Consider the following 56,374-nt stretch of genomic DNA (forward strand, 5'->3'; position numbering starts at 1 on the left):
TGGTCTGGCGGTACATCTCCGGGCTTTCCCACGGCCAGGTCTGCATGTGCACGTTGTACTGCTCGTAGGGAATGTCGCCGGTGGTGACCAGACTCGCCTGGTCGGAAATGCCGACGAACATCACCGAGGCCGCGAAGCGCTCGCTGTAGTACGTGGCGCCCCAGGCACTGGCGTAGCCGCCGTAGGAACCGCCGGTGATGCCGACCTTGTCGCGATCCACCAGACCGGTCTCGACCAGATGATCGACACCATCGACGACGTCGTCGAACTCTTCCATGCCCGGACGGCCATGACCGAGCTTGGAGAACGCGACGCCGCGTCCGGTGCTCGACCGGTAGTTCGGGAAGAACGACGCGAAGCCCTGCGCGGCCGCGACCTGCGCCGGCTGCGAATACGCGTTGAGCCAGGCGTTGGAGAAATGCGATTCCGGACCGCCGTGCACCACCAGGATCAACGGCACGCGCGCGTTGCCGCGGCGCTCCAGCGGATGCACCAGCAGGCCTTCGAGTTCGAGACCGTCACGCGCGGTGTAGCGCACGACTTCCTGACGCGCGAGACGCACATCCTTGAGCCACGGATTGCTGTCGGTCAGCCGGCGCGCTTCGCGCGCGCCCGACGCCAGATGGAACACCTCGGACGGATGCGTGGGATCGCTGCCGACCAGGGCGATGTCGCCGCGCGGCGACAGGCTCAGGCCCATGTGCACCGGGCCGCCTGCAGCCAGCACGGTGCGCGGATTGCTTCCATCGACCTGGATCTCGCCGATCCGGCTCTGCACGCCTTCATGGCTGAGGAACACCAGCGTCGTCGCGTCGCGCCAGGCGACGCCGCGCACGTGGCCTTCGAGGCCGGGCAGCAGATCGCGCTGCGCACCGCCATCGCGACCGACCACGGTCAGGCGGCCTTCGCTGGGATCGTTCTTGTCTTCGGCGGAAATGATCGCCAGATGCGCGCCGTCCGGGCTCCAGGCCATGTCGCCGAGCTTGCCGGGATTGTCGACGCGGCCCAGCTCGCGGCCTTCGACCGAATAGATGCGCACGCGCGCCTCGACCATGGTGTCGTCGGTCAGCTGCCGCGGGGTGACCACGACGGCCAGACGGTCACCGGCCGGGCTCCACCGCACCGCCTGCACACTGCCTTCGATGGCGATGCGGCGCGGCTCGGCCTCGCTGCCGAGTTCGGCGATCCACAGCTCGATCGGGCGCCAGTCTTCCTCGTAGACCTTCTGCGAGAAGCCCTTGTCGCGCAGCGCCTTGCGCGCGTCGCTCTCGCGCTGCGCCGACAGCAACGCGGCGCGGCGACCGTCAGGCGAGAGGTCATAGCTGGAGATGTCGCCGGCGAGCTTCGCCACGCGGGTCGACTCGCCGCCGCGCAGCGGAATGGTGTACAGGCCGCGGGTCTCGTCGCCTTCGCGTTTGGACAGATACGCCACGCGCTGACCATCGGGCAGCCAGCGCGGCGCGGCTACATCGACCTTGCCGGTGATGAAGCCGCGACTGTTGTCGTTGCGGTCGACGACATGCAGCTCGGTCCGCGCCGGACCATCAGGATCGACGCCCAGCGTGCGCGGCACCGACAGGATGTAGGCGACTTCCTGACCATCGGGGCTGATCTGCGCCTGGGTGACGGCGCGCGACTGCGCGATCTGTTCGAGCGTCATGCCGCCCGAAACCGTTGCGGCGCCCGCGAGTGGTGCGCCAGTTGCGAGCACCAGCGCGCACGCAAGTGTCCAGATCCATCGTTGCATTCGTGTTCCCCGTGGACGATTCGTCGACCGCCGACTTTGAAGGGGTTTCGACCGGGGTGCAATGTTGCGGACCTGCTGCGGACAGGCGACGCGCCCGGACGCATTACAGCCTTCCATGCCTGCAGTTGTACCCGGAAGCAGATCCGGTGACGCCCCGTCCGGCCTGGTGACCGGATCGATCTGCCCGGCGCGGTCCGCCGTCGTCAGGTGCGCCCGGTCACGGTCCGATGCCGCACGACGCGCACCGCGATGCGCGCGAAGACCTCCGGCAGCAGGGCCCGCACCTGCACCGGCACACGCGCAGCCAGCGCCTCGGCGTCGAGCGTGGACAGCTCACCCCGCCACGCGAACGCCACGCGGTTGCTCATCTTCGGCTCGTCGACGACCAGCACATGATCGGCGCCGAACGCGGTCCGCAGCTTCTCGATATGCGTGTGCGGATCGCGCACGTACAGATTGCAGGCCATCACGCCGGTGGCGGTCAGCGTGTCGCGGCAGGCGTCGTAGAACGCCTGTGTCGACAGCTCGGCGGGGATGCCGCGTTCGTCGTAGCCATCGACCAGCAGCAGGTCGAAATGACCGCGTCGCGCCTCGACGAAACGCACGCCATCGTCGACGACCACGGCCAGCCGGGCGTCGTCGTCGGGGATGCCGAACTCGCCGCGCAACGCGACGACATGCGGGTTGTTCTCCACTACCTCGATGCGCGTGCCGGGCAGGTGGCGGTACGCGAACTTCGTCTGCGATCCGCCCCCCAGACCTACCATGCCCAGCTTCGCGGGCGCGGGCTGCCACAGCAGCGCGGCGAACATCGTGCGGGTGTAGTCGATCAGCAGGCGGTCGGGATCATCGCTGACCATGCGGCTCTGCGTCTGGTGCCGCACGAACTGCAGCGACGCCAGACCCTCGTGGTGGCGGACGTACGGCTTGCGCGGTCCGTCGGACCGGCCCAGCAGGCGATCGAGCCAGCGCGCCATCGGTCAGCGGTTCGACCAGCCGTGCGGCACATGGCCGGCGGCGACATGCGGGCGAGCGGAATCGATGTTGTGCTGCGAGTCGTCGAAGAAGATGTCTGCGCCGAATGCGTCGAGGAACGGGCCCTTCGGCCGTCCGCCGAGGAACAGCGCCTCGTCGAGGCGCACGCCCCATGCGCGCAGCGTGCGGATCACGCGTTCGTGCGCGGGCGCCGAACGCGCGGTGACCAGCGCGGTGCGGATCGGTGCGTCCTTGCCGGCCGGATACGCGGCCTGCAGGTCGTGCAGCGCGGCGAGGAAGCCGCGGAACGGGCCGCCGGTCATCTCCTCACGCGCGCGATCACGCTCGTGCTTGTGGAATGCGTCGAGGCCGCTCTCTTGCGACAGACGTTCGCCCTCGTCGCCGAAGATCACCGCGTCGCCGTCGAACGCGATCCGCAGCTGGTCGTTGCGATGCGCCGGTGCGCGCGCCGGGATGATCGTCGCCGCAGCGATGCCGTTCTCCAGTGCGCGGCGCACCGAGTCGGGATTGGCCGACAGGAACAGCTGGGTACCGAAGGGCTTGATGTAGGGCCAGGTCGGCTCGCCGGAGGTGAAGGTCGCGCGGGTGATGCCCAGGTTGTGGTGCTGGATCGAGTTGAAGATCCGCAGCCCGCTGTCGGCCGAATTCCGCGACAGCAGAATCACCTCGACGTGCGGCGCGTCGGGCGGCGCGTCGATGTTCAGGGCCAGCAGCTTGCGCACCAGGGGAAACGCGATGCCCGGCTCGAGGACATCGTCCTCGTGGGCACGCTGGTGCTCGGCGTAGGCCTCGATGCCTTCGGCCTCGAACACGGCATGGCTGTCCTCGAGATCGAACAGGGCGCGCGTGGTGATCGCGACGGTGAGCGTGGGGACGGACAGATCGGGCATGGCGGATCGCAGGGCAATGGGGGTGGCGGTGTCCGGCGAGGCGTCGGCGGTGCGAAGACCGTGAAGCGGCTGGAACAGCCTGTGTGGATTATGCGCGATCCCGGCATACGGGCCCCTGACCAACGGCACTGGGCTGCATCCGCCGGCAGGCGCAGCGTGGGAAGCAGTCCGCGCCACGAGGAATGCGCCATGTCCCGGGTCCGCCTGTGTGCCCTCGCCCTGCTCGCGTTGCCGCTGTGCGCGGGCGCCGCTCCGCCGGATGACGATCCCAACGCCGAAGCCCGCGGCATCGTCGGCGACCTGCAGCGCATCGTCGCGCCGTCGGGCGTGCAGGAGACACACACCGTGCGGATCGGTGGCATCGAGCAGGTGATCACGGTGCGCGGCATGGATCGCACGAATCCGATCCTGCTCTACGTCCACGGCGGACCCGCAGCGCCGATGATGCCGGCCTCGTGGACCTTCCAGAAGCCGTGGGAGGACTACTTCACCGTCGTGCAGTGGGACCAGCGCGCCGCCGGGCGCACGCTGCGGGCGAATGATGCGGATGCGGTCGCGCCGACGATCGCGATCGACCGCTATGTCGGTGACGCGATCGAGCTGATCGACTGGCTGCGCACGACCTACGGCAAGCGCAAGGTGATCCTGGTCGGTCACAGCTGGGGCAGCGTGATCGGCATGCGCGTGCTGGCGGAGAAGCCCGAATGGCTGCACGCGTATGTCGGCATCGGCCAGATCATCCATCCCTGGACCGACGAGACCATCGGCTACGCGCATGCGCTCGACGCCGCACGCAGCGAGGGCAACGACACCGCGGTGGGCGAACTCGAAGCGCTGGCGCCCTACCCCGGCACCGATCTGCGCAACGGCCGCATCGACGCCCAGCGCAAGTGGGTCATCCACTACGGCGGCCACAGCGCGTATCGCGACAACTCTGATTACTACTTCCGCGCGCAGCGGCTGTCGCCTGATTACACGCCCGACGACAGGCGCGCGATTGCTGACGGCAGCGCGCTGACGCTCGATCGCATTCTCGGCCAGTGGCGCAGCGTGGATTTCCGGGGCCTGCGCCGTGTGCAGGCGCCGGTGGTAATGCTGTTGGGCCGGCACGACTTCACCACGCCCTCGCAACCGGTCGCCGACTGGATCGCCGCCGTGGATGCGCCGTTCAAGCACGCGGCGTGGTTCGAACACTCTGCGCACTTCGCCCCGATCGAGGAGCCCGGACGCACCCTGATGACGCTGGTGCAGCGCGTGCGCCCGCTCGCGGTGGCCGCCGGCGATGGCGCAGCGCCGGTCGACTGACGTCGATCAGACCACGAACTGTTCGCTGAGGATCCGTTCTTCGAGATTGTGTTCGGCGTCGAACAGCAGGGTCACGGTGCGCTCGCGGGATTCGCGGATCGTGACCTCGACGACATCGCGCACTTCGTGCGAATCGGCGGTCACGCTGACCGGGCGCTTGTAGGGATCGAGCACGCGGAACCGCACTTCGGTCTCCGCGCGCAGGATCGCACCACGCCAGCGACGTGGCCGGAACGGCGCGATCGGCGTCAATGCCACCACGCCCGCGCCGAGCGGCAGGATCGGCCCGTGCGCGGAGAAGTTGTAGGCGGTGCTGCCGGCCGCGGTCGACAGGATCACGCCGTCGGCAACGAGTTCCTCGAGGCGGGTCACGCCGTTGAGATCGATCTGCAGATGCGCGGCCTGGCGCGTTTGCCGCAACAGCGCGACCTCGTTGTAGGCGAGCGAGGTGACCGTCGCGCCCGATTCGGTCTCGGTGCGCATTTCCAGCGGACGCAACACGGCCGGCTCGGCTGCCGCGATGCGCGCCAGCAGATCGGAGCCCGACGCGGGATCGTCCGGCCGGTAGTGATTCATCAGAAAGCCGACGGTCCCCAGCTTCATGCCGTAGACCGGCTTGCCGAGCTGTCCATGGCGATGCAGCGTCTGCAGCATGAAGCCGTCCCCGCCGAGCGGTACCAGTACGTCGGCGGCTTCGGGATCGCACTGCCCGTGCAGGCCCGTCAGCACCGACAGGGCGCGTTGCGCGCCATCGGCCTGGCTGGCAATGAAAGCGATACGGGGCGTTGCGGTCATCGGCGGGCCGGTGCGTGAACGTCGGCGCGCAGCTTAGCGCAGGCGCTGTATCGGGATGTCGCGTGTGCGGCAATGCGCACCCGATCCCGCCCGGCATGCGGGCGGGATCGAGGCGGCGGAGATCCGCCTGCGGAACGCAGCGTCAGCTGCGCTGCACCAGCTGCGACACGCGCTGCACCGCGACAGAGGCGGTCGGATAGTCCAGCGACTTCTGCGCCGCGAGTTCGCCGAGCATCGCCAGGGTGAAACGCAACGCGGAATCGTCGCGTTCCAGCCACGCCTGCACCTTGGCCTCCGGCGTGGCGCCCGGCATCGACAGCACCTGCGACACGAGGGCGCGGTGCTGCTGGCCGAGTTCTTCGCGCAGCACGCCACGTGCGACCGCGTGCCAGCGGCCGTCGACTTCCAGCGCATCGATCTGCGCGGTGAGCCACGGCAGGTTCAAGGCCTCGCCCAGACGGAAGTGCAGACGCGCCACGTCGACCGGCTTCTGCTTGCGCTCGCTGGCGACCTCGATGATGTCCCACGCGGCTTCGAGATACGGCAGCGCCGCCAGCTCGATCGCAAGCGACTTCGGCACGCCCTTCTCGATCCACGCCTGCAGGCTGGCATCGTGTTCGGCGCGCTGGCCTTCGGCGATGATCTTGCTGCCGTCGCGGATCGCTTGGAAACCGTCGTGGTAGCGGTCGACCGCGGTCGTGATGTCGGGCAGCGCACCCGGGCGCGCCAGCAACCAGCGGGTGAACGCACGCTGCAGGTTCCAGATCACCTGCAGCGCATCGACCTGCACCGACTCCGGCACCTGGCCGTCGAGCGCATCGATCTGGCCCCACAGTGCACGCGCTTCGATCGTCTCGCGGGTGATCGTGAACGCCTTGGCGACCTCGCCCGGACCGCGGCCGCTGTCTTCCTGCATGCGCAGCAGGAAGGTCGCGCCCATGCGGTTGATCATGGTGTTGGTCACCGCGGTCGCGATGATCTCGCGCTTCAGGCGATGGCCTTCCATCAGCTCGGCGTACTTCTTCTGCAGCGGCTGCGGGAAGTAGCGCTGCAGTTCGCGCGAGAGGTACGGATCTTCCGGAATGTCGGAATCGAGCATCTGGTCGAACGCGACCAGCTTCGAGTAGGACAGCAACACCGACAGTTCCGGACGCGTCAGGCCCAGGCCCTTGGTCTTGCGCTCGGAAATCTCGGCATCCGACGGCAGGAACTCGATCTGGCGATCGAGCAGACCCTGCGCTTCCAGCGTGCGGATGAAGTGGCGCTTGGAGCCCAGGCGCGACACGCTCATGCGCTCCATCAGGCTCAGCGCCTGGTTCTGGCGGTAGTTGTCCCACAGCACCAGACCGGCAACTTCGTCGGTCATCGACGCCAGCAGCTTGTTGCGCGCCGGCAGTTTCATGCTGCCGTCCTGCACCAGGGCATTGAGCAGGATCTTGATGTTGACCTCGTGGTCCGAGGTGTCCACACCGGCCGAGTTGTCGATGAAGTCGGTATTGAGCAGCACGCCGTGCAGTGCGGCTTCGATACGGCCGAGCTGGGTCAGGCCCAGGTTGCCGCCCTCGCCCACCACCTTGCAGCGCAGGTCGCGCCCGTCGACACGCAGCGGGTTGTTGGCACGGTCGCCGACATCGGCATGCGTCTCGCTCGACGATTTCACATAGGTGCCGATACCGCCGTTCCACAGCAGATCGACCGGCGCGCGCAGGATCGCCGACATCAGCTCGTTCGGGCTGATCGACGTCGCATCGCCTTCGATGCCCAGCGCTTCGCGCGCTTCCACTGAAAGCGGAATCGACTTCGCGCTGCGCGGCCACACGCCGCCGCCCTTGGCGATCAGCGACGTGTCGTAGTCCTCCCAGCTCGAACGCGGAATCGCGAACATGCGCTGGCGCTCGGCGAACGAACGCGCCGCATCCGGGTCCGGGTCGATGAAGATGTGGCGGTGATCGAACGCGGCGACCAGGCGGATGTGTTCGCTCAGCAGCATGCCGTTGCCGAACACGTCGCCGGACATGTCGCCGACACCCACGGCCGTGAAGTCCTCGGTCTGCGAGTTACGGTTCATCGCACGGAAGTGGCGCTTGACCGACTCCCAGGCGCCGCGCGCGGTGATGCCCATGCCCTTGTGGTCGTAGCCGACCGAGCCGCCGGACGCGAACGCGTCGTCGAGCCAGAAACCATGCTCGCGCGCGATGCCGTTGGCGGTGTCGGAGAACGTCGCGGTGCCCTTGTCGGCGGCGACGACGAGATAGGGATCGTTGTCGTCGTGACGCACGACATCCTTCGGCGGCACGATCTCGCCTTCGACGATGTTGTCGGTGATCTGCAGCAGGCCGTTGATGAAGAGCGTGTAGCAGGCGACGCCTTCGGCGAACTGCGCATCGCGGTCGCCGCCGACAGGCGGACGCTTGACGATGAAGCCGCCCTTCGAGCCGACCGGCACGATGACCGTGTTCTTGACCATCTGCGCCTTGACCAGGCCCAGCACCTCCGTGCGGAAGTCCTCGCGGCGGTCCGACCAGCGCAGGCCGCCACGTGCGACCGGTCCGAAGCGCAGGTGGATACCTTCCACGCGCGGGCCGTAGACGAAGATCTCGCGGTACGGACGCGGCTTCGGCAGCTCGGGCACGCGCGCCGAATCGAACTTGAAGCTGATCGTGTCGAGCAGGCCGCCGTTGCGGTTCTTCTGGTAGTAGCTCGTGCGCAGCGTCGCGTCGACGACGGCGAGATAGCTGCGCAGGATGCGGTCCTCGTCGAGGCTGGACACGCGGTCGAGCAGGCCCTTCAGCGCGGCGCGCGACGCTTCGTACTGCGTATCGCGGTCGCTGCCGCGTGCATCGAGCAGCGGCTGCAGCGTCGTGAGTGTCGCCTCGTCATTACCGGTCAACGCCTGCAGCTGGGCGGCGAAGGCCTCGCGGCCGGCGTCGATCTGCGCACGGCTTTCGGTGCCCGTTGCCGGATCGAAGCGCGATTCGAAGACTTCGACCAGCAGACGCGCGAGCAGCGGATAGCGGGCCAGCGTGTCTTCGACGTAGGCCTGCGAGAACGGCACGCCGACCTGCAGCAGGTACTTGCAGTAGCCGCGCAGCATCGCGATCTGGCGCCAGTCGAGATCGGCGCCCAGCACGAGGCGGTTGAAGCCGTCGTTCTCGGCATCGCCGCGCCACACGCGGTCGAAGGCCTCGGTGAAGGCCTGCGCGCGGGCGTCGACGTCGATCGCACCGGTGGTGGCCTCGACGTAGAAGTCCTGCAGGAACAGCGTGGTGCCGTCGACCTCGATGCGGTTGGGATGCTCGGCGATCACGCGCAGGCCGAGGTTTTCCATCACCGGCAGCACGTCCGACAGCGGGATGTGCGCATCACGGCGATAGAGCTTGAAGTGCAGCACCGACTCGCCGGTGGTCGGCAGCGGCTGGGTGTAGAAACTCAGCTGCAGCGATTCGGACTCGGCGGTCGCGGCCAGCTTCTCGACATCGGTCGCGGCCGCGGCCGGCGATGCGAATTCGATGTAGGCCGGTGACAGCGCACGACCGAAGCGGCCTGCAAGGCGCAGGCCTTCGGCCTCGCCGTGGCGACGCACGAGTTCGTCGCGCAGATCGTCCTGCCAGTTGCGCACGATCGCCTGCAGCGCCTGCTCCAGCGCGCCCTGGTCGATGTCGGAGGCGACGCCGGCACGCGGACGCACGATCAGATGCAGCTGCGCCAGCGGCGATTCGCCGAGCACGACGCTCGCGTCCACGTGGTCGGCCTGCATGACTTCACGCAGCAGCTGCTCGATGCGGCGGCGCACGTCGGTGTTGAAACGGTCGCGCGGGATGTAGACCAGCACCGAATAGAAGCGGCCGTAGCGGTCCTTGCGCAAGAACAGGCGGCTGCGCACGCGCTCCTGCAGGCCGAGGATGCCGGTGCCGAGACGGAACAGTTCGTCGGGCGTCGACTGGAACAGCTCGTCGCGCGGCAGCGTCTCGAGCAGATGCTTGAGCGCCTTGCCGCTGTGGCCCGTCGGCTTGAGGCCGGATTCGGTCATCACGTGTTCGAAGCGCTCGCGCACCAGCGGGATATCCCACGGACGGCGGGTGTACGCACTCGACGTATACAGGCCGAGGAAGCGCTGCTCGCTGACGACATTGCCGGCATCGTCGTAGCCGAGGATGCCGATGTAGTCCATGTAGCCGGGACGGTGCACGGTCGAACGCGCACTGGTCTTGGTCAGGATCAGCGCGTCGATCAACCCTTCGCGGCGCAATGCATCGGCGCCGAGTTCGCTGATCGGCCGCGACTTCACCGCGCCGGGCGTGCGCAGCAGGCCCATGCCGCTGTCGGGCACGGCTTCAAGGCGCGCGTCGTCGCCCTTGCGGCGGACCTTGTAGGCGCGATAGCCGAAGAACGTGAAGTGGTCGCTCGCGGCCCAGCGCAGGAATTCCTGCGCTTCCTCGCGGCTCGATTCCGACACCGGAATCTTCTGCGAGTCCAGATCGGTCGCCATCTGCAGCATCTTGTCGCGCATCGACGGCCAGTCGGCGACGATCACCCGCACGTCGTCGAGCACGCCGCGCACCAGCGCTTCGATACGCGCGTTCTCTTCCGGCGTCTGCCGGTCGATCTCAAGATGCATCACCGATTCCGAATCGCCCTCGCCCACGCCGGTCAGACGGCCGGCGCGATCGCGCGAGATCGACAGCACCGGATGGCCCAGCACGTGTACGCCGATGCCCTGCTCGGCAAGCGCCATCGTCACCGAGTCGACGAGGAACGGCATGTCGTCGTTGACGACCTGCAGCACCGTATGCGGCGACTCCCAGCCATGGGTTTTCATCACCGGATTGAACAGACGCACGTTCGCGGTGCCCGGCTTGCGCTTGCCGGCGAAGTCGAACAGGTCCGCGGCGAGCGCGGCCCAACCGTCGGCGCTGTGCAACGGCAGCTCGTCTTCGGTCATGCGGCGGTAGAAGGCCTGCGCGAACGCGCTGGCGTCCGCATGCGCCGCCTTGCCGGCGCGGCGGCGCACGGCGTCGAAGATCGGATCGAGCAGGCCGAGGCCGGCGCGGCGTGGCGGCGCAGGCAGCACGCTCGTGGCCTTCTTCTTCGCCGGCGCGGCGGCTTTCGTGGATTTCACGGGCGCGGCGGCCGCGGCGGATTTACCTGTCTTGCGGGATGAGGTCATGACGACAAACGTTCCGATGCAATGAGGCCCGCGTTCTCACGCGGGCCGACGGGAAGGAATCTCTCAATACGACGCGGTCGCGTGTGCGACCGGGTCGGGAACCACCGACGCCGCGCGGCCACGAGGGCGGCGCAGGCGACGGACACACGCGATGCTGGCGTGGAGAAGCGGCATGCGGATCAGCGCAGACCGGTCTCGTTGCGGGCGATCACCAGACGCTGGATCTCGCTGGTGCCTTCGTAGATCTCGGTGATCTTGGCGTCGCGGAAATACCGTTCGATCGGCATCTCCTTCGAGTAGCCCATGCCACCGTGGATCTGCAGTGCCTGATGGGTGATCCACATCGCGGCTTCCGATGCGGTGAGCTTGGCGATCGCGGCCTCGTTGCTGAAGCGCTTGCCTTCGCCCTTGAGCCAGGCCGCGCGCAGCGTGAGCAGCAGCGACGCGTCGAGCTTGCACTTCATGTCGGCGATCTTCGCCTGGGTCATCTGGAAGGCGCCGATCGGCTGACCGAAGGCCTTGCGCTCCTTGACGTAGGCGATCGTCGCCTCATACGCGGCGCGGGCGATACCGATCGCCTGCGACGCGATACCGATACGACCGGCATCGAGCACGCCCATTGCGATCTTGAAGCCCTGGCCTTCCTCGCCGAGGACGTCGCCGGCCTGTGCCACGTAATCCTGGAATTCGATCTCGCAGGTCGCCGACGCGCGGATGCCGAGCTTGGGCTCGGTCTTGCCGCGGTGGAAGCCGTCGCGGCTGCCGTCGACGAGGAATGCGGTTATGCCGCGCGCGCCCTTGTCGGGCTCGGTCACCGCGAACAGCACGAAATACTTGGCGACCGGGCCGGACGTGATCCAGCTCTTCTTGCCGTTGATCACGTACGTACCGTCAGCCTGCTTGACCGCGCGGCACTTCATCGCCGTGGCGTCGGAGCCCGACTGCGGCTCGGTCAGCGCGAACGCGCCGATCTCGCGGCCTTCGGCGATCGCGCGCACGTATTCCTGCTTCTGCGCCTCGTTGCCGTGGGTCAGAATGCCGTTGCAGAACAGCGAGTTGTTGACCGACATGATCGTCGAGTGCGCGGCATCGGCCGCGGCCACCTCGACCATCGCCAGCACGTAGGAGATCGGGTCCATGCCCGCGCCGCCGTACTCGTCGGGCACTTCGATGCCCATCAGGCCGTTCTCGCCGAGCACCTTCATGTTCTCGACGGGGAAGTCACCGGTCCGGTCGTGATGCTCGGCGCTGGGTGCGATCCGTTCCTGGGCGATCCGTCGCGCGATGTCCTGGATCATCAACTGCTCTTCGCTGAAACCGAACTCCACGGCGTGCAACTCCTGCTCGAAAACGATCCGGCGATTGTAACGTTCCAACCCGGTAAAACACCCGCAAAACCGGTTCCGCAGTGCAGCATGAATCGACCGGAAACAGCGCGGCGAGCGCCGCGTTCCGCATCATGCAAACGGTGTATGACGGGCGCCGGATCGTGTGACCGTGGCGTGACGCCGACGCCACCGAACCTTGACCCGATCGCCCCGCGCCCCGACAATTATCTCTATATCGCGATATGGAGATATTGATGGATCTGGAGGCCTGGTCCGCGCGCCTGAAAGTGCTCGCCGACCCCACGCGTGTCCGCCTGCTCGCCCTGCTCGAAGTCGAAGAGCTCACGGTGGCCGAGCTGTCGTCGATCACCCGTCTCGCCCAGCCACGTGTGTCCACGCACCTGGCGCGACTGAAGGAAGCCAACCTCGTGCGCGACCGCCGCGCCGGCGTGTCCGCCTATTACCGCTTCGATGACGCCGCGCTCGATCCCGCGCAGCGCGCCCTGTGGCAGGCGCTATCGACCGGCAGCGACGATCCGCTGCTGCGCCAGGACGCCGAGCGCACGCCCGCGGTACTGGCGACGCGCGCCGCCGACCAGAGCTGGGCCGACACCGTGGCCGGCGACATGGAACGTCACTACTCGCCTGGCCGCACCTGGGAAGCGCTGGCGCGTTCCGCGCTGCCGCTGCTGGAAACCGGCGACGTGCTCGACATCGCCTCGGGCGACGGCGTGCTCGCCGAACTGCTGGCGCCCCATGCGCACCGCTACGTGTGTCTGGATGCCAGCCGGCGCGTGGTCGCGGCGTCGACCGAGCGGCTCAAGAGGTTCACCAACGTCGAAGTGCGCGAGGGCGACATGCATGCCCTGCCCTTCGAGGCCGGCAGCTTCGATCTCGTCGTGCTGATGCACGCGCTGACCTACGCGACGAAGCCCGCGCAGGCCGTCACCGAAGCCGCGCGCGTGCTGCGGCCGGGTGGTCGTCTGCTGCTGTCGAGCCTGGACCGGCACGGTCATGAGACCGCGGTGCAGGCCTACGGCCACGCAAACCTCGGCTTTCCGGACAAGGAACTGCGCCGCTTCGTCACCAAGGCCGGGCTGGAGATCCACAGCGCCGAAACCGTCACCCGCGAGAAGCGTCCGCCGCATTTCCAGGTGATCTCGATCATCGCGAGAAAGCCATGACCACCTGGTTGCACCCCGAACGCGTCGCGGCGCTCGATGCCGCACTGGCCCAGCGCATCCTCGTGCTCGACGGCGCGATGGGCACGATGATCCAGCGCTTCGAACTCACCGAAGCCGACTATCGCGGCGAGCGCTTCGCGCAAGGCTACGACGCGCTCTATGCGGCGGAAGGCCACGCACATGGCGCCGGCTGCGGTTGCGAGAGCCATGACCAGCGCGGCAACAACGATCTGCTGACCCTGACGCGGCCCGACATCATCCAGGGCATCCACGCCGACTACCTCGCCGCCGGCACGGACATCGTCGAGACCAACACCTTCAACTCGACCGCCGTCTCGCTGGCCGATTACCGGCTGCAGCACCTGGTCCACGAACTCAACGCAACCGGCGCGGCATTGGCGCGCGCGGCCTGCGACGCCGCGCAGGCACAGACGCCGGATCGCCCGCGCTTCGTTGCCGGCATTCTCGGGCCGACCAGCCGCACCGCGTCGATCAGTCCCGATGTCAACGATCCCGGCTACCGCGCGGTGACCTTCGACGAACTGGTGTCGATCTACCGCGACGCGGCCCACGGGCTGATCGACGGCGGCGCCGACATCCTCATGGTCGAGACCGTGTTCGACACGCTCAACGCCAAAGCCGCGCTGTACGCGATCGAGACCGTGTTCGACGATCGCGGCGGGCGCCTGCCGGTGATGATCTCCGGCACGATCACCGACGCCTCGGGCCGCACCCTGTCGGGCCAGACCGCCGAGGCGTTCTGGTATTCGCTGCAGCACGCGCGTCCGCATGCGGTGGGGCTGAACTGCGCGCTCGGCGCGAAAGACCTGCGTCCGCACGTCGAAACGCTGTCGCAGATCGCGCAGACGTATGTGTCCTGTCATCCGAACGCCGGTCTGCCGAATGCATTCGGTGGCTATGACGAAACGCCCGAAGACATGGCCGAGGTGCTGCACGAGTTCGCGACCGCGGGCCTGCTGAACATCGTCGGCGGCTGTTGTGGCACGTCGCCCGAACACATCCGCGCGATCGCCGAGGCTGTCGCCGATGTGGCACCGCGCCGACCGCCCGCGACGCTGGACGTCGCCGCATGACGCGTCCCCGCCACACCCGGCTGTCCGGCCTCGAGCCGCTGATCGTTACGCCGGAACTGCTCTTCATCAATGTCGGCGAGCGCACCAACGTCACCGGCTCGGCGGCGTTCCGCAAGCTGATCAAGGAAAACCGCTATCCCGAGGCCGTCGAGGTCGCCCGCCAGCAGGTCGAAGGCGGCGCGCAGATCCTCGACGTCAACATGGACGAAGGCATGCTCGATTCCGAGCATGCGATGACGACGTTCCTCAACCTGATCGCCGCCGAGCCCGACATCGCGCGCATCCCGGTGATGGTCGACTCCTCGAAATGGACCGTCATCGAAGCCGGCCTGAAATGCCTGCAGGGCAAGGGCGTGGTCAACTCGATCTCGCTCAAGGAAGGCGAAGCCGCATTCCTCGAACAGGCGCGCAAGGTGCTGCGCTACGGCGCGGCGGTCGTGGTCATGGCCTTCGACGAGGTCGGCCAGGCCGATACGAAGGACCGCAAGGTCGAGATCTGCACGCGCGCCTACACGTTGCTGACGCAAGTCGTCGGGTTTCCGCCCGAAGACATCATCTTCGACCCCAACATCTTCGCGATCGCGACCGGCATCGCCGAGCACGACAACTACGCGGTCGACTTCATCGAGGCCACCCGCGAGATCAAGGCGACGCTGCCGCACTGCCATGTCTCGGGCGGTGTTTCCAATGTGTCGTTCTCGTTCCGCGGCAACGAGGTCGTGCGCCAGGCGATCCACGCGGTGTTCCTGTTCCATGCAATCAAGGCCGGCATGGACTTCGGCATCGTCAATGCCGGCGCGATGCCGATCGTCGACGACCTCGATCCCGAACTGCGCGAGTGCGTCGAGGACGTGGTGCTCAACCGCCGCAGCGATTCGACCGAGCGCCTGCTCGATCTCGCCGAACGCTACAAGGGCAAGAAGGGCGCGGCGCGCGTCGAGAACACCGCCTGGCGCGAGGCGCCGGTGCAGCAGCGGCTCACGCATGCGCTGGTGCACGGCATCGATCAGTACGTGGTCGAGGACACCGAAGAGGCTCGGCAGTCGTTCACACGTCCGCTGGACGTGATCGAAGGTCCGCTGATGGTCGGCATGAACGTCGTCGGCGATCTGTTCGGCGCCGGCAAGATGTTCCTGCCGCAGGTGGTCAAGTCGGCGCGCGTGATGAAGAAGGCGGTCGCCTATCTGCTGCCCTACATCGAAGCCGAGAAGCTGCGCACCGGCGACGCGGGCAAGAACAACGGCCGCGTGCTGATGGCGACGGTCAAGGGCGACGTGCACGACATCGGCAAGAACATCGTCGGCGTTGTGCTCGCCTGCAACAATTTCGAAGTGGTCGATCTCGGCGTCATGGTCGCCACGCAGACCATCCTCGACAAGGCGCGCGAAGTGCAGGCGGACGTGATCGGCCTCTCGGGCCTGATCACGCCCTCGCTCGAGGAAATGAGCCACGTGGCCCGCGAGATGAAGCGCCAGGGCTTCGAGACGCCGCTGCTGATCGGCGGCGCGACGACCTCGCGCGCACACACCGCGCTGAAGATCGCGCCCCATTACGCCTCGCCGACGGTCTGGGTCAAGGATGCCTCGCGCGCGGTCGGCGTGGTGCAGTCGCTGATCAGCCCGGAACTGCGCGGCGCATTCGTTGCTGCCAATGATGCCGACTACGCCGAGATCCGCCAGCGCCATGCCAATCGCGGCGACGCGAAGCGGCTGGTGTCGCTGACCAAGGCCCGCGCGCAGCGCTTCGACGGTGACTGGAGCCAGTACACGCCACCCACGCCCAACAAGCCGGGCGTGCATGTGTTCGACGACTATCCGCTCGACGATCTGGTCCAGATCATCGACTGGACGCCGTTCTTCAACGCCTGGGAACTGTTCGGCAAGTATCCGGCGATCCTCAGCGACGACGTCGTCGGCCCGCAGGCGACCGAGTTGTTCAACGATGCGAAAGCGATGCTGCGCAGGATCGTCGACGAGAAGTGGCTGACCGCGAAGGCAGTGTTCGGACTGTGGCCGGCCAACAGCGTCGGCGACGACGTGGTGTTGCAGCACGAAGACGGCGAGGCCACCCTGCACTTCCTGCGCCAGCAGGTCGACAAGCCGGTCGAGCGCCCAGACTTCTGCCTCGCCGATTTCATCGCGCCCAAAGACAGCGGCGTCGACGACTGGATCGGCGCATTCGCGGTCACCGCCGGCATCGGCATCGATCCGCACGTCGCCCGCTTCGAAGCCGCGCACGACGACTACAACGCGATCCTGCTCAAAGCGCTGGCCGATCGTCTGGCCGAAGCGCTGGCCGAACGGCTGCACCAGCGCGTACGCACCGATTACTGGGGCTATGCGACCGATGAAAGCCTCGACAACGACGCGCTGATCGCCGAGAAGTACCGCGGTATCCGCCCGGCGCCCGGCTATCCGGCGTGCCCGGAACACAGCGAGAAAGGCCGGTTGTTCGAACTGCTCGATGCGACCGCGCACACCAGCATGACGCTGACCGAAAGTTTCGCGATGCTGCCGACCGCCGCGGTCTCGGGCTACTACTTCAGTCATCCGAAGAGCCAGTATTTCGTCGTCGGCCGCGTCTCCAAGGAACAGGCGCAGGACTACGCCAAGCGCAAACACGCGACACTCGCGCAGGTCGAACGCTGGCTCGCGTCGAACCTTGATTACGACCCGGAATAGCGCCGCGCGCAGGTTTGGACACACGACCGCCACCCGGCGGTCGTTAGGCTGGCCCGTCCTTTCATCGAACAAGGACGCCCGCATGTCCCGACGCCCCGGCGCGCTCGTCGCGCTCGCCGCCACCGCCTGCCTTGCCGCGTGCAGCGGCCCAGCACATGACGTAGCGAACACCGCCGCATCCGCCACTGCGCCCGAAGCCGACACCGGCGTGATCGTCATCGACAACGCGCGCGTGTTCGACGGCACACGCGATCTGGGCGAAGTCTCGCTGGTGATCCGCGATGGTCTGATCGAACGTATCGCCGAGTCCGGCGCAAGCGATCTGCCCGAAGGCGCCGAACGCATCGACCATCGCGGCCGCTTCGTCATGCCGGGTCTGGTCAACGATCACGCGCACGTCGGCAACACCCGCGGCACCGAGCACGGCGATCGTTTCTACACGCAGGACCAGGTGTCGGCCGACCTGCGCCAGTTCCAGGCCTACGGCATCACCACGGTCGCATCCTTGGGCATGAACGGCAGTGCGTTCGGCGAGATCCGCGCCGCGATCAATGCAGACCCGATGCTCGGCGCCCAGCTCTACGGCGCAGGCGGCGGTGTCGGCACGCCCGATGGCGCGCCGCCGGCCGCGAACATGGGTCTGGCGGATGACCCCGTCGCCCGCCCCGCCGATGCGGAAGGCGCCCGTGCGGCCGTGCGCGCGCAGGCGGAATCCGGCGTCGATCTGATCAAGCTCTGGGTCGACGACCTCGGCGGCAAGTCGCCGCAGATGAAGCCCGAGGTCTACAAGGCCGCGATCGAGGAAGCGCATCGCCACGACCTGCTGGTCGCTGCGCACATCCATGATCTGGCGCCGGCCGCCGATCTCGTTGCCAGCGGCGTCGACATCATCGCCCACGGCATCCGCGACCAGGCGATCGGCGCGCCGCTCGTCGACGCGATGCAGGCGGCGGGCACCGGCTACATCGCCACGCTGCAGATCGATGAAGCGAACTACATCTACGCCGAGCAGCCGGACTGGCTGGACACGCCGTTCCTGCGCAACGCCCTGCCCGCCTCGGTGCGCGCGCAGTGGTCGGATGCGGCATGGCGCGAAAAGAAACTCGCCGATCCGGCGACGCAGAGCCATCGCGACGCGCTGGCGGTGAATCTCGCCAACCTGTCGACGCTGCGCGAGGCTGGCGTGCGCATCGGCTTCGGCACCGACGCCGGCGCACTGCCGCATCGCGTGCCGGGCTTCGCCGAGCATCGCGAACTGGAACTGATGGTCGACCAGGCCGGTTTCAGCCCCGAACAGGCACTGGTCGTCGCCACGAGCGCGGCTGCGCAGCTGCTGCGCTTCGACGATCGCGGCGTGCTGCAGCCGGGCAAGCGCGCCGATTTCGTCGTGCTGTCGGCCGATCCGCTGACCGACATCCGCAATACGCGCAGCATCGAAGCGGTGTGGCAGGCCGGTCGCAAAGTGGCCGGTCCGATCGCCGACTACGACGCGCAGGCGCGGGACTGATCACACCACCGTTGCGATCCGCGCTCCGGCGCGGTTCGCGATTCGTCGAGGAATGTCAGGGCAACAGGAAGGACACGCCGAAGCCGCCGGTCCAGTCGCCCTCGTCATCGGCGAATCCGCGCAGCACAGATAAATCCAGCTGCACCGCAGGCGCGACGCGCCAGGTGATGCCGGTGCCCAGCGCGCGCGAACGCTGCGCGCCGGTACCGAGACCGGCTTCCACGTAGGCACCGACGGTCTCGGTCGACAGGAACGTGTAACTCGGCGAGACGGTCCAGCCGGTGCCGTTCTCGTCGCGCGTGCCGTTGACGTAGAAGGCAAGATCGCCGGTGGCGACGCTGACGCCGAGATCCTGCTGCGCACGCTCGGCGCGGATGTCGGACGCGCCGGTCAGCACGCCCTGCCGCGCGAGCACTGCCCAATGCGTGTCGTCGTTCGAACCCGGCAACACCCACTTCAATGCGACGCTGCTGTCGCCACCGCCGTGCACGCGTTCGCGCGCATCGACGCTGCGCGTGCGTTCCCACACCCGGCTGTCGCTGCCGATCTGCAGCTCGAGATCTTGGGCAAGACCCACGCGTAACAGACTCGCGGCGGCGTAGCGCGTGGTGCGCACGCCGTCGCTGTCGTCATGGCTGAGGTCGGGCAGGCCCTGCTCCCAGGCGATCTGCCCGGGCGCCAGCACCGACGGCGAAAAGCCGATGCCGGGCCGGTCGAACTCGACCTCCGACGCGTCCTGGGCCTGCGCGGCCGCGCAGGCCAACGCGAGCAGGCCGATCGCGCCTGCACGCATCGCGAAACGCATGGGCGCGGACGTGATCACCAGACGAGATCGTCCGGCACCTGGTACATCGGATCGCTGTAGGGATCGTCCGTGGCAGGTGCATCGGGATCGATCCGCAGCGCCACCGACGGCGCGAAGATCGCACCGGCTTCCGCCAACACCGCGGCGGTCACCAGCATGTAGCGGCCGTTGAGCTGCACAACGCCGAGCTCGCCGGCATTGAGCGCCTTGAGCTGGGCCTCGTCGACGTGGATGCGCTTGATCTTGCCGCCGTACTCGAAGTGGCGGGCGATCTCGGCCTCTTTGATGTTGAGCGACTTGTCGGCCAGGAACACCTCCAGCTTCGCGCGCGCCTCGCGGCGCAGACGCGCGTCTTCCTGCTTCACACGCTCGGCCTCGATGCGCTCGTCCTTCTCGCGCTGGGCGCGGATGGCGAAGGCCTTGGCCAGATCGATGTCTTCGCGCGGCGGGCGCTTGCCCTGCGGCGCGCCGCGGCGATCGGTGTTCGGGCGCGGCTTGCCGTCGCTGCGCGGTGCGCCGCTGTTGCGGGCCTGCGGACGCGCGGGAGTGTCGCCACGCGGCGCGCCAGGCTTGCCATCGGCGCTGCGGCCGACAGGCCGAGGGCCGCGACGGTCGTCGGGCCGCGGACGACGCTCGTCGCGGCGCGGATTGGGCTTGGGCGCAGCCGGAGCCGGCGCCTTGAATCCGAGGCCGAGCAGCTGGTCGCGGAGGGAATCGGTCATCGCTGTCGTACTCAGTAATGCGGGGGTGGCGGTTCTTCCGACGCATCGGGGAACTGCACGGTGCGCGCCTGGCGCAGGTCGTCCATCATCCGGCGCAGCAGCCCGGTCTGGGCGCTCAGCTCGAGTCGCGCCTGGCTCAGCGCATCGTTGAGCTCGCCGATGGTCTGCTCCTGGAACGCGAGTCGCGTTTCCAGTTCGGTGACGCGCGATTCCAGCGCGTCGTGTCCGGTGTCATTCATTGCATTCTCGATGGACCGGCGCGCCGCACGGGGCAGCGCACCGGCCAGGGTCTTACTTGACGATGTCCTGCAGCTCGACTTCGAACACCAGCGCCTGGTTCGGACCGATCGGACCCGAGCCCATTTCGCCGTAACCCAGCGCCGCCGGGATCCACAGCTCGTACTTGCTGCCGACCGGCATCAGCTGCAGGCCTTCCTGCCAGCCCGGAACGACCTGGTTGAGCGCGAACTGCGCCGGCTCGCCGCGATCGATCGAGCTGTCGAAGGTTTCGCCGTTGAGCAGCGTGCCCTTGTAGTGCACGCGCACGGTGTCGTTCGGGCCCGGCTTGGCGCCGGTGCCTTCAGTGATCACGCGGTACTGCAGGCCCGATGCGGTGGTCTGCACGCCTTCGCGCTTGCCGTTTTCGGCGAGGAACTTCTCGGCCTCGGCGGCATTGGTCTTCGACTTCTCTTCCATCTCCGCGACCTGCTTGGCCTGCATGCGCTCACCGAACTTCTGCATGATGCCCATGGCCTGCTCGTCGGTGATCTCGATGGCCTTGTCGTCGAGCGTTTCGCTGATCGCGCGCTGCAGCGTCTTGACGTCGACCTCGTCCTTGATCTGCTTGAGCTGCTCGCCCATCTGGTTGCCGATGATGTAGCTGATCTGCTCGCGCTCGCCCTTGAGGCCGGCGATCTCGCCGCCTTCGGCCGGCGTTTCGGCAGCGGCGCCTTCGACCGGCTTGCCGGTCTCTTTGTCGATCGGCTTGCAGGCGATCATCGCCAGCGGCAGGACGGCGGCGAGGCCGGCGATTGCGAGGCGCTTGGTGTTCTTCATGCGGTCAAAACTCCGGGATGAGGGATCTGGAACGGACGGCCGCAGATGGCGGACGACGGGAGGTGGACAATGGATCAAAGAACGAAAGGTCAAAGAATGTCGATCAATTCGACATCGAAGATGAGCGTCGAGTTCGCGGGAATGTTCGGCGGACTACCGCGCACACCGTAGGCCAACTCGCCGGGAATCCAGAAGCGGTACTTGCCGCCGATCGGCATCAGCTGCAGACCTTCGGTCCAGCCGGCGATGACCTGGTCGAGGCCGAACACGGCCGGTTCGCCGCGGCTGTAGGAACTGTCGAACTCGGTGCCGTCGAGCAGCGTGCCCTTGTAATGCACACGCACGCGATCGCTGGCGCGCGGGCGCGGGCCCTGGCCCTGCTTCTCGACGCTGTACTGGATGCCCGACGCGGTCGCGAACACGCCCGGCTTGCCGCGATTGGCGGTCATGAAGGCGATGCCGGCCTGGCGGTTGTCGTCTGCCGCGCGCGCAGTGCGCATCTGGCCGCGCGTGATCATGGTCTGGCGCACGCGGGTGATCTCGTCGGCTGACAGCGTCGGCGGCTTGCCGTCGACCGTGTCGCGGACGCCGCGCATCAGAGGCGCGATGGCGATCTCGTCGCGCATGGGGGTCAGCGAACGGCCGACATCGGCGCCGAGCATCTGGCCGACCTTGGCGCGATCCACTGCAGGCGGCTCGCTGCCAGGCGGCAGGCCGGGGACAGGACGGCCGCTGCGCGCTGCGACGCGCTGCGCCAGCGCCTGGCCGATGCGCTGGGTCTCGGCCTGGTCGAGTGCAGGCGGCTTGCCGGCGAGCGCCGCGGTCAACGACGCCTCGAACACGGCCAGATCGAGATCAGGCGTCACCTGCGCGAGCTGCGCCGCCATGTCCATGCCGACGACGTAGCTGCTCCTGTCGCGGTCGACGTCTTCCGCGGCCACCGCGGTGGCGACCGGCGCCAGCAGCAGTGCCAGCATGGCCGCACGCATCTGATTCAACATCCGCACACTTCTCCTGACCCGTTCCGGGCGATGCAGCCGGCTATTGTCGCGGCCGCGCGGTGGCGGGGCAATCGGGCAGCGTCACGCCTTCAGCGGGTGGCCGGCCTGGGTGCGGCCAGGGCGCGTTCGATCGCGGCCAGAATCTGCGGATCGTCCGGCTTGGTCCGGCTGCCCCACTGCCCCAGTACCCGGCCGTCGCGGCCCACCAGATACTTGTGGAAGTTCCACTGCGGGGCCTGCCCGGTGGCTTCGGCGAGCTGGCGGTACATCGGCGTGGCCTCGGGGCCCACCACGTGCACCTTCTGGAACATCGGGAACTTGACGCCATAGGTCAGCGTGCAGAACTCCTGGATCGCGGCCTCGTCCTCGAACTCCTGCTCCCTGAAATCGCCCGACGGAAAGCCGAGCACCGCGAATCCACGCGGGCGCAGGCGGGCATGCATCGCTTCGAGCGCCTCGTACTGCGGCGTGAATCCGCATTTGCTGGCGGTGTTGACGATCAACACCACGTCGCCGCCGTAGGCACTGCGCAGGTCCACGGTCTCGCGGACCGCCAGCTGGCGGAACTGGTGATCCAGCACGCCACCCGGCGCGGCCGGGGACTGCGCGAAGGCTGTATGCGCCAAGAGCACAAGCCCGAGCACCAGTGCGGCGCAGCGCGCGACTGCCGTGGTCGAGGCCGGATACCGGGATTGCCGATTGCCACGCATGTCGCGGACTCCTCGACGGCCGGCGGACCCGTGCCATCAGTTGGGTGGAAATTGACAACGGGTGCGTTGACACCCACTGCGGTGGTGTTATAGTCACCTACAACACCTACCCACTAGAGCAGGACGGTCCCCATGAACCGCAGGCTCCACACCCCGATCATCGCATGCACTGCTTCCGCCCTGGCGCTCGTGGCCGGGCTGATGTTCGCCGGGCCGGCGCTGTCGGCAGGCGCGATTCCGCAAGCGGTCGTGGCGGTACCCGCCAAGGCCCGCGTGCAGGCCGAGCGTGCGCCCTCCACCGATATCGACACCGAGACGCCGCGTCCCCGCGCCCGGCGTGCGCGCAGTGGCTTTGCCCTGCCGTACTTCTCGTTCGCCCGGGGCGCTGGTGGACGGAGCTGAGGCCATGGCCAACATCGAATGGAGCGACGGCGCTCCCATCTACCGCCAGCTGAAGGAACGCGTCATCGCGATGATGCTCGACGGCGTCCTGAAGCCCGGCGACGCGCTGCCCTCGGTGCGCCAGGTGGCCGCCGACTACCAGCTCAACCCGATCACCGTGTCCCGCGCCTACCAGGAACTCGCCGACGAGGCGCTGGTGGAGAAGCGCCGCGGCCTGGGCATGTTCGTCACCGAGGAAGCCTCGAAGAAGCTGCGCAGCAGCGAACGGGAGCGGTTCCTGCACGACGAATGGCCGCAGGTGGTGGAACGGATCGAACGCCTGGGACTGTCGACCCGGGACCTGCTGCAGTCCATCGGCAATGGAGCCAACGAATGAACGCCGTCATCGAGACCCCGGTGATCACCGCGCGCAACCTCACCAAGACCTACAAGGGCGCGCGTGCGCTCGACGGCACCAGCTTCCAGATTCCGGCCGGCCGCATCGTCGGCCTGATCGGCCCCAACGGCGCCGGCAAGACCACCGCGTTGAAGGCGCTACTCGGCCTGATCCGCTTCGACGGCGAGATGTCGGTGCTGGGCCGCGACCCGCGCACCGAACGCGACGCACTGATGAACGATGTCTGCTTCATCGCCGACGTCGCGGTGCTGCCGCGCTGGATGCGGGTGCGTGACGCGATCGATTTCGTCGAAGGCGTGCATCCCCGCTTCGACCGCGCCCGCTGCGAGCGCTTCCTCGCCAACACCAAGCTCGGCCCGAAACAGCGCGTGCGCGAAATGTCCAAGGGCATGATCGTGCAGCTGCATCTGGCGCTGGTGATGGCGATCGACGCCAAGCTGCTGGTGCTCGACGAGCCGACGCTCGGCCTCGACATCCTGTATCGCAAGCAGTTCTACCAGCGCCTGCTGGAGGACTACTTCGACGAGCAGAAGACGATCATCGTCACCACGCACCAGGTCGAGGAGATCGAGCACATTCTCACTGACGTGCTCTTCATCCAGAACGGCAAGATCGTGCTGGATGCGCCGATGGACGAGTTGAGCGATCGCTTCGTCGAAGTGCTGGTCAATGCGGACCAGCTCGATGCCGCCCGCGCCCACCGGCCGATCGACGAGCGCGCCCTGCCCTTCGGCAAGACGGTGATGCTGTTCGACAACGTCCCCGTTTCCACCCTGTCGACGTACGGCGAAACCCGCAACCCGGGCCTGGCCGACCTGTTCGTGGCCACGATGAAAGGAGCCTACGCATGAATGCCGCCGCCGATACCGTGGACGCCCCGGTCCCGCCCCGCGCGTTCGCACCGACCCATCCGACCAGCCGCTTCCGCCTGCTGCTGCGGCGCGAGTACTGGGAGCACCGTGGCGGCATCTTCTGGGCCCCGCTGATCGCAGGCGGCATCTCGCTGCTGCTGTCGCTCGGCCTGCTGATCGCCGGCATCGTGTTCGCCCACAAGGCGGTCGCCGAGGGCGGCCTGGTGCAGCACAACGGTGTGACCATCAATGGTCTCGATCTGGGCACGCTGGCCCAGCAGTTGAGCAGCGATGACCTCCACGAACTGTCCGAAGGCCTCACGTTCACGCTGATGGTGTCGGCGACCTGGCCCTTCCTGGTGATGATCTTCGTCGCGTTCTTCTACTGCCTCGGTGCGCTGTACGACGACCGCCGCGACCGCAGCGTGCTGTTCTGGAAGTCGCTGCCGGTCTCCGACACGTCGACGGTGCTGTCCAAGGTTGCGACGGCGACGGTAGTGATTCCGCTGTTCGCCACGGCCTTCGGCATCCTGACCATGTTCGCGTTCCTGATCGCCCTGAGCATCGCGGCGGCAGCGCACGGCGCCAACCCGATCCCGTTGCTGTGGGGCAATGGCTCGGTATTCCTGCTCGCCGGCCAGTTCCTGGCGGCGATCCCGGTCTACGCGGCCTGGATGCTGCCGACCGTGGGCTGGCTGCTGCTGTGTTCGGCCTGGGCCAAGAGCAAGCCCTTCCTGTGGGCACTTCTGATCCCGCTGGCGCTGGGCCTCGCGACGTCGATGACCGGCCTGCTGCAGGTGGTCGGGCTGGAGCGCCACTGGCTCTGGGGCAACGTGATCTCGCGGATGCTGCTGGGCACCGTGCCGGTGACCCATCGCGATCTGGCCTACCTCCAGTCAGGCGCCGGGCCGGCCAACGAGATGTTTTCGATCCCGGGCATGTACAGCAACTTCCTCGAGCCCTCCATGTGGATCGGCCTCATCGCCGGCGCCGTGATGATCGCGCTCTCCATCCGCCTGCGCCGCTGGCGCGAGGAAGGCTGAGCCACCCCGTTTCTCCCCGCCATCGCCTGATTCCGGAGACCACCCATGAAAGCTGCAGCCGTCACCGCATTCGCCCTTGCCCTGTGTCTGCCGATGGTTGCCTGGTCGGCGCCGCCGGAGAGCGGCGGCGTCCGGGAGGAGATCCGCCGGGACCTCGAAGACGCACGTCGCGACATCCGCACCGATCTCGCCAAGGCCCGCGCCGAACTCGACATCGAGAACCTCGACGTCGCCAACAGTCTGCAGATCAATGGCACTGGACGCCGCAAGGCGAAGACGGCACCCGACTTGCCGAAGGCCGAGATCACTCCGCAGGGCGACTTCCTGATCGAAGGCGAGGCCGTCGCCATCGATGCGGCGCAGCGCCGCCAGTTGCTCGGCTACCGCGGCATGGTCATCGAGATCGCGAAGGCCGGTATCGACATCGGCGAGTCCACTGCACTGGCCGCCGTGGACTCGGTCGATCGCGGTGTGTTCTCGCTGATGGTCGGTGCGATGACCGGCAGCCTGGAGCGTCGTATCGAGCGGACCGTGCGCACGACCGTCGGCCCCGGCGTGCTGCTGATCTGCGAGCGCATGCCCGCCCTGCGCGCAGCCCAGCAACAGTTGGCCAGCGATCTGCCGGCGTTCCGGCCTTACGCACAGCTCGAAGCCCGCGATGCGGACACTTGCCGCGATGAAGTGCGCCGCGAGTTCGCGGGGCGCTGAGACACCACGGGCCGGCACCTCGCACGGCCCCATCGATTCACGGTAGCGTCGGCCACGACGCACGCCCCGGAGCCTGCAATGACGCAGACCGGACACCTCGCCAGGGAGTTCACGCAATGACGCCAGCCATCTCCGTCCGCCCGCTGCTCGCCACGCTCATCGCCGTATCGCTCGCCTTGCCGTTCGCGGCGCAGGCCGAAGACAGCCCGCAGTGTCGACACAGTCAGCCGCGCGATCTGGCCCTGCAGCTCGATGGCGTGCGCACGGTGCGGTTCGAGATCGGCAACCACAAGTTGCGCGTCGAAGGCGCCGAGCGACCCGACCCGGCCCTGCGCGGCCGCGCCTGCGCATCGAGCGAAGCGATGCTGGCGTCCCTGGTGCTGGAACAGCAGCGCTCGGGCGAGACCCTGACCGTCACCCTGCGCCGCACGTCGAACTCGACCGGCTGGATGGGCAACCAGTACGCGTACATGGATCTGTCCGGCCAGGTGCCGGCGAACGTCCTGGTGCAGACCGTCGTCGGCTCCGGCGATGCCTGGGTGACCGGGGTCTCGGCGGCGAGTGCGGATGTGGGTTCCGGCGATGCCGAACTGCGGCGCATCAACGGCCGCGCGACCGCCAAGGTGGGCTCGGGCGACATCACCGTCGACGATGCCGGCGAACTCAAAGTGCTGTCGATCGGCTCGGGCGACGTCGAGGCCCGCGGCATCCGGGGTGCGGTCGAAGTCGGCAGCGTCGGCTCGGGCGACTTCAAGCTCGAGGGCGCGCGCGGCGATGTCCGCATCGGCAGCCTGGGCTCGGGCGACATCGATCTGCGCGACGTGCAGGGCAACGTGCATGTCGGCTCGATCGGCTCGGGCGATGTCGATGCACGCGGTATCGGCGGCAACCTCGAAGTGGCTGCCAAGGGCAGTGGCGAAGTCTCGCATCGCGATGTACGCGGCACCGTCAGCGTGCCCCGCAGGCGCTGATCCTTTCGACCGATCCGGAGTGCGACCATGAAGACCCTGCCATCCCATGCCCTTCCCCTGGCCCTGCTGCTCGCCTGTGCGGGCACGCTGACCGCCTGCGGCCGTGACGAGGCCCCCACGTCCGCGGGAGGTGACGCCACCACCGCACCGGCCGAAGAAGGCTTCGTCGCCCGCACCACCCGCCGCGCACTTGAATCGGCGCGTCGGGATCTGGTCGAAAAGAACATCAGCGTCGGCGGTACCGGCAGCCGCGGTCTGAACATCAACGGCTTCCACTTCGGCGGCGACGACAGCCGTACCGCGGGACTGCCGAAGGCCGAGATCAGCCCGCAAGGCGACTTCCTGGTCGACGGCACCACGGTCGAGATTGACGCCGCGCAACGCGAGCTGCTGCTGGCACATCGCGCCAACATCATCGCGATCGCCGAAGCCGGCATCACGATCGGCATCCAAGGCGCCCAGCTCGGCGCCGAAGCCGCGAAGGGCGCGATCGCCAGCGCGCTGTCGGGCGAGTCGGCCGAGTTCGAAAAGCGTATGGAAGCCGAAGGCGCGAAGATCGAAGCCGAGGCCGACAAGCTCTGCGACAACCTGCCGCCCCTGCTCGCCTCGCAGCAGGCACTGGCGTCCGCACTGCCTGCGTTCGAGCCCTACGCGACAATGGACGCCACCGACGTCGAGAACTGCCGCAAGGACGTCGTGGTCGACCGCGACAACGCGGCTGCGGAAGCAGATGCCGCCGCGGAGCCGGCGACGCACTGACCGGTCGCGCATCGCGCCGCAGACGTCCCACCTGCCCGGGTGGGGCGTGCCGGGCACACCACACATCCCGTCCACCCAAGCTGCAGACGCCGGCGGTCGTCCCGTGCGCCCTGTCCGCGTGACGCAGTCGACCGCAAGGACCACTGCAACCTCGTTCAACCGCCAGGGAGTTCCGCATGGATCGTGGAATCGAAGACAGACTCGACGCGCTGGAACGAACGCATCGCCGCGCCGTGATCGGACTGGGCACCGTGTGCCTGCTGCTGATCGCCGCGTGCGCCTACCTGCTGCTGCGGCTCCCGTTGGCGCCCGCGATACCGGGCGTGCTGCGTGTCACCGAACTCGTGGTGGTCGATCCTGCCGGCACCGAACGCGTCCGCCTCTCGGGTGACATGCCCGACGCGGTGATCGAAGGCCGCCGCATCGACCGGGGCAGCACGGCCGCCGGTGTGATGCTGTACGACCGGACCGGCCAGGAGCGTGGCGGCTACGTGACCTGGGACGAAGGCGACAACATCGGACTGACGCTGGATGGCCGCAAGGGCCAGAACGCGCTGTTCGTCGCCGGTCCGGACGGATCGGTCTCGCTGCAGATCTGGCATGGCCGGCAAGCGCTGGACCTGCGCGCGGACGCCAACGGCGCGCGCCTGAGCCAGTCGCTCGACGGTCGCCTGCAGTTCCAGTCGCCCGCCATCGCGAGGTTGTCCGACGCCACCTGCGGACTGTTCCGGAACGGCCTGCGCCCGGATGTGCCCGACGGCCTGCCGATGCCGCAGGTCCGCGACATCTGTGGCGGCCGTTTCAGTGCGGCGGCGTGCGATGCGTGCCTGACGGACAGCACTGCACCCCAGGAGGCCACTGGGTCAGACACGATGTGACGCCTTGCGGCACGCTGCCCTCGCCCATCGCTCACGCGTCGCATGCGATGCTCGCGTGCCGCTGTCGCGATGGAGTTTCCGCACGATGACCAAGGCGTCCGATCTTTTCGTCCAGGCCCTCGAAGCCGAAGGCGTCAGCCATGTATTCGGCATTCCGGGCGAGGAGAATCTCGACCTGCTCGAGTCGCTGCGTGCCTCCCGCATCGAACTGGTGCTCACCCGGCATGAGCAGGCCGCCGGTTTCATGGCCGCGACCTACGGACGCCTGACCGGCAAGGCCGGTGTGTGCCTGGCGACGCTCGGCCCCGGTGCGACGAACCTGGTCACCGCAGCGGCGTACGCGCAGCTCGGTGCGATGCCGATGCTCATGATCACAGGCCAGAAACCGATCCGCACCAGCAAGCAGGGGCATTTCCAGATCGTCGACGTCGTCGACATGATGCGTCCGCTGACCAAGTCCACGCACCAGCTGGTCTCGGCTGACGGCATTCCGGCGCGCGTGCGCGATGCCTTCCGTCGCGCCGAGGAAGAGCGCCCGGGCGCGACCCACATCGAACTGCCACAGGACATCGCCGGCGACGAGACCGACGCGCGTCTGCTGCCCGCCCCTTACACGCGTCGCCCGCTGGCCGAACACAAGGCGATCGCCGCCGCCGCGGACGCGATACGCCAGGCGAAGCATCCGCTGCTGATGATCGGCGCCGGTGCCAACCGCAAGACCACTGCGAAGATGCTGCGCGCGTTCGTCGAGCGCCTCGGCATTCCCTTCTTCAGCACGCAGATGGGCAAGGGTGTGCTCGACGAGACGCACCCGTTGTGGCTCGGCACTGCGGCGCTGTCGGACAAGGATTTCGTGCACCGCGCGATCGACGCGGCCGACTGCATCGTCAACATCGGTCACGACGTTATCGAGAAGCCGCCGTTCTTCATGCGCAGCGGCCGGCGTACGGTGATCCACGTGAACTACGAAAGCGCCGTCGTCGACCAGGTGTACTTCCCGCAGATCGAAGTGCTGGGCGACATCGCCAACACCGTCTGGCAACTGGCCGAAACCCTGGACACGCCGCAGCCGCACTGGGACTTCGCGTTCTTCGACCGTGTCCGCACCGCGCTGTGCCAGGACATCGAACGTTTGGCCGACGACGCGCGCTTCCCCGTGCACATCCCGCATCTGGTCAGGACGCTGCGCGATGCGCTCGATACACGCGACATCGTCTGCCTCGACAACGGCCTCTACAAGCTGTGGTTCGCCCGCAACGACCGCTGCCGGGCGCCCAATACGCTGTTGCTTGACAACGCGCTCGCGACGATGGGTGCCGGCCTCCCGTCGGCGATCGCGGCGACGCTGGTCCATCAGGACCGCAAGGTCGTGGCGGTCTGCGGCGACGGCGGTTTCATGATGAATTCCCAGGAACTCGAAACCGCGGTGCGTCTGAAGCTCGATCTGGTGGTCATCGTGCTGCGCGACGACGCCTACGGCATGATCAAGTGGAAGCAGGCCCACGAGGATTATCCGGTCTACGGCATGGACTACGGCAATCCCGACTTCGTGCGCTACGCCGAAAGTTACGGCGCCCGCGGCCATCGTCCCGACAGCGCCGCAGCGTTTGCCGGCATCCTGCAGACCGCGCTGGCCACGCCGGGCGTGGACCTGATCGACCTCGCCATCGACTACAGCGACGACGAGGCCCTGCTCAACAGCGACATTCCAGAGCGCAGCGCCGCGATCGCCTGATCCGCGCCGAGCCGCTTTCTTTCCGTCCGATTCCGGAGCCCCCATGTCCAAGAAGAAGACCGCCCGCAAGACCACCGGGCTTGCACGCAGCTATCCCTACTACCTTGCCAACGTCGCGGTCGCCGCCAACACCGATCTGGAAGTGCGCGACAAGTACAGCGGCCAGGTCGCCACGCGCGTCGCGATGGGTGACGCTGCCGCGATCCGCAAGGCGATCGTCGCCGCGCACAAGGCGCGTGGCGCGATGGCGGACTTCCCGCCCGACAAGCGCCGTGACGTGCTGGAGCATTGCGTCCGCCGCTTCCAGGAGCGCTTCGAGGAACTGGCGCTCGCGCTGTGCATCGAAGCCGGCAAGCCGATCAAGGATGCGCGCGGCGAGGTCACCCGCCTGATCGACACCTTCCGCATCGCCGCCGGCGAAGCCACCCGGACCGAGGGCGAGTTCGTCGAACTGCAGATCTCCGAGCGCACGCGCGGCTATCGCGGCATGGTCAAGCGGGTGCCGATCGGCGTCTGCAGCCTGATCACGCCGTTCAACTTCCCGTTGAACCTGGTGGCGCACAAGGTCGCGCCGGCCATCGCTGCCGGCTGTCCGTTCGTACTCAAGCCCGCGGCGAAGACGCCGGTCGGCGCGTTGATCATCGGTGAGATTCTCGCCGAGACCGACCTGCCCAAGGGCGCGTTCTCGGTGATCCCGTGCAGCAACGAGGATGCCGCGGCACTGACCGAGGACGAGCGCATCGCGCTGCTGAGCTTCACAGGCGGCCTCGTCGGCTGGGACCTCAAGGCGCGCGCCGGCAAGAAGAAGGTCGTGCTGGAACTCGGCGGCAACGCGGCCTGCATCGTCGACGAGGACCCCGGCCTGCCGCTGGACAAGGTGGTCGAGCGTCTCGTGTTCGGCGCCTACTACCAGTCCGGCCAGAGCTGTATCGGCGTGCAACGCATCTACGCCCATCGCAGCATCCACGACGCGCTGCGCCGCAAACTCAGGAAGGCGATCGGCGCCCTGCGCAGCGGCGACCCGCGCGAGGAGACCACCTTCGTCGGTCCGGTCATCGACAGCGATGCCGCCGACCGCATCGAGTCCTGGATCGCGGCAGCGCGCAAAGGTGGCGCCAAGCTGCTTGCAGGCGGCGCGCGCGACGGCAACATCATCCCGGCGACCCTGCTGGAGAAGGTACCGCGCGATGCGGACCTGCAGCGCAAGGAAGTGTTCGGCCCGGTCGCCATCCTGGAGCCGGTCGACAGCTTCGACGACGCGATCGCGCGCGTGAACGACAGCGACTTCGGCCTGCAGGCCGGTGTGTTCACCGGCAACCTCGCCCATGCGATGCAGGCCTGGGACCGGATCGAGGCCGGTGGCGTGGTCGTCGGTGACGTGCCCAGCTTCCGTGTCGACAACATGCCTTACGGCGGCATCAAGGACTCGGGGATCGGCCGGGAAGGCGTCAGGTACGCGATCCGCGACATGACCGAAGAACGTCTGCTGGTGATCCGCGACCCGGCCTGAGGCCAGCGATGCGTCGCGCGATCAGGCGATCGCGCGACGTGGCGGTACATCCGGCAGCGCGGCGGGCTCGCGGGCGATCTCTCGCAGCAATTCGATTGCTTCCGCCGCCGGGTGGACCTCCTCGATGCCGGGTGTGTAAACGCGCACCTGCCGGCGCCCGCCGCGCTTGGCGGCGTACATGGCCTGGTCGGCGTGATTGAGCAGCGCCGTCAGCGCATAGCGTCCTTCACGCGCTTCAGCCACCCCGAAACTCGCCGCGAGTCTGAAACAGTAGCCCGCCGCTGCGGTGTCGATGGCCCCGAAACGGACTTGCGCATCGCCCGCGAGGCGTATGGCCGCCGATGCATCGAGTCCCGGCAGCAACAGGGCGAACTCCTCGCCGCCCAACCGTCCGAACGTGTCCATCTCACGGCACAGCGGCTGCACGGCCTCGGCCACTTTCCGCAGCGCCCAGTCCCCGGCGGCATGGCCGTGATGGTCGTTGACCTGTTTGAAATGATCGAGGTCGAACATCAGCAGCACCGCCGGCGTTCCCATGCGCTCGCACTGCAGCAGGGCGTCAGTCACGCGTTCGGCAAAATGCTGCCGGTTGAAGATGCCCGTCAGTGCGTCGGTTTCAGCCATGCGCTTGAGCCGCAGCTGCATGCGTTTGGTCTTGTAGGCCCAGTAGCCGATCGATGCGACCAGCCCTACCAGCACGAGCGCCAGCAGCAGCCAGCTGCGTGCCCGCTGTTCGGTGACGCTCTGCTGCAGTTCCAGCAACTGGTTCTTCTGGTGCAGCAGCTCGATCTGCTGGGCCTGCTGCAGCGATTGATGGCGGACGACCTGATAGGCCATCTCGCGGGATTTCACGTCACTGGTATGCGCGCTGTCGGCTTCCGCGTAACGGCGATACGCCGAAAGCGCAGCCTCGGCATCGCCTAGGGCCTGCGCGATCTCGTAAAGCGCGCGGTGCGCGGTCACCAGTGCTTGCGCGCTCTGCAACGCGGACAGCGTCTCCACCGCATATCGCGCGTTGACGGACGCGCGCGCACGATCGCCGGAGGCGAGCCGGTATTCCGCGAGCGATGCGTGGAACATGCCGATCAGCAACGGGTAGCCCGCACGCTCGACGCCGGTCAGTGCGTCTTCGAGCAGCCTGATCGCTTCGCTGGTCTCGCCGTTCGCGTGCAACCAGCGCGCGATGTGCGTGCGCATGAAACCGGCCAGGATCGCGTCACGCTCTGCCTCGCAGCCTTCCAGTCCCTCGAACACCCACTTCCGGTCGATGCTCAGTCCCAGGCCGAGACGGCCTTCGAGAATGACGTTCGACGCGATGCATCGGCCGCGCCCGGAAGGCTGGTCGGCCAGCATGCGCTCCGCATAACGGATGCCGGTGCGGTACTCGCCCACCTGGTTGTAGACGATGCTCGCCGACTGCAGCACGGTGTGGCGCACATCGCGGTCTTCGATCGACGGTTCCAGCGGCAATATGTTTTCAAGGGTCTGGAGGGCGCCCTCGAAATTCCGGGTCATCGCATAGGTATTGGCAAGCAGCCCGCCTGCTTCGAAGCGCACGGCATCGGGGTTGCCTGTGGAGACCAGCGCTTTGAGCAGCGCGGCGGAGCCCGCGCCATCGCCGCCGATCGCCATCCGGTACGCATGCAGGATCTGCAGACGTCCGCGCTGCAGCGGCGTGGCATCCACCGCCATGGCGTCGAGTTCGGCGAGCGCCGCCGGCAGCCGGACGGGGTCCGAGGTCCGGATCGCACGCGCACGTTCGAATGCGGCTTCGAATTCCGACGAGGCCGCATGAGCCGGCATCGGGGACGCCGTCAGGCCTGAGAACAGCAGCATGCAGATGAGCGCGACACGCATCGCTCTTCTCCGATCGTCTGTCAGTCCGGCGCCTGGCGGGCCGGCTCGTCTTCGGATTTGTCGTCGTCCGGAGCAGACCCGGGCTCGTCCCGGTCCGGCAACATTTCGCTTTCGCTTTCGCCGTCGTCCGGCGTCGCGATGATGCAGCAGACGACCGGCGGCGCAGCGACCAGCGCCGCGATTCCAGGCCAGTCCCGCCGCGCCAGCAGCGCCTGCTCGACATCGCCGAGTCCGGAGAAGTCAGCCGCAGCCTCCAGCGGTGCGTCCCATTGGCCCGCGACATCGGTCGCCAGTACTTCGAGAAAGCCGATCACGTCCAAGTGCGTTCCCCAAAAATCGATGTCAGGTCGATCACCATGTCCGGATGGCCACCTTCACCACATCGGCCCCTCACGCTCCAGCGCCCGGGCTGGCGGAATGGCGAGCGTCGTGTGCTGGTGGAGCACCGCGTCCGCCAGATCCCTCACCCGGATCTTGTCGATACGCGGTGGTACGCCGGGAAGCGTAGCAGCTTCATACAGTGTCACAACATGTTCAGGCGAATAGTCCCGGACCAGCCGTATGACCAGCATGGCCCGCTCGTCCCGCGTGTTGTGGAAACGGCCTGTGTTGCTGATTCCGGCCACGCCCACCTGCCACAGCACCAGCCAGGCACTGGGGTCTATGGTCCGGCGATAGAACATGAACTGGCTGGCCTCGTAGTGCTGGCAGCCGACGTCACCCGGATCGATCCCTAGATCCGCGTACAGGCAGTCCGCGGCCGAGATGCCGGGCTCCATGACCGCCGGAAATCCTTCGGCGCGGGCCGCGGCGATGGCCTGGTGCGGGACCCGGGCGAAGACGCCTGGATGGCCGTAGAACGCGCCGCAGACCTCGCGGCCGGCACGCACCTCCACGAGCATTGCCTCGACCATGTCGGTGTAGCTGCGGTGCCGGGAGCGACCCTCGCTGTAGAACGGCTGCAGGCTGCGCGCATCGGCGTTCATGCGCATCACCCACTGTTCCACAAGCGGGTCGGAGGCCGCGACGAAGACCACGTCCGCCGTTTCGATGTGGCGCCGCGCGCGCGGCGCCAGATGCGCGCCGAGCATCATGCCGACCCCGACACAGGCCAGTCGTCCCTTGCTCTCCATCGCGATGTCCCCCTGTGTGCGAGCGCGGAATCTAGTCGGCGGGCGGTGCGTCCACAAGCGCGCGCCAGGTCCGCCGATCGAGGCGCCACCGCTGCCAGCCATCGGCGGGCGTCTCCGGCACGAAGCCCCGGCGCCGCATCAGTCCCATGGCTGCTGCATGGCCGACGCGATGCCGTGTCCACAGCGCATCGAAGGCGTCCGCGCCGAGTACGGCATCGCACAGATGACCGAGCGCTGCGGTCGCGATCCCCTGCGCCTGCGCGGCGGACGGCAGCAGCAGACCGGTCTCGGCGGCGCGGCTATCGGCATCGGGCACGAGGGACAGCAGACCTCGCGTACCTGAACCGATGTCGAGGCGCCAGTAACGCGCGATCGGAGGGGTGGTCTGCATCTGCCGCCGCGCCGCTGCGAACGCCCTGGTCGCTGCGTGATGATCGAGCACGGGCGCGACATGTCGCATCGTCCCGGGATCGCCGTACAGGGCGACGAACAGATCCGTATCGCCGTCGGACAGCAACGTGGCGCGTACGCCGGCGACCTGGAAACCGGCGGGCCAACCGTGAGGCGGCCACGCGTTTGCAGTGCCGTCAATCATGGCCGGATCGCGGGCAAGGCCCACCGCACACCGGCCATCGCAGGACACTGGAAATTGCAAGGAGGCTTCAGCACAGCGTGCCTGTTGAGTCTGCAACGCACGGGACACGGTCATCGAATGCAGCGATGATGCGCGCGTTCGCCCTCAGCCGCCCCGTTTCGTCAGCACCCGCTCCAGATCGGCCAGCGACAGGCCGCGCGCGCGCAGCAGGACAATCAGGTGATACAGCAGGTCGGCGCCCTCGCCCAGCAGTTCGTCGTCGGTCTGCACCAGTGCGGCGAGTGCGGTTTCGACACCTTCCTCGCCGACCTTCTGCGCGATGCGGCGCACGCCGCCGTCGAACAGGCGGGTCGTGTAACTGCCCTCGGGGCGTTCGCGTTCGCGGGTCTCGATCAGCGCGTCGAGTTCGGCGAGGACGCCGGCCGGCGCGGTCGGGAAACAGCTCGGGCGCTGCAGATGGCAGGTCGGACCGCGCGGCGTGGCCAGCACCAGCAGCGTGTCGGCATCGCAGTCGGCCTCCATCGAGACGAGTTCGAGCGTGTGCCCGGATTGTTCGCCCTTGGTCCACAAGCGGTTCTTGCTGCGGCTGAAGAAGGTGACCTCGCCGCGGCGCAGGGTTTCGGCGAAGGCGTCGCGGTCCATGTAGCCGAGCATCAGTACGCGCAGCGTGGCGGCGTCCTGTACGACGGCGGGGAGCAGGCCATCACCCTTCGACCAGTCGAGCGTGTCGACGTCGGGCGCGATGGCAATGGCGGATGTGTCGTCCTGCGGTTCGGTCATTGGAGTCTGATGTCGATGGCCTGATCGGCCAGTTCGCGCTTGAGCGCGGGGATGGCGATGCGGCCGCTGTGGAACACGCTGGCCGCGAGCGCGCCGTCGACATCGGCATCGATGAAGGCAGCGGCGAAGTGTACGGATGCACCCGCCCCGCCGGATGCAATCAGCGGCACCGGACACACCGCGCGCGCGGCCTGCAGCTGGACAATGTCGTAACCGGTGCGCACGCCGTCGTTGTCCATGCAGTTGAGGACGATCTCGCCCGCGCCCAGGCGCACGGCCTCGGCGATCCAGTCGAGCGTGCGGATCGGCAGTTCGCGGGTACGGTCGGGATCACCGGTGTAGCTGCGCACGCGCCATTCGCCGTCGGTTTCGCGAATCGAATCGATGCCGACGACCACGCACTGCACGCCGAAGGCTTCGGCCAGTTCGGAGATCAGCGCAGGACGTTCCAGCGCCGGCGTGTTGATCGAAATCTTGTCGGCGCCCGCATGCAGCACCGCGCGCGCGGTCTCGACGTCGCGGATGCCGCCGGCCACGCAGAACGGAATGTCGATCAGCCGCGACACGCGCTCCACCCAGCCGCGGTCGACCGAGCGGCCCTGCGGGCTGGCCGAGATGTCGTAGAACACCAGTTCGTCGGCGCCCTCGTCGCGGTACCGCAGCGCGAGATCCACGATGTCGCCCATGTCGACGTGGTCGCGGAAACGCACGCCCTTGACCACGCGACCCTCGCGCACGTCGAGGCAGGGAATGATGCGGCGGCTCAGCATGCGAGCGTCTCGGCGACGCCCAGACGGCCTTCGAGCAGCGCGCGGCCGAGCACGATGCCGCCGCAGCCCTGTGCCTTGGCCGCGCGCACGTCGGCGAGCTCGCGCACGCCGCCGGAGGCCTGCACGTCGAGCGTGGGCACAAGCGCCTTGAGGTGCGCATAGAGGTCGAGATTGGGGCCGGACAGCATGCCGTCGCGGGCGATGTCGGTACTCAGCAGATGGCGCAGGCCGCCCTGTGCATAGCGCACCGCGAGCACGTCGAGCGTGGCGTCTGCGGTTTCGGTCCAGCCGTGCACCGGCAGATGCCAGACGCCATCTCGGCCCTGACGGGTGTCGAGTGCGACGGTGATGCGCTCGGCGCAGAAGGTCTCGATCCACTGCAGGACCTGCGCCGGCTCGCGCACCGCCAGCGAGCCGACCACGACACGTTCGGCGCCTGCATCGAGGATGCGGCGCACGTCGTCTTCGGTGCGCACGCCACCGCCGGTCTGCACGCGCAGGCCGGTATCGGCGCGGATGCGGGCCAGCAGCGGCGCCAGCGTGTAGCCGCCCTCGCGCGCGGCATCGAGGTCGACCAGATGCAACCACTCGGCACCTGCGTCGGCGTAGGCCTCGATCTGCACCAGCGGATCGTCGCCGTAGCGCGTTTCCTGCGCGTAATCGCCCTGCGCCAGGCGCACGACGCGGCCGTGTCGGATGTCGATCGCGGGATAGACGGTGAATGCCATGACTCAGGCCTCGAACGCAGGGGACAGGAAATTGCGCAGCACGCGCGCGCCGACAGCCGCAGACCGCTCGGGATGGAACTGGGTGCCGGCGATGTGGCCGCGACGCACGGCGGCGGCGAACGCCTGGCCGTGGTCGCCGGCCAGCACGCAGTCATCGGTGACCGGCGCGGCAAAGCTGTGGACGAAGTAAGCCTGCGCGCCATCGACGCCTTCGACCAGCGCATCGGGCCGCGTTGCGCACAACGTGCTCCAGCCCATATGCGGCACCCGGAGACCGGGCCCCCCGCGCAGGCGCGACACGCGGCCCGGCAGCAGACCGAGACTGGCGACCTCGCCCTCTTCCGAGGATTCGAACAGCAGTTGCATACCGACGCAGATGCCGAGCAGCGGACGGTCCAGCGTGCGCAGCACGTCGACCAGATCGAGCTGCTGCAGCCGCGCCATGACCTGCGCCGCAGTGCCGACGCCGGGCAGGATCACCCGGTCCGCAGCGCGGATGCTCGCGGCATCGGTGACCAGCGCCGCGTCGATGTCGAGACGCTCGAATGCGTAGCGCACTGAACCGGTGTTGGCGCCGCCGGCGTCGACGATGACGACGCGCATCACAACGTCCCCTTCGTACTCGGCAGTGCATCGCCACTGCGGCGCACGGCCTGACCGAGCGCGCGGGCGAAGGCCTTGAAGCAGGCTTCGACCTTGTGGTGATCGTTGTCGCCTTCGACCTTGATGTTGAGGTTCAGCGCCGCCGAATCGCAGACTGACCGGAAGAAATGCTCAACCAGTTCGGTGGGCATGTCGCCAACGCGTTCGCGCACGAAGCTGCCGTTGAAGACGAGATACGGCCGGCCGCCGAAGTCGAGCGCGGCGCTCGCCAGCGTTTCGTCCATCGGCAAGGTGAAGCCGTAACGCGCGATGCCGCGCTTGTCGCCGAGCGCTTCGCGCAGCGCCTGGCCCAACGCGATGCCGGTGTCTTCGATCGTGTGGTGTTCGTCGATCTGCAGATCGCCCTCGGCCTGCACCACCAGCGCAATGCCGGCGTGCTTGCCGATCTGGTCGAGCATGTGGTCGAAGAACGGCAGGCCGGTCGACACGCGTGCATCGGCAGCGGCATCGAGATCGAGTTCGACGCGGATGCGGGTTTCCTTGGTGTTGCGAACCACGGTCGCGCGGCGCGGCGCATCGCACAGTTCGTGCGCGATGCCGGCCCAGTCCCACTCGCCGCCGAACTGCGCAGTGCGCAGCTTGAAGCCGCGGATCCCAAGGTTCTCGGCGAACTGGATGTCGGTGTCACGGTCGCCGACCATCGCCGATGCGTCGAGATCGATGCCGCGATCGCGGAGGTAGTGCATCACCAGACCGAGCGCCGGCTTACGGGTCGGCGCGTTGTCTGCCGGCCAGCTGCGGTCCACCAGCACTTCGCGGAACACGATGCCCTGGCTTTCGAAGATGCCCAGCATCAGGTCGTTCGGGCCATCGAACGTGGCCTGCGGATAGCCCTCGGTGCCGAGGCCGTCCTGGTTCGTGACGATGACGAATTCGAAGCCGGCATCGCGCAGGCGCAACATCGCCGGAATCACGCCGGGCACGAAACGCAGCTTCTCGAACGCGTCGATCTGGAAATCCGCGGGCTCCTCGATCAGGGTGCCATCGCGGTCGACGAACAGGATTTTCTTGCCACGCGCACTCATGCCGCGATCTCCGAAGCTTGCAAGGCGGACAGCACGCGCGCGTTCTGCGCGGGCGTGCCGAGACTGATGCGCAGCGCGTCGCCGAGTTGCGGCGCAGCGCGCTGGTCGCGCACGACGATGCCGGCCGACAGCAGCGCGGCGAACGCGCGATCGGCATCGACGAAGCGCACCAGCAGGTAGTTGCCGGCCGACGGATACACCCGGCGCACGCCCGGCGCGGTCGCCAATGCCGCGGCCAACGCATCGCGCTCGGCGATGGCCTCGGCCACGCGTGCCTGCGTGACCTCCAGCGCCGCGGGCGACAGGCCGGCCAGCGCGAGATCGGCGCAGGGCGTCGGCACCGGATACGGCGCCTGGCAACGGCGAAGCACCGCGATCAGGTCGGGATGGCCGATCGCCACGCCGATGCGCGCGGCTGCGAGCGCGTGCGCCTTCGACAGCGTGCGCAGCACGACGATGTTGTCGTGCGCGGCGAGCACGGTTGTGGCCGAGTCCGCGCCGGCGAATTCGATATAGGCCTCGTCGACGACGACGACCGCCCGGCCCGCCAGCGCATCGGCAAGACCGGTCACGTCGGACAGCGGCACCAGCCCGCCGGTCGGATTGGACGGCGAGCAGAGAAACACGAGTCGGGCCGAACGCGCGAGCGCCGCGGTGCGAACCGCTTCGACATCGACCGCGAATTCAGCGGCGCCATCGATCAGCGGCACTTCGACGAAGTCGGCGCCCTGCAGCCGCGCGCTGACCGCGTACATGCCGAACACCGGCGGCGTCGCCAGCACGGCATCGCGGCCGGGTACGCACAGGGCACGCACCAGCAGATCGATCGCCTCGTCGCTGCCCCGCCCGATCAGCAGCTGCCCGACATCGGCGCCATACAGCTCGGCCAGCCGCGCCTGCAGTTCCGGCGGTTGCGGAGACGGATACCGCCGGCAGCGGCCATCGGCATCGCCCGGATTCGACAGCGGCGCCTCGTTGGCGTTAAGCCAGACGTCGCCTTCGAGCCGCTGCGTACGCGCGGATGCGTAGCCGGCGAAATCGCGCAGATCTTCGCGGACCAAATCGAGAATGCCGTTCATGCCGATGCCTTTGCGATACGCAGCGCGACCGCGTTCGCATGTGCGTCCAGACCTTCGGCGCGCGCCATGGTCACCGCGTCGGGGCCGATCGCACGGATGCCGGCGGCATTCGCCGACTGCACGCTGACCGTGTTCTGGAAGCTCGACACACTCACGCCGCTCCAGGCGCGCGCCGCGCCGCCGGTGGGCAGCACGTGGTTGGTGCCGCTGCAGTAATCGCCGAGCGCTTCGGGTGTCCAGTCGCCGAGGAATACCGAGCCGGCGACCTCGACCTTGTCGAGCCAGGTGCGCGGGCTGCGCAGCGCCAGAATGAGATGTTCAGGCGCGTAGCGGTTGCTGATCTCGAACGCGGTGTCGAGCGTTTCCACCAGCAGCAGCCGCGAACGCGCCATCGCCTGGCGCGCGATCGCGGCGCGCGGCAAGGCCGCCAATTGCGTGGAGAGTTCTGCGCGCACTTTTTCCAGCAGCGCGTCGTCATCGGACAGCAGCAGGACCTGCGAGTCCGGACCGTGTTCGGCCTGCGACAGCAGATCGGCGGCGACGAACGCGGCATCCGCACCGGCATCGGCGATCACCAGCACTTCCGAAGGGCCGGCCGGCATGTCGATCGCGACCGTGCCCGACTGCGCGACCTGCTGCTTGGCTTCGGTGACGAAGCTGTTGCCGGGCCCGAACAGCTTGTCGCAGGCCGGCACACGCGCAGTGCCGAAGGCCATCGCGGCAATCGCCTGCGCGCCGCCCAGCTTGAATACGCGGTGCACGCCGGTGAGTTTCGCGGCGACCAGCACGGCCGGGTCGGCGCTGCCATCGGGACGTGGCGGCGTGCACAGCACCACCTCGCGACACCCCGCCAGACGCGCGGGCACGCCGAGCATCAATGCAGTGGACGGCAGTGGCGCGGTGCCGGCGGGCACATACAGGCCGACGCGTGGAATCGGGCGCACGATGCGCGCGCAGTTGACGCCATCGGCGGTGTCCACGTTGTAGCCCGAGGTCATGCCGGCCGCGTGGAACCGCTCGATGCGCGCGGCCGCGTTGATCATCGCCTGACGCAACGCCGCGGGCACCGCGGCTTCAGCGGCGGCGAATTCCCCGGCGTCGACTTCGAAGTCCTCGAGCACGACACGATCGAAGCGTTCGGTCAGTTCGCGCAAGGCGTCATCGCCGCGTCTGCGCACGTCATCGAGCACATCGGCGACCGCGCTGCGCGTCTGCACGGCCACAGCCTGGGTGGGCCGGCGCAGCAGTTCGGTGCGCGCGTCGGCATCGGCCGCGTCCCAGTCGACGATCGCGGGAATCGCGCTGTCGATGGACGCAGTTCTGGTCGCGCTCATGCCAGCATCCGCTCCACCGGCAGCACCATCAGACCCGCGGCGCCGGCCTGCTTCAGGGCTTCGAGGCGCGGCCAGGTCATCTCGCCGTGGCAAAGCACCTGCAGTGCGACCTTGTCGCTGCCATCGACCTGCAGCAGCGTCGGCGCTTCGGCATCGGGCAGCAGCTTGAGCAGCGCGTCCACGCCATCGCGGCGCGACTGGAACATCACCAGCCGGCTGTCGCGCAGACGCAGCACGCCGTCGAGACGGCGCAGCAGCAGCGACGCGAGTTCACCGCGCACATCGGCGAACGGCGTGACCGGCCCGGCCAACACCGCTTCGCTGGTCATCAGCGTGACCGCAGGCTTGAGCTGGTTCGCGGTCAGCGTGGCCCCGCTGGAGACCAGATCGCAGATGACATCGGCCTGGCCCAGACGCGGCGCGATCTCCACCGAACCCGACAGGTTGACGATCGTCGCCTGCACGCCCTGTGCGTCCAGCCACTGCTGCAGCAGGCCCGGATAGCTGGTCGCGATGCGGCTGTCCTGCAGCTGCGCCGGACCGATCCATTCGATGGATTCGGGAATCGCGATATCGAGCCGGCAGCCACCGAAGCCCAGGCCGCGCACGGCCTTCGACACCTGCGGCAGGCCACGCAGCGCGCGATCCGCGCCGACCTCGTCGAGCACGTTGCGACCGACAATGCCGTAATCACAGACACCGTCGGCGAGCAGGCCCGGGATGTCGTCGTCGCGCACCAGCAGCAGATCGACCGGCAGCGTTTCGCCGTAGCAGAACAGCTTGTCGCGGCTCTCGCGCCAGGACAGACCGCAGGACGCCAGCAGCGCACGCGCCGGCTCGCTCAGGCGACCGGACTTCTGGATGGCGATGCGCAGGCGATCGCGCGTGGCGCCGCCGTTCACAGGACTCATGGGGATGACCTCAGTGGGATTCGTTGGTGCGCGCCACGCGGCGCGCTGCGATCGCATAGCCGCCGGCGCCACGATCGAGCGTGCGCGCGACGCGGCCGACCGTCGTCACGCTGACGCCGGTGCGATCGTGGATTTCGCGATACGGCACGCCCTGCTGCAGCAACGGCACCACGCGCCAGCGATCGACCAGCGCTTCCAGCTCCGCCGGCGTGCACAGATCGTCGAGAAACCGCGCGACCTCGTCGGCCGTCTTCAAGCCCGCAAACGCACGTGCCAGCGCCTTCAGCGAGGCACTGGCTTCATGGTCCTGCAGGGGTTCGGGGCGTTGCTTCACGGGCGTGGATGAACGTATCAATGTAATAGCGTGCTAGTACATTACGCCGATCCCAATCGAAGTCAACCGGGGTGTCGACGCCGTACAGCGTCCGTTGCCCGCGCCCGGGCGATACGCGGGCGTTCTGCAGGCTGTATCCGCAGCGCACCGGCTGGACTGCAGCGTTCCACCGCGGGCGCGCTCGATCAGCGAAAATCAGACGTCGATGCTCCAAACACAGGTGATCCATGCGCGAACGATTGCAGGCGCTGCTCGATGCCGGGCGCGACGATGCGCTGCTGCGCTTCGGGCTGGGCAATGCCTGTCTGCAGGCAGGCGATCCGACCGCGGCGGCGACGCATCTGGCGGCGGCGACGCGGCACGATCCGTATTACTCGGCGGCGTGGAAGCTGCTCGGCAAGGCGTTACTGGGGCTGGGGAACGAAGACGAGGCCGAAGCGGCGTGGCGCGCGGGGCTCGACGCAGCAGTGCGGCGCGGCGACGTGCAGTCGTCGAAGGAAATGACGGTGTTCCTGCGGCGGATCGAACGCGGGCGGCAGGCGAGCGCGTAGGCCGAGCGGACGACGTCTGCGGTCAGCCGCGATGGGTTCGTCCTGAACTGCCCGCCCTGAGATCGCGTCGGAATGATCTGTAGGAGCGCGCTTGCGCGCGATGCGACTAACCGGGAAAGCATCATCGCGCGCGAGCGCGCTCCTACAACAGTGCCGGACTTCCGCTAGTCGACGCGCTTGCGCGCGTGCATCGCCATCCACCCGAGGGCCACGCCCGACAACGCGCCGACCGACGACATGAACACCCGGGCGGCGAGGAAGTTCGGGTCGTGGATCTTCTGCAGTGCGATGCGCGCGTAGACCGGCGATTCCAGCCGCACCACGCCCATGTAGAACAGGTGCCAGGCGTCGATGCCGGTCGCGATGCCCAGGGCCACGAGGCTGCCCCAGCCGATCGCGTGCCCATGCGCCCAGCGGCTGCGCGCGCCGATCCAATGGAACACCAGGTAACAGACCGCGCCGACCACAAGCGCGATCAGCGCCGCCTCCAGCACGCCCAGCCAGCCGAAGTGCAGCGCGAGATTCAAGCGGCCGGGCCCGAGGGCTGCACGCGCCAGCGCGGCAGCACGCCGAGCAAAGCCCCGTCAGACACCAGCTTCACCGCGGCGGCGACTTCGCCGTCGAGCGCGCGGTCGCGATCGAGGAACGGGATCGCCTCGCGCACGATGTCGTGCGCCGCGGCGACGATCTCACCCGGATGGAAAGGCTCGCAAGCGGCGAGTTCGGCGCGCAGCGCTTCGACCTCGTCGACAAAAGCACCGCGGGTCGGACGATCGGACGCCGGACCGCCCTGCACTTTCGCCGCCAGGCCTTCCGCATCGCCACGCCGCGCCAGATCGCGCGCGGCATTGATCATGTCCACGCGCAGATCGAGTGCCTGCGCGGCGGTGTAGATCTCCAGCGCCAGCACCTTGCCCAGATCCTCGGCCATCGACAACACGTGGCGCGCCTCGTTGGTGCCCATCGACACATGGTCTTCGGCATTCGCGCTGGTCGGGATCGAGTAGACGCTGGCCGGATGCGCGCGCGTGGCGAGATCGTTGACGATCGCCGCCGCCGTGTACTGCACGATCATGTAGCCCGACTCGGTCGCATCCTCGTTGCCGATCAGGAAGCCCGGCAGACCGTCGTTCGTCGCCGGATCGACCAGCTTGTTGAGACGACGCTCCGAGATCGACGCCAGCACCGGAATCGCCGCCTTGACGTAGCTCATCGCCAGCGCGAGCGGCATGCCGTGGAAATGGCCGGCGGAGATGACCTTCTCCTCGACGTGCTCGGCCTCGCGATCGGGGAACACCAGCGGATTGTCGGTGACCGCATTGAGTTCGATCTCGAACACGCGCTTGCCCTGCTCGATCGCATCGCGCACGGCGCCATGCACCTGCGGAATACAGCGCAGCGAATAGCTGTCCTGCGGCTGGTGCTTCTTGCCGCCGCGGAACGGGCGGAAGCGCGTGTAGAACTTCTCGCGGCCGTGGCGCTGGTCGCTCGGCACCCAGTCCCAGCCGATGTCGAAGCGCAGTGCCTGCGCCTCGGCGGTATCCCAGCTGGTGGGCAGCCACGGGCGGAAGCGCGGCACGAGGTGATACGGAATGTCGGCGAGCGTGGAGCCTGCGAGCAGTTCGCGCAGATGCGCGGCCACCTCGACCTGGCCCGGATGCGGACGCAATGCGTGCACATCCGGATCGAATGCGCCGAGACGGCCGGCGAAGGCGTCGATCGTCATCGCCGCGGCGAGATCGGCGGTGTCGAGCAGCGCGTCGAGCTTCTGCAGCGCGAGTACGCCGGTGGCGAGCATCTGCGCGGTGCCGTTGTTGAGCGCCAGGCCTTCCTTGTACGACAGCGTGACCGGCTCGAGACCCGCGCGCTTCAGCGCCTCGGCGCCCGGCATCCGTTCGCCGTCGACGAAGGCCTCGCCGCCGCCCAGCAGCACGATCGCCAGATGCGACAACGGCGCAAGATCGCCCGATGCACCGACCGACCCCAGCGCCGGCACCACCGGCACAATGCCCGAATTGAGCAGCGCGGCCAGCGCCTGCAGCGTCTGCACGCGGATGCCCGAATGGCCCTTGAGCAGCGTGTTGATGCGGATGCACAGCATCGCGCGCACCACGTCCGCGGACAGCGGCTCACCGACGCAGACCGCGTGGGTCACGATCAGATTGACCTGCAGTTCCTCGTGCAGCGAGCGGCCCGACGGCGTCGCACCCGGCAGATCGTCGCGCAGCGGACGCGCACCGAGCAGGCGGTCGGCATTGCTGCCGAAGCCGGTCGACACGCCGTAGATCGGTTCCTCGCGGCGCACCTGTTCGGCGAGGAAATCGGCGGCGCGGGCAACACCGGTCAGTGCATCGTCATCGAGCGCGACCGGCGCGCCGTGCGCGACCATGACCAGCTGCGCGCGGGTGAGCGAGCGGCCGTCGAGGCGGATGGATTTCATGGGGCGTCTCCCTCCCGGAGCACGAACACGGCGCGGCGCGCCGCGGTGGAACTTATGGCATCGACCTCGCCTGCTCGCGCTCGACCAGCAGCGTGCGCGGCAGATCGTCGTCAGCGACTTCGAACTGTTCGCCGCGGCGCAGATCCTTGACCGCGACCACGCCCTTGGCGGCTTCGTCCTCGCCGCGGATCACGACGAAACGGATGCCGGCACGGTCGGCGTACTGCATCTGCTTGGCGAGCTTGCGCGGTTCGAGCTGGGTTTCGACATTGAGGCCCGATGCACGCAGACGCTGCGACAGCGCGAGCGCGTCGGGCAGCGAGGCGTCGTCGAGCAGCGTGACCAGCACGTCGACCGAACTCTCGGCGGTCGTGATGAGACCGGCTTCGCGCAATTGCCAGAACAGGCGCGTCAGGCCGATCGAAATGCCGACGCCCGGCAGCTTCGACTTGGTGTAGTGGCTGGCGAGGTTGTCGTAGCGGCCGCCCGAACAGATCGAACCGATCTGCGGATGCGCATCGAGGATCGTCTCGTAGACCATGCCGGTGTAGTAATCGAGACCGCGCGCGATCGACAGGTTCAATGCGTAGCGCGATTCCGGCACGCCGAGCGCACGCAGCTGGTTGAGCAGGTCGCGCAGTTCATTGCGGCCTTCTTCGAAGAGGTCGGTGCCGGCGCCGAGCGCATCGAGCTTTGCCAGCGCATCGTCGTGACCGGTCGAGCGCACGCGCGAGAACGCGAGCAGGCGCTCGGCGACCCCGTCGGACAGGCCGAAATCCTCACCGGTCAGCGTTGCGCGCACCGCGTCCTCGCCCCGCTTGTCGAGCTTGTCGATCTCGCGCAGCACGGTCATCTGCCGCGTGTCGTCGATGCCCTGCCCTTCGAAATAGCCGCGCAGCAGCTTGCGGTGGTTGAGCTGGATCGTGAACTCGCCGATGTCGAGCGCGGCGAACACCGCGCTGATCACGGCCGGCACTTCGGCGTCGTAACGCGGCGACAGCGAATCCTTGCCGATCACGTCGATGTCGCACTGGTAGAACTCGCGGAAGCGGCCGCGCTGCGCGCGTTCGCCGCGGTAGACGCGCTGCATCTGGTAGCGGCGGAACGGAAATGCGAGGTCGTGCTCGTGCTCGGCGACGTAGCGCGCCAGCGGTACGGTGAGATCGAAACGCAGCGCCAGTTCCGGCAGGCCGTCGGCGGCCTTCTCGAGCGCGCCGGTCGACTGCACGAAGTACACCTGCCGCTCGGTCTCGCCGCCGGATTTCGTCAGCAGCGTCTCGGACAGCTCGAACACCGGCGTTTCGATCGGCAGGAACCCGAAGCCCTCGAACGTGCGGCGGATCGTGTCCAGCATGCGCTGGAAGGCGATCTGGTCGCGCGGCAACAGTTCCATGACGCCGGGCGGGGTCCGGGGCTTGATCATGCGGGCAGGCTCTTCGGTGATGCGGATGAAGCGGCCATTCTACCGGGCAGCCGCCGGTGCGGTTCCCGACAGCTGTCCGTCGCGCAGCCACAGGTGGCGGTCGACCAGGCCCTCCGGCAGCGCGCCGTGGGTGATCAGCAGCAGGCTGCGGCCGGCCAGCAGCCCCGGAAGCTCGCGCAGCAGCGCATCCGCGGTGTCGTGGTCGAGGCCTTCGGTCGGTTCATCGAGCACCACCAGCGGCGCATCGCGCAGCAGCGCGCGCGCCAGCGCCAGGCGCCGGGCCTGACCGGCCGACATGGTCACGCCGGCCTCGCCGACCCAGGCATCGAGCCCGCCGATCCGCTCGGCCCAGCCCTGGAGCCGCACCTGCGCGAGCATCGCCCACAGCGTGGCGTCGTCGGCATCGGGCGCGCCGAACATGAGGTTGTCGCGCACGCGGCCGGCGAACACCGGCGCGTTCTGCGGCAGCCAGGCGATGCGCGCGTACCAGTCCGCCTGCGCCATGGCGTGCAGATCGACGTCGCCCCAGGTCACCCGCCCGGATCCGGGCTCGGCGCTGCGCAGCAGCAGTGCGCCCAGTGTGGATTTGCCGGCCCCGCTGTCGCCGCTGATCGCGACGCGTTCGCCGGGCGCGATCAGCAGATCGAGACCGTCGAGCACCGGTCGCGCACCGGGATCCCATGCGAAACGGACCGCATCGAAGCGCAGCGCGCCGTGCGTCGGCACGGCGTTCGGCTGTGCGGGATCGACCACGGCCGGCGCCGCACCGGCGACCGCATCGAGGCGCGCCATCGAGGCGCGCGCGGCCAGCAGCGACTGCCAGGCCAGGCCGGCACCGGACCAGGCCTCGAACAGGCCGATCGCGATGAAGAAGATGGCCGCCGCATGCGCAGCCGGCAGATGGCCCGCGCTGAATCCACTCGCCACGCTCCACAACAGGCCCAGCAGGCCGATTGCGGCAACGCCGCCGTGCAGGGCCTGCGCATCGGCGAGACGGCGCCGGCGGGTGCGTTCGAGTGCGGCCACCGCGGACGCGTCGACCTCCGCGCGCGCCAGCCAACCGGCGGTCGCATCGAGCGCGGCGAGATCGGCATGGCCCTCATACAGCTCGTGCAGGCGGGCCCGCAATGCGGCCCGCAGGCCGGCCCGCCCGGCCTCCCCCGCCGCACGCCGCCAGGCGACCCGCGCCGGCACCAAGACCGCCAGCGCGATCGCGATCGCGGCCAGCCACGCCGCACTCGGGAGATGCAGCAGCGCGACCGCCCCCAGCCCGAGCAGGCCGATGCCTAGCAGCGCCAGCAACGGCCCGGTCGCACGCAGCAGCAGACCGTCGACGGCATCGATGTCGTCCAGCAGCCGCGCCAGCAGTTCACCGGTCCGCAGCCTGCCCAGCTGCGCCGGACTCAGGCGCAAGGCCCGCGCGAAGAACCAGCTCCGCAGGTCACGCGCGATGCGCAGCATCGTGTCGTGGCCGACCAGCTTCTCGAGATAGCGCGACACGATGCGCGCCAGCGTCAGCCCGCGGATCCCCGCCGACGGTGTGAAGAAGTTGAACGTGCCGAGCGTGCCGTAGGTCAGCGCGGCGGCGGTGAGGAACCCGCCCGAGACGCCGAGCAGGCCGACGCCCGCCACCAGGGTCAGCAGCATCAGCGCGACCGCGAACAGCACCCCGCGCCGGTGGCCGCGCAGCAGCTGCCGGGTGCTGGCGATGCGGTCGAATGATCCGCTCATGGCGCACCGCCTTCGGACGCGGGAACGCGCCACTGCGCGCCGGCCCAGTCGACGACCGCATCGCTGTGCGTCGCCACGACCACGGTGCAGTCAGGCAACCAGGCATCGAGCGCGGCCAGCAGATCGGCTTCGGTACCGGGATCGAGAAACGCGGTGGGCTCGTCGAGCAGCAGCACCTGCGGCTGCAACAGCAATGCACGCGCCAATGCGACGCGACGCGCCTCGCCGCCGGACAAACCGAATCCGCGCTCGCCGATCACCGTGTCCATGCCCGCAGGCAGCTGCGAGGCGAAGCGGGTGACCTGGGCAACGCGCGCAGCCTCGGCGAGCGCCGCATCGCTGGCATCCGGCGCACCGATGCGCAGGTTGTCGGCGATGCTGCCGTGGAACAGCCAGGGGCGCTGTCCGGCGAGCGCGATCCGCGTGCCGGCGGCAACGTCGACCTGCCCCGCCTCCGGCGCCAGCCAGCCGGCCATCGCATCGAGCAGCGTGCTCTTGCCCGATCCGCTCGGCCCCACCAGCGCCAGACGCCCACCGGCCGCGACCTGCAGCGACACGTCCTGCAGGACGGGAAGACGCGCGCCCGGATGCCGCAGCGTGACGCCACCCAGGCGCACCGGCACCGGTGCGCGGGAAACGCCGCGTTGCAGCGGAAGGGTGGTATCGAGATCCGGCAGCCCGTCGAACGTCGACTCCAGCTCGGCAACTGCCGCCAGCGCATTCGCACGGTCGTGATAGGTCGCCGCCAGTCGCCGCAGGGGCGCGTAGAACTCCGGCGCCAGCAGCAGGCAGAACAGGCCGGTCGACAGCGGCAGCGCTTCGCCGCGCAGGTCGAGCATGCCCAGATAGGTGAAACCGAAGTACACCGCGATCAGCGCAACGCTGACCGATGCGAAGAATTCGAGGACGGCCGAGGACAGGAACGCGATCCGCAGCACGCGCATGCTGCGGACGCGGATGGTGTCCGTCGCTTCGCCGACCTGGGCCAGCTCGGCCTCGCCACGACCGTAGACCCGGATCAGGTCCAGCCCGCGCAGACGGTCGGTGAAGTGCGCGCCGGCACGCGCCAGCGCCACCAGCTGGCGCCGCCCGGCGGTTTCGGCGCCCATGCCGATCAGCATCATGAACATCGGTGCCAGCGGCGCGGTCAGCAGCAGGATCAGGCCGACGATCCAGTCGACCGAGAACACCGCGACCAGGATCGCCAGCGGCACGAGCAGGGTTTCCGCACGCGCGACCAGATAGCCGCCGAAGTAGTTCGCGGTCGCGTCGACGTGGCTGGTCGACAGCGCGACCAGCGCACCGCTGCGTCGCCCTCGCATCCACACCGGCCCGCGCGCGAGCAGCGCCGTCGCGAGATCCACGCGTGTCCGCGCCAGCAGCGATTCGACGACATCCGCCTGCATCCGTTGCCCGGCCCAGCCCAGCAGCACGCGCGCGAGCAGCGTGACAGCGAGCAGCGCCATCGGGGCATGCAGGGCGTCCATACCGGCACGGGAAAAAAGCAACGCATCCAGTGCCCAGGCAATTGCGGCCGCCTGCGGAATCCACAGCCATCCGGCCAGCACGTGACAGAGGCACGCGAGCCGATGGCGGCCCTGCCAGGGCGCGAGGCGCGCGTCGAGCCAGCGCGTCCGGGCACGGCGCTGCGACCCGGCGGTCGTCACGGTCGAAGGCGCACTCATACGGGTGTGGTCATGCGGGGAGCGATCATCCGGCTTGCGTCACGCGGACACCGCACATCGGCATCGCGAGACCCGATTATCGCAGCCCGGCGCGTTCCGGACGCCGCTACCATCGCCTCCGATCCGCGCCTGCAAATTCCCTTCACGAAATACTTGCCCTCCATGCGGGTGCATCAGTAGAATGCGCGGCTCACCTTCGGGGTGTAGCTCAGTCTGGTAGAGCGCTACGTTCGGGACGTAGAGGTCGCAGGTTCGAATCCTGTCTCCCCGACCATCCGCAGCCATGCGGTAGGTGATATCGAAAACCGGCCTTCGTGCCGGTTTTTTCGTTTTTCCGGCCGTGCCCGGTTCGCGGCGATGGATGGTCCCCCCGCCGCCATGACTTCGCGTGCCCCCGCGCATCTCCCGTCCCGCCTGCTGCCCGCACTGGTGCTGGCCGGCATTGCCCTGTCCGCGTTCAACCTGCGCACTGCCGTGACCTCGCTCACGCCGCTGCTGGATGTGCTCGGCGATGTCTTCGGATTCGGCTCCACCACCGCCGGCCTGCTCGGCATGTTGCCGACCGCCGCGTTCGCCGTGTTCGGTGTCGCGACCCCGGCACTGACCCGGCGCATCGGCCTGGAGCGCACCGCGCTGCTGGCGATGTCGCTGGCAGGCGGTGGCCTGGTGCTGCGCTCGCTGGCCGACGGCGTTGGCGTGCTGGGCCTGGGCGCGACGATCGCGCTGGCCGGCATGGGCATCGGCAATGTGGTGCTGCCGCCGCTGGTCAAACGCTGGTTCCCCACGCGCGTCGGCACGATCAGCACGCTCTACATCACCGTGCTGCAACTGGGCACGATGCTGCCGGCCCTGCTCGCGGTGCCGGTCGCGGATGCCACGAGCTGGCGCTGGGCGCTGGGGATCTGGTCATTGACCGCATTTGCGGCCGCAGTGCCGTGGCTGTGGCTGCTGCTGCGCCATCGCGACGCACTCGCGCCGCCTGCTCCGATCGTCGACGCACACACCGTAGCCGCACCCGCCGGACGCATCTGGCGTTCGCCGATCGCCTGGGGCATGGCGCTGATGTTCGGCATGACCTCGCTGATCACCTACGCGATGTTCACTTGGCTGCCCCTGCTGCTGACCGAGGCCGGCGCATCGCCCGCGTTCGGCGGCACGATGGTCGCGCTGTTCTCCACGCTCGGCCTGGTCGGTGCGCTGGGCATGCCGTCGATCGCGGTGCGCATGCGCAATCCGTTCGTGATCGTGCTGCTGTGTGCGGGCTGCCACCTGGCCGCGTACGCCGGCCTGCTGTTCGCGCCGATGGCCGCGCCCGTGCTGTGGGTGATCCTGCTCGGCCTCGCGCCCGGCACGTTCCCGCTGGCGCTCACGCTGATCAATCTGCGGACGCGCACGCCAGCCGGGTCGGCTGCGCTGTCGGGCTTCATGCAGGGCACGGGCTATGCGCTCAGCTGCGCCGGCCCGTTGCTGTTCGGTGTCCTGCACGCCGCGACCGGCGGCTGGCACATGCCGTTTGCGATGCTGGTCGTCGCGGTCGCCGTGCTGGTGCTCGGCGGGTGGATGGCGTGCAAGCCGCGGTGGCTCGAGGACACCTGGTAACGCTGGGCGCGCAAGCAACCGCTCCTTCTGACCCGTGCGTCCCCGGGACGCGAAACGTGGCACACCCCGGACATGACGCATCTGCCCCGCCGCGCCCACCATGACGGGCGCACGCGGCTTCGGACCAGGACCGGTCAGACCAGGACCAGATCGTCCCGATGCACGATGGTCTCGCCGTAGGTGTATCCCAACGTCGTTTCGATATCGCGCGAATGACGCCGTGCAAGACGCCGGATGTCGTCGGCCGAATACTGGGTCACACCCCGCGCGACCCGCGCCCGGGCGTCGCCGTCGAGCAGCACCACAGAAACCAGATCACCGCGCCGGAACTGCCCCTCGGCGACCAGCACGCCGCCCGGCAACAGTGACGCGCCCTTCTCGACCATCGCGTCCGCGGCGCCGCTGTCGACGAGAATCGCAGCACCTGCCTCCACCGGCGCGTTCTGCAGCCAGTGCTTGCGTGCGGCCATGCGTGTGCGCAGCGGATGGATGCGTGTACCGCGCAGGCGATCATGCGAAAGACCGTCGAGCACATCGGCGCGGCGGCCGTTGAACAGTACGGTCGCGACACCGGCCGATGCGGCGCGCTGCGCGGCTTCCAGCTTGGTGCGCATGCCGCCGGTGCCGACACTGCTGCCGGCGCCACCGGCGACCGCCAGCAATGAGGCGCTCATCTTCGCGACGACCGGCATCGGTCGCGCGTGCGGTTCGATCCGCGGGTCGGCGTCATAGAGGCCGTCGATGTCGGTGGCGATGAACAGCACATCCGCATCGACCAGCGCGGCGACGATCGCGGCGAGGTTGTCGTTGTCGCCGAGTTTGAGTTCGTCGACCGAGACCGTGTCGTTCTCGTTGACCACCGGCAGCGCGCCGTGGCGCAGCAAAGCGGTCAGCGTCGCACGCGCATTGAGGTAGCGACGGCGGTTACGCAGGTCGTCGTGGGTCAGCAGCACCTGCGCGACCGGACGTTCGAAGAAGCCCTGCCAGAAGCCGGTCAGCCGCGCCTGGCCGAGGGCGGCGAGTGCCTGGCGCTCGGCCATCGGCGCGCCGGGCGCGGGATTCGCATGCAGGATCGCACGGCCCGCCGCGACGGCGCCCGACGACACCACGACGACCTCACGCCCCGCGGCGTGGCTCGCGCGCACGAAGCCGGCGAGCGCCTCGGCGTATTGCGCCGACAGGCCGCCGCCATCGGCCGCCAGCAGACTGCTGCCGACCTTGAGCACCGCGCGCCGCCAGGGCGGCAGCGGCTGTTCGGGAAACGCATCGGTGTCGGGCACGTGCATCGGTCGGCTGCGCTCAGCGGGTGTTCCACTCGTGGACGACGAGCTCGCTCGCATTCTGCAGTGCCAACGGGTCGGCCGCGATGATTGCCTGCGCTTCGTCCAATGACCCGATCCCGCTCAACAGATACGCGCCGCCCGTGCCGTTGGCGAAGCCGCCGGTCATGTCCAGCAGACCGCGCGCGCGCAGGTCGTCGAGAAAGGCCTGATGCGGCGCGACGACGGATGGATCGAAGTCCGGGCGACGCATCGCGATGACGAGGAAGCGTTTCATGTCGGAAGTTCTCCGGTTGAAGACCGGACGTCAGGCCAGTGCGTCCCAGCGCGCACGCAGCGTGTCCAGGCGCAGGTCGGCGGCGCCGCCCGGCGAAGTGCGCGCGGCGAGGCTGCCTTCCGGTGTGCGGCCCTGCCCGGCCGTGTCGGCGCTCTGCGCGGCGGCCTTGTAGGCCTCGCGGAACGGCACGCCGGCGATCGCGGCTTCGACGGCGACATCGGTTGCGTACATGCCCGAATCCACCGCGGCACGCAAACGGTCTTCGCGCCATTCAAGGTTCGCCAGCAGCGCAGGCAGCAGTTCCAGCGCGGCGAGTCCGCGGCCGAAACCATGGAAGATCGCGCCCTTGGAACTCTGCAGGTCTCGGTGATAGCCGGACGGCAGCGACAGCAAGTGCTCGATCTCGGTGCGCGCCGCCGCAACACTGGCGTGCGTGGCGCGCATCAGTTCGACGACGTCGGGATTGCGCTTGTTCGGCATGATCGAGCTGCCGGTCGTGTACTGCGCCGGCAATGCGACGAAGCCGTACTCGGCGCTGGTGAACTGCGACAGATCCCAGGCCAGACGACGCAGATCCAGCGTCGCACTGCCCAGCGCTTCGAGCGCGGCGAGTTCGAACTTGCCGCGCGAGAGCTGCGCGTAGACCGGCGAGACCTGCAACCGCGCGAAACCGAGTGCGGCGGTCGTGTGGTCGCGATCGAGCGCGAGGTTCACACCGTAGCCGGCCGCGGTGCCGAGCGGATTGCAGTCGATCAGCGCGAGCGTGTCCTGCGCGCGCACTGCATCGTCGATGAACGCCTCGGCCCAGCCCGACCACCACATGCCGCCCGAGGACAGCACGGCGCGCTGGATGTGCGTGTAACCCGGAATCGGCAGCTCGCGCTCGGCTTCGGCGCGGTCGAGCGCGACCTTGGCGATCTCGCGCGACAACGCGGCCAGACGCGCGAGCTTCTCCTTCAGCCACAGGCGCGTGGCGACCAGCACCTGGTCGTTGCGGCTGCGGCCGGTGTGGATGCGCCGACCGGCATCGCCGAGGCGTTCGGTCAGACGGTCTTCGATCGCCGAGTGGCCATCCTCGAAGCGTTCGTCGAGTACGAAGGCGCCGCTGCGAAAATCGTCGGCCAGCGTGGTCAACTCGCGCTTGAGCGCGTCGAGTTCGTCGTTCGAGAGGATGCCGACGCGCTGCAGGCCTTCGGCATGCGCGGCGCTCGCGGCGATGTCGTGCAGGAAGAACTCGCGGTCGAGGATCACGTCGTCACCGGCGAGAAATGCCTGGATCTGCGTGTCGACGGCGACGCCGGGCTTCTGCCAGAGGAGGTTGCTCATGTCGGTGTCCTTGCGGGATCTGCAGGCGCTCGCGCGCGATGCAGTTGGGCCGGTGGCGCGGTCGCCCGCGCCTGGCGGGAATCAATGCGGGATCGACGTCAGCTCGTCGAAGCCCAGCGCGAGGTTGAGGTTCTGCATCGCCTGCGTCGCCGCGCCCTTGAGCAGATTGTCGAGCGTCGCCACGACGACGACGCGGCCATTGCCTGGCGCCATCGTGAAGGCGCCGATCTGCGCGCCGTGATGGCCGGCGATCCGGCTGACCCAGGGCGCATCGTCGATGACCTCGACCAGCGGCTCGTCGGCGTAGCGCGTATCGAACAGCGCCTTGACCGCGTCGCGCGACATCGGCACTGAGAGCCACAGGTTGACCGTCATCGTGATGCCGCGGAAATGCGGCGCGACGTGCGGCATGAACTCGACCGGCAGCGACAGCTGCTTCGACACCTCGCGCTCGTGCACGTGGTTGGTCAGCGCGTACGGCATCAGGTTGTCGGCCAGCAGCGCGGTGTCGTTCTTGTCCGACGGCGTGGTGCCGGCGCCCGAGTAGCCCGACACGCCGAAGCACTGCGGCGGGCCGGCGAGATGCTCGGCAAGCGGCGCGATCGCCAGCT

The 56,374-nt window shown here is 68.3% G+C and carries 51 protein-coding genes and 1 tRNA gene (2 of these 52 cut by a window edge); 18 read left to right on the top strand and 34 right to left on the bottom strand.

What is annotated here, in order from left to right; genetic code table 11:
• The 3 genes from AC3A4E_RS11540 to AC3A4E_RS11550 all read right to left on the bottom strand — a co-directional run.
• Positions 1-1,747, bottom strand: the 5' portion of a protein-coding gene (locus tag AC3A4E_RS11540) for an alpha/beta hydrolase family protein (protein ID WP_487631605.1). 302 nt of this gene lie to the left of the window's left edge; the window shows 1,747 of its 2,049 coding nt (coding positions 1-1,747); the start codon lies at positions 1,745-1,747; the stop codon falls past the left edge of the window.
• 203 nt (positions 1,748-1,950) lie between these two features.
• On the bottom strand, positions 1,951-2,724 hold the full coding sequence (locus AC3A4E_RS11545) for a spermine/spermidine synthase domain-containing protein (protein ID WP_487631606.1): 774 nt from the start codon (positions 2,722-2,724) through the stop codon (positions 1,951-1,953).
• 3 nt (positions 2,725-2,727) lie between these two features.
• Positions 2,728-3,633: a 5'-nucleotidase gene (locus AC3A4E_RS11550; RefSeq protein WP_465074626.1), complete on the bottom strand. Its 906-nt coding sequence runs from the start codon at positions 3,631-3,633 to the stop codon at positions 2,728-2,730.
• Between the two features lie 189 nt (positions 3,634-3,822).
• Here AC3A4E_RS11550 and AC3A4E_RS11555 point away from each other — a divergent pair, with 189 nt between their 5' ends.
• Positions 3,823-4,938: an alpha/beta fold hydrolase gene (locus AC3A4E_RS11555; RefSeq protein WP_487631607.1), complete on the top strand. Its 1,116-nt coding sequence runs from the start codon at positions 3,823-3,825 to the stop codon at positions 4,936-4,938.
• Between the two features lie 6 nt (positions 4,939-4,944).
• On the opposite strand, the gene AC3A4E_RS11560 is transcribed toward AC3A4E_RS11555, so the two are convergent.
• The 3 genes from AC3A4E_RS11560 to AC3A4E_RS11570 all read right to left on the bottom strand — a co-directional run bounded on the left by AC3A4E_RS11560 (position 4,945) and on the right by AC3A4E_RS11570 (position 12,255).
• Positions 4,945-5,733 carry an NAD kinase gene (locus AC3A4E_RS11560; RefSeq protein WP_487631608.1) on the bottom strand — a complete coding sequence of 263 codons (789 nt, stop codon included), beginning with the start codon at positions 5,731-5,733 and terminating at the stop codon, positions 4,945-4,947.
• 142 nt (positions 5,734-5,875) lie between these two features.
• Entirely contained in the window at positions 5,876-10,900 is a 5,025-nt protein-coding gene (locus AC3A4E_RS11565) for an NAD-glutamate dehydrogenase (RefSeq protein ID WP_487631609.1), read from the bottom strand.
• 179 nt (positions 10,901-11,079) lie between these two features.
• Complete coding sequence (locus AC3A4E_RS11570; RefSeq protein ID WP_465074711.1) at positions 11,080-12,255, bottom strand: acyl-CoA dehydrogenase family protein; 1,176 nt, start codon at positions 12,253-12,255, stop codon at positions 11,080-11,082.
• 227 nt (positions 12,256-12,482) lie between these two features.
• On the opposite strand from AC3A4E_RS11570, the gene AC3A4E_RS11575 reads away from it, so the two are divergent.
• From AC3A4E_RS11575 to AC3A4E_RS11590, 4 genes are all read left to right on the top strand, one after another.
• Positions 12,483-13,412: an ArsR/SmtB family transcription factor gene (locus AC3A4E_RS11575; RefSeq protein ID WP_232134822.1), complete on the top strand. Its 930-nt coding sequence runs from the start codon at positions 12,483-12,485 to the stop codon at positions 13,410-13,412.
• Complete coding sequence (locus AC3A4E_RS11580) at positions 13,409-14,506, top strand: homocysteine S-methyltransferase family protein (RefSeq protein ID WP_487631610.1); 1,098 nt, start codon at positions 13,409-13,411, stop codon at positions 14,504-14,506. Before AC3A4E_RS11575 ends, AC3A4E_RS11580 begins: the two co-directional genes overlap by 4 nt.
• Complete coding sequence (gene metH, locus AC3A4E_RS11585; protein ID WP_487631611.1) at positions 14,503-17,187, top strand: methionine synthase; 2,685 nt, start codon at positions 14,503-14,505, stop codon at positions 17,185-17,187. The genes AC3A4E_RS11580 and metH overlap by 4 nt, the downstream gene beginning before the upstream one ends.
• 82 nt (positions 17,188-17,269) lie before the next feature.
• Entirely contained in the window at positions 17,270-18,694 is a 1,425-nt protein-coding gene (locus AC3A4E_RS11590) for an amidohydrolase family protein (RefSeq protein WP_487631612.1), read from the top strand.
• A 55-nt stretch (positions 18,695-18,749) separates the two neighbouring features.
• Here the strand turns inward: AC3A4E_RS11590 and AC3A4E_RS11595 are convergent, their stop codons facing one another.
• From AC3A4E_RS11595 to AC3A4E_RS11620, 6 genes are all read right to left on the bottom strand, one after another.
• Complete coding sequence (locus AC3A4E_RS11595) at positions 18,750-19,499, bottom strand: transporter (protein WP_487631613.1); 750 nt, start codon at positions 19,497-19,499, stop codon at positions 18,750-18,752.
• Positions 19,500-19,513: 14 nt separating this feature from the next.
• Positions 19,514-20,221 carry a DUF2058 domain-containing protein gene (locus AC3A4E_RS11600; protein WP_487631614.1) on the bottom strand — a complete coding sequence of 236 codons (708 nt, stop codon included), beginning with the start codon at positions 20,219-20,221 and terminating at the stop codon, positions 19,514-19,516.
• An 11-nt stretch (positions 20,222-20,232) separates the two neighbouring features.
• The gene (locus tag AC3A4E_RS11605) at positions 20,233-20,460 is read right to left on the bottom strand and encodes a SlyX family protein (protein ID WP_310238660.1); all 228 of its coding nucleotides are present in this window, start codon (positions 20,458-20,460) and stop codon (positions 20,233-20,235) included.
• Between the two features lie 52 nt (positions 20,461-20,512).
• Positions 20,513-21,277 carry a BamJ family beta-barrel-assembly machinery protein gene (bamJ, locus tag AC3A4E_RS11610; RefSeq protein ID WP_232134815.1) on the bottom strand — a complete coding sequence of 255 codons (765 nt, stop codon included), beginning with the start codon at positions 21,275-21,277 and terminating at the stop codon, positions 20,513-20,515.
• Positions 21,278-21,366: 89 nt separating this feature from the next.
• Positions 21,367-22,278, bottom strand: a complete 912-nt coding sequence (locus AC3A4E_RS11615) for an FKBP-type peptidyl-prolyl cis-trans isomerase (protein ID WP_487631615.1) — start codon at positions 22,276-22,278, stop codon at positions 21,367-21,369.
• Positions 22,279-22,367: 89 nt separating this feature from the next.
• The gene (locus AC3A4E_RS11620) at positions 22,368-22,988 is read right to left on the bottom strand and encodes a glutathione peroxidase (protein ID WP_487631616.1); all 621 of its coding nucleotides are present in this window, start codon (positions 22,986-22,988) and stop codon (positions 22,368-22,370) included.
• A gap of 132 nt (positions 22,989-23,120) precedes the next feature.
• Here AC3A4E_RS11620 and AC3A4E_RS11625 point away from each other — a divergent pair, with 132 nt between their 5' ends.
• From AC3A4E_RS11625 to AC3A4E_RS11670, 10 genes are all read left to right on the top strand, one after another.
• Positions 23,121-23,390, top strand: a complete 270-nt coding sequence (locus AC3A4E_RS11625; RefSeq protein ID WP_487631617.1) for a hypothetical protein — start codon at positions 23,121-23,123, stop codon at positions 23,388-23,390.
• 4 nt (positions 23,391-23,394) lie between these two features.
• Complete coding sequence (locus tag AC3A4E_RS11630) at positions 23,395-23,766, top strand: GntR family transcriptional regulator (RefSeq protein WP_310150180.1); 372 nt, start codon at positions 23,395-23,397, stop codon at positions 23,764-23,766.
• A complete protein-coding gene (locus AC3A4E_RS11635) occupies positions 23,763-24,638 on the top strand; it encodes an ABC transporter ATP-binding protein (protein WP_487631618.1) in 876 nt (291 codons plus the stop codon). Before AC3A4E_RS11630 ends, AC3A4E_RS11635 begins: the two co-directional genes overlap by 4 nt.
• A complete protein-coding gene (locus AC3A4E_RS11640) occupies positions 24,635-25,681 on the top strand; it encodes a hypothetical protein (RefSeq protein WP_487631619.1) in 1,047 nt (348 codons plus the stop codon). The genes AC3A4E_RS11635 and AC3A4E_RS11640 overlap by 4 nt, the downstream gene beginning before the upstream one ends.
• A 45-nt stretch (positions 25,682-25,726) precedes the next feature.
• Positions 25,727-26,389, top strand: coding sequence for a hypothetical protein (locus AC3A4E_RS11645; protein WP_487631620.1), 663 nt, complete (start codon positions 25,727-25,729; stop codon positions 26,387-26,389).
• A 116-nt stretch (positions 26,390-26,505) separates the two neighbouring features.
• The gene (locus tag AC3A4E_RS11650; RefSeq protein WP_487631621.1) at positions 26,506-27,360 is read left to right on the top strand and encodes a GIN domain-containing protein; all 855 of its coding nucleotides are present in this window, start codon (positions 26,506-26,508) and stop codon (positions 27,358-27,360) included.
• Between the two features lie 27 nt (positions 27,361-27,387).
• Positions 27,388-28,119 (top strand): YggN family protein, encoded by a 732-nt coding sequence (locus AC3A4E_RS11655; protein WP_487631622.1) that lies wholly within the window; start codon positions 27,388-27,390, stop codon positions 28,117-28,119.
• A gap of 176 nt (positions 28,120-28,295) precedes the next feature.
• Positions 28,296-28,997: a hypothetical protein gene (locus tag AC3A4E_RS11660; RefSeq protein ID WP_487631623.1), complete on the top strand. Its 702-nt coding sequence runs from the start codon at positions 28,296-28,298 to the stop codon at positions 28,995-28,997.
• A gap of 85 nt (positions 28,998-29,082) precedes the next feature.
• Positions 29,083-30,732 carry an acetolactate synthase large subunit gene (locus AC3A4E_RS11665; protein WP_487631624.1) on the top strand — a complete coding sequence of 550 codons (1,650 nt, stop codon included), beginning with the start codon at positions 29,083-29,085 and terminating at the stop codon, positions 30,730-30,732.
• 43 nt (positions 30,733-30,775) lie between these two features.
• A complete protein-coding gene (locus AC3A4E_RS11670) occupies positions 30,776-32,242 on the top strand; it encodes an aldehyde dehydrogenase family protein (RefSeq protein ID WP_487631625.1) in 1,467 nt (488 codons plus the stop codon).
• Positions 32,243-32,263: 21 nt separating this feature from the next.
• Here AC3A4E_RS11670 and AC3A4E_RS11675 read toward each other — a convergent pair whose 3' ends face one another.
• The 13 genes from AC3A4E_RS11675 to AC3A4E_RS11735 all read right to left on the bottom strand — a co-directional run bounded on the left by AC3A4E_RS11675 (position 32,264) and on the right by AC3A4E_RS11735 (position 43,451).
• Positions 32,264-34,099, bottom strand: a complete 1,836-nt coding sequence (locus tag AC3A4E_RS11675) for a sensor domain-containing diguanylate cyclase (RefSeq protein WP_487631626.1) — start codon at positions 34,097-34,099, stop codon at positions 32,264-32,266.
• Positions 34,100-34,119: 20 nt separating this feature from the next.
• Complete coding sequence (locus AC3A4E_RS11680) at positions 34,120-34,419, bottom strand: hypothetical protein (protein ID WP_487631627.1); 300 nt, start codon at positions 34,417-34,419, stop codon at positions 34,120-34,122.
• A gap of 54 nt (positions 34,420-34,473) precedes the next feature.
• Positions 34,474-35,232 (bottom strand): SAM-dependent methyltransferase, encoded by a 759-nt coding sequence (locus AC3A4E_RS11685; RefSeq protein WP_487631628.1) that lies wholly within the window; start codon positions 35,230-35,232, stop codon positions 34,474-34,476.
• A 31-nt stretch (positions 35,233-35,263) separates the two neighbouring features.
• On the bottom strand, positions 35,264-35,827 hold the full coding sequence (locus AC3A4E_RS11690) for a GNAT family N-acetyltransferase (RefSeq protein WP_487631629.1): 564 nt from the start codon (positions 35,825-35,827) through the stop codon (positions 35,264-35,266).
• A gap of 144 nt (positions 35,828-35,971) precedes the next feature.
• Positions 35,972-36,607, bottom strand: a complete 636-nt coding sequence (gene hisIE, locus AC3A4E_RS11695; protein ID WP_487631630.1) for a bifunctional phosphoribosyl-AMP cyclohydrolase/phosphoribosyl-ATP diphosphatase HisIE — start codon at positions 36,605-36,607, stop codon at positions 35,972-35,974.
• On the bottom strand, positions 36,604-37,377 hold the full coding sequence (gene hisF, locus AC3A4E_RS11700) for an imidazole glycerol phosphate synthase subunit HisF (protein WP_487631631.1): 774 nt from the start codon (positions 37,375-37,377) through the stop codon (positions 36,604-36,606). Before hisF ends, hisIE begins: the two co-directional genes overlap by 4 nt.
• Positions 37,371-38,105 (bottom strand): 1-(5-phosphoribosyl)-5-[(5-phosphoribosylamino)methylideneamino]imidazole-4-carboxamide isomerase, encoded by a 735-nt coding sequence (gene hisA, locus AC3A4E_RS11705; RefSeq protein WP_487631632.1) that lies wholly within the window; start codon positions 38,103-38,105, stop codon positions 37,371-37,373. The genes hisF and hisA overlap by 7 nt, the downstream gene beginning before the upstream one ends.
• A 3-nt stretch (positions 38,106-38,108) precedes the next feature.
• Positions 38,109-38,708: an imidazole glycerol phosphate synthase subunit HisH gene (gene hisH / locus AC3A4E_RS11710; protein ID WP_487631633.1), complete on the bottom strand. Its 600-nt coding sequence runs from the start codon at positions 38,706-38,708 to the stop codon at positions 38,109-38,111.
• Complete coding sequence (gene hisB, locus AC3A4E_RS11715; RefSeq protein ID WP_487631634.1) at positions 38,708-39,793, bottom strand: bifunctional histidinol-phosphatase/imidazoleglycerol-phosphate dehydratase HisB; 1,086 nt, start codon at positions 39,791-39,793, stop codon at positions 38,708-38,710. The genes hisH and hisB overlap by 1 nt, the downstream gene beginning before the upstream one ends.
• Complete coding sequence (gene hisC, locus AC3A4E_RS11720; RefSeq protein ID WP_487631635.1) at positions 39,790-40,872, bottom strand: histidinol-phosphate transaminase; 1,083 nt, start codon at positions 40,870-40,872, stop codon at positions 39,790-39,792. The genes hisB and hisC overlap by 4 nt, the downstream gene beginning before the upstream one ends.
• The gene (gene hisD / locus AC3A4E_RS11725; RefSeq protein ID WP_487631636.1) at positions 40,869-42,206 is read right to left on the bottom strand and encodes a histidinol dehydrogenase; all 1,338 of its coding nucleotides are present in this window, start codon (positions 42,204-42,206) and stop codon (positions 40,869-40,871) included. The genes hisC and hisD overlap by 4 nt, the downstream gene beginning before the upstream one ends.
• The gene (gene hisG / locus AC3A4E_RS11730) at positions 42,203-43,117 is read right to left on the bottom strand and encodes an ATP phosphoribosyltransferase (RefSeq protein ID WP_487631637.1); all 915 of its coding nucleotides are present in this window, start codon (positions 43,115-43,117) and stop codon (positions 42,203-42,205) included. The genes hisD and hisG overlap by 4 nt, the downstream gene beginning before the upstream one ends.
• Positions 43,118-43,127: 10 nt before the next feature.
• Positions 43,128-43,451, bottom strand: a complete 324-nt coding sequence (locus AC3A4E_RS11735; protein WP_487631638.1) for a YerC/YecD family TrpR-related protein — start codon at positions 43,449-43,451, stop codon at positions 43,128-43,130.
• A 227-nt stretch (positions 43,452-43,678) separates the two neighbouring features.
• On the opposite strand from AC3A4E_RS11735, the gene AC3A4E_RS11740 reads away from it, so the two are divergent.
• Entirely contained in the window at positions 43,679-44,002 is a 324-nt protein-coding gene (locus AC3A4E_RS11740) for a tetratricopeptide repeat protein (RefSeq protein WP_487631639.1), read from the top strand.
• Between the two features lie 164 nt (positions 44,003-44,166).
• Here AC3A4E_RS11740 and AC3A4E_RS11745 read toward each other — a convergent pair whose 3' ends face one another.
• Genes AC3A4E_RS11745 through cydD form a run of 5 tightly spaced genes read right to left on the bottom strand, consistent with a single transcriptional unit; the run spans position 44,167 to position 51,281 of the window.
• Entirely contained in the window at positions 44,167-44,529 is a 363-nt protein-coding gene (locus AC3A4E_RS11745) for a hypothetical protein (protein WP_487631640.1), read from the bottom strand.
• Positions 44,526-46,442, bottom strand: a complete 1,917-nt coding sequence (locus tag AC3A4E_RS11750; protein ID WP_487631641.1) for an HAL/PAL/TAL family ammonia-lyase — start codon at positions 46,440-46,442, stop codon at positions 44,526-44,528. Before AC3A4E_RS11750 ends, AC3A4E_RS11745 begins: the two co-directional genes overlap by 4 nt.
• A gap of 52 nt (positions 46,443-46,494) precedes the next feature.
• Entirely contained in the window at positions 46,495-47,865 is a 1,371-nt protein-coding gene (gene hisS / locus AC3A4E_RS11755; protein WP_487631642.1) for a histidine--tRNA ligase, read from the bottom strand.
• A 39-nt stretch (positions 47,866-47,904) separates the two neighbouring features.
• The gene (gene cydC / locus AC3A4E_RS11760) at positions 47,905-49,596 is read right to left on the bottom strand and encodes a thiol reductant ABC exporter subunit CydC (RefSeq protein WP_487631643.1); all 1,692 of its coding nucleotides are present in this window, start codon (positions 49,594-49,596) and stop codon (positions 47,905-47,907) included.
• Positions 49,593-51,281 (bottom strand): thiol reductant ABC exporter subunit CydD, encoded by a 1,689-nt coding sequence (gene cydD, locus AC3A4E_RS11765; protein WP_487631644.1) that lies wholly within the window; start codon positions 51,279-51,281, stop codon positions 49,593-49,595. Before cydD ends, cydC begins: the two co-directional genes overlap by 4 nt.
• A gap of 197 nt (positions 51,282-51,478) precedes the next feature.
• On the opposite strand from cydD, the gene AC3A4E_RS11770 reads away from it, so the two are divergent.
• Positions 51,479-51,555 (top strand) — tRNA-Pro (locus tag AC3A4E_RS11770).
• Positions 51,556-51,659: 104 nt separating this feature from the next.
• A complete protein-coding gene (locus AC3A4E_RS11775) occupies positions 51,660-52,880 on the top strand; it encodes a CynX/NimT family MFS transporter (protein WP_487631645.1) in 1,221 nt (406 codons plus the stop codon).
• 134 nt (positions 52,881-53,014) lie between these two features.
• Here AC3A4E_RS11775 and proB read toward each other — a convergent pair whose 3' ends face one another.
• The 4 genes from proB to argC form a co-directional block, all read right to left on the bottom strand.
• On the bottom strand, positions 53,015-54,166 hold the full coding sequence (proB, locus tag AC3A4E_RS11780) for a glutamate 5-kinase (protein ID WP_487631646.1): 1,152 nt from the start codon (positions 54,164-54,166) through the stop codon (positions 53,015-53,017).
• A 13-nt stretch (positions 54,167-54,179) separates the two neighbouring features.
• Entirely contained in the window at positions 54,180-54,437 is a 258-nt protein-coding gene (locus tag AC3A4E_RS11785; RefSeq protein WP_487631647.1) for a YciI family protein, read from the bottom strand.
• Positions 54,438-54,467: 30 nt separating this feature from the next.
• Positions 54,468-55,763 carry an argininosuccinate lyase gene (argH, locus tag AC3A4E_RS11790; protein ID WP_487631648.1) on the bottom strand — a complete coding sequence of 432 codons (1,296 nt, stop codon included), beginning with the start codon at positions 55,761-55,763 and terminating at the stop codon, positions 54,468-54,470.
• 81 nt (positions 55,764-55,844) lie between these two features.
• On the bottom strand, positions 55,845-56,374 hold the 3' portion of the coding sequence (gene argC / locus AC3A4E_RS11795; RefSeq protein ID WP_487631649.1) for an N-acetyl-gamma-glutamyl-phosphate reductase. The gene runs 424 nt beyond the window's last position; 530 of the gene's 954 nt are visible here — the last part of the coding sequence; the start codon falls outside the window, past its right edge; it ends in the stop codon at positions 55,845-55,847.

This window comes from Luteimonas sp. Soil_N_1 (assembly GCF_057656255.1).

Bases quoted from the DNA above. Each gene is read 5' to 3' on its own strand.
- AC3A4E_RS11660 (WP_487631623.1), top strand. From the start codon at position 28,296: ATGGATCGTGGAATCGAAGACAGACTCGACGCGCTGGAACGAACGCAT.
- AC3A4E_RS11645 (WP_487631620.1), top strand. From the start codon at position 25,727: ATGAAAGCTGCAGCCGTCACCGCATTCGCCCTTGCCCTGTGTCTGCCG.
- AC3A4E_RS11615 (WP_487631615.1), bottom strand. From the start codon at position 22,278: ATGTTGAATCAGATGCGTGCGGCCATGCTGGCACTGCTGCTGGCGCCG.
- AC3A4E_RS11550 (WP_465074626.1), bottom strand. From the start codon at position 3,633: ATGCCCGATCTGTCCGTCCCCACGCTCACCGTCGCGATCACCACGCGC.
- AC3A4E_RS11590 (WP_487631612.1), top strand. From the start codon at position 17,270: ATGTCCCGACGCCCCGGCGCGCTCGTCGCGCTCGCCGCCACCGCCTGC.
- bamJ (WP_232134815.1), bottom strand. From the start codon at position 21,277: ATGAAGAACACCAAGCGCCTCGCAATCGCCGGCCTCGCCGCCGTCCTG.
- AC3A4E_RS11565 (WP_487631609.1), bottom strand. From the start codon at position 10,900: ATGACCTCATCCCGCAAGACAGGTAAATCCGCCGCGGCCGCCGCGCCC.
- AC3A4E_RS11545 (WP_487631606.1), bottom strand. From the start codon at position 2,724: ATGGCGCGCTGGCTCGATCGCCTGCTGGGCCGGTCCGACGGACCGCGC.
- AC3A4E_RS11575 (WP_232134822.1), top strand. From the start codon at position 12,483: ATGGATCTGGAGGCCTGGTCCGCGCGCCTGAAAGTGCTCGCCGACCCC.
- AC3A4E_RS11555 (WP_487631607.1), top strand. From the start codon at position 3,823: ATGTCCCGGGTCCGCCTGTGTGCCCTCGCCCTGCTCGCGTTGCCGCTG.
- AC3A4E_RS11560 (WP_487631608.1), bottom strand. From the start codon at position 5,733: ATGACCGCAACGCCCCGTATCGCTTTCATTGCCAGCCAGGCCGATGGC.
- hisD (WP_487631636.1), bottom strand. From the start codon at position 42,206: ATGAGCGCGACCAGAACTGCGTCCATCGACAGCGCGATTCCCGCGATC.
- AC3A4E_RS11740 (WP_487631639.1), top strand. From the start codon at position 43,679: ATGCGCGAACGATTGCAGGCGCTGCTCGATGCCGGGCGCGACGATGCG.
- AC3A4E_RS11690 (WP_487631629.1), bottom strand. From the start codon at position 35,827: ATGATTGACGGCACTGCAAACGCGTGGCCGCCTCACGGTTGGCCCGCC.
- hisB (WP_487631634.1), bottom strand. From the start codon at position 39,793: ATGAGTGCGCGTGGCAAGAAAATCCTGTTCGTCGACCGCGATGGCACC.
- argH (WP_487631648.1), bottom strand. From the start codon at position 55,763: ATGAGCAACCTCCTCTGGCAGAAGCCCGGCGTCGCCGTCGACACGCAG.
- cydD (WP_487631644.1), bottom strand. From the start codon at position 51,281: ATGAGTGCGCCTTCGACCGTGACGACCGCCGGGTCGCAGCGCCGTGCC.
- hisA (WP_487631632.1), bottom strand. From the start codon at position 38,105: ATGGCATTCACCGTCTATCCCGCGATCGACATCCGACACGGCCGCGTC.
- AC3A4E_RS11600 (WP_487631614.1), bottom strand. From the start codon at position 20,221: ATGACCGATTCCCTCCGCGACCAGCTGCTCGGCCTCGGATTCAAGGCG.
- hisIE (WP_487631630.1), bottom strand. From the start codon at position 36,607: ATGACCGAACCGCAGGACGACACATCCGCCATTGCCATCGCGCCCGAC.
- AC3A4E_RS11785 (WP_487631647.1), bottom strand. From the start codon at position 54,437: ATGAAACGCTTCCTCGTCATCGCGATGCGTCGCCCGGACTTCGATCCA.
- AC3A4E_RS11595 (WP_487631613.1), bottom strand. From the start codon at position 19,499: ATGCGTTTCGCGATGCGTGCAGGCGCGATCGGCCTGCTCGCGTTGGCC.
- AC3A4E_RS11750 (WP_487631641.1), bottom strand. From the start codon at position 46,442: ATGAAATCCATCCGCCTCGACGGCCGCTCGCTCACCCGCGCGCAGCTG.
- cydC (WP_487631643.1), bottom strand. From the start codon at position 49,596: ATGAGCGGATCATTCGACCGCATCGCCAGCACCCGGCAGCTGCTGCGC.
- AC3A4E_RS11640 (WP_487631619.1), top strand. From the start codon at position 24,635: ATGAATGCCGCCGCCGATACCGTGGACGCCCCGGTCCCGCCCCGCGCG.
- hisF (WP_487631631.1), bottom strand. From the start codon at position 37,377: ATGCTGAGCCGCCGCATCATTCCCTGCCTCGACGTGCGCGAGGGTCGC.
- AC3A4E_RS11665 (WP_487631624.1), top strand. From the start codon at position 29,083: ATGACCAAGGCGTCCGATCTTTTCGTCCAGGCCCTCGAAGCCGAAGGC.
- AC3A4E_RS11670 (WP_487631625.1), top strand. From the start codon at position 30,776: ATGTCCAAGAAGAAGACCGCCCGCAAGACCACCGGGCTTGCACGCAGC.
- AC3A4E_RS11685 (WP_487631628.1), bottom strand. From the start codon at position 35,232: ATGGAGAGCAAGGGACGACTGGCCTGTGTCGGGGTCGGCATGATGCTC.
- metH (WP_487631611.1), top strand. From the start codon at position 14,503: ATGACGCGTCCCCGCCACACCCGGCTGTCCGGCCTCGAGCCGCTGATC.
- AC3A4E_RS11650 (WP_487631621.1), top strand. From the start codon at position 26,506: ATGACGCCAGCCATCTCCGTCCGCCCGCTGCTCGCCACGCTCATCGCC.
- AC3A4E_RS11635 (WP_487631618.1), top strand. From the start codon at position 23,763: ATGAACGCCGTCATCGAGACCCCGGTGATCACCGCGCGCAACCTCACC.
- AC3A4E_RS11675 (WP_487631626.1), bottom strand. From the start codon at position 34,099: ATGCGTGTCGCGCTCATCTGCATGCTGCTGTTCTCAGGCCTGACGGCG.
- AC3A4E_RS11625 (WP_487631617.1), top strand. From the start codon at position 23,121: ATGAACCGCAGGCTCCACACCCCGATCATCGCATGCACTGCTTCCGCC.
- proB (WP_487631646.1), bottom strand. From the start codon at position 54,166: ATGCACGTGCCCGACACCGATGCGTTTCCCGAACAGCCGCTGCCGCCC.
- hisG (WP_487631637.1), bottom strand. From the start codon at position 43,117: ATGAGTCCTGTGAACGGCGGCGCCACGCGCGATCGCCTGCGCATCGCC.
- hisH (WP_487631633.1), bottom strand. From the start codon at position 38,708: ATGCGCGTCGTCATCGTCGACGCCGGCGGCGCCAACACCGGTTCAGTG.
- AC3A4E_RS11630 (WP_310150180.1), top strand. From the start codon at position 23,395: ATGGCCAACATCGAATGGAGCGACGGCGCTCCCATCTACCGCCAGCTG.
- AC3A4E_RS11655 (WP_487631622.1), top strand. From the start codon at position 27,388: ATGAAGACCCTGCCATCCCATGCCCTTCCCCTGGCCCTGCTGCTCGCC.
- hisS (WP_487631642.1), bottom strand. From the start codon at position 47,865: ATGATCAAGCCCCGGACCCCGCCCGGCGTCATGGAACTGTTGCCGCGC.
- AC3A4E_RS11605 (WP_310238660.1), bottom strand. From the start codon at position 20,460: ATGAATGACACCGGACACGACGCGCTGGAATCGCGCGTCACCGAACTG.
- AC3A4E_RS11775 (WP_487631645.1), top strand. From the start codon at position 51,660: ATGACTTCGCGTGCCCCCGCGCATCTCCCGTCCCGCCTGCTGCCCGCA.
- hisC (WP_487631635.1), bottom strand. From the start codon at position 40,872: ATGAACGGCATTCTCGATTTGGTCCGCGAAGATCTGCGCGATTTCGCC.
- AC3A4E_RS11580 (WP_487631610.1), top strand. From the start codon at position 13,409: ATGACCACCTGGTTGCACCCCGAACGCGTCGCGGCGCTCGATGCCGCA.
- AC3A4E_RS11620 (WP_487631616.1), bottom strand. From the start codon at position 22,988: ATGCGTGGCAATCGGCAATCCCGGTATCCGGCCTCGACCACGGCAGTC.